We start from the raw sequence: 57,671 nt of genomic DNA on the forward strand, positions 1-57,671 counted from the left end.
GTTTTCCTTCAGCCCCGTTCTTACGGCGTTTTTCATGACTCCGTAGGCATTGGCAAGGCCATCCCATATTTCTTTTTCGGATTTTCCTTTTTGCTTTACTTCATAGTCCAGTACTACCTCGTAAAGATTCAATTGTTTTTCTTTGCAATATTGTTTCCAACCGGCAAAATCGTTGAATAAAAAGCTCATGGTTTATGAATTGTTTATTCACAAAAATACCTACTTATTAGTTGTAAAAAAATACCATCAGGCAACAACCACGGAATAAATCGTCATTTCTGCGAAATTGGAAACCGAATTATCCATATAGTCATTTTTCGGTTTATATTTGCGCCATGGTTTTGGAAAATGATTTATTGCTGAGGGTGGCCAGGGGTGAAAAAACAGAGAGGACACCTGTGTGGCTGATGCGTCAGGCAGGTCGCATTTTACCTGAATACAGGGCTGTAAGAGAAAGATTAAGCGGTTTTGTTGAATTAGTTCAAACCCCGGAACTGGCCGCAGAGGTTACCATTCAGCCGGTTGATATTTTAGAAGTGGACGCAGCCATTATTTTTTCCGATATACTGGTGATTCCCGAGGCTATGGGACTGGCTTATGAAATGGTAGAAAAAAAAGGGCCCTTTTTTCCCGAAACCATCAAAACAGAAGAACAGGCCGAAAGACTGAGGACTGTTGTGCCTGAAGAAGATCTGGCTTATGTGATTGAGGCTATCAAAATAACCAAAAAGGCATTGAATGGCAGGGTGCCTTTAATCGGGTTTGCCGGGGCGCCGTGGACGATTTTTTGTTATATGGTGGAGGGGCAGGGAAGCAAAACTTTTTCAAAGGCCAGGGCGATGCTTTACAAAAATCCGGATTTGGCAGTAAGGCTGTTAAATAAAATCACGGAGAGTACTGTTCGATACCTTAAAGCTCAAATCAAGGCCGGGGCCGATTTAGTGCAACTGTTCGATTCCTGGGCTGGAATTCTGCCACCGGATTTATATCAGCAGTTTTCATTGACTTTTATTGAAAAGGTCTGCCAGGCAATAGATGAGGTGCCGTTTACCGTCTTTGCCAAGGGGGCATATTTTGCCAGGAAGGCGATCGGGAAACTTCCCTGCCAGACTGTCGGCCTGGACTGGAACATGGATATTGCCGAGTCAAGGGAATTGGTAGGGATGGATAAGACGTTGCAGGGGAACCTGGATCCCTGTGTACTTTACGGTTCTTATGATCAAATCAAAAAGGCTACGCAAAACATGCTGGATCAATTTGGCCCGTACCGGCATATTGCCAATCTGGGGCATGGGGTTTACCCCGATACCGATCCGGACAAAGTCAGATGTTTTATTGATACGGTAAAAACGCACTCATTTTGAAGCTCTCGAACCGTTTTCCATTCTAACAGGGTAAGTTTTTGATAGCTTATTGGTGACTTTGTCTCTCTGGCTTGGTGAATAAAAGGAGACATCGATAGCAAGAGCGTCTGTGGGTGTTGCACAACACAAGAATGTGTCTTTATTTTATTCTATAAGCGAAAACCTCTGTGTCTCTTTGTGCCTCCGTGGTGAACAATGATTAACCGCCAAGACACCAAGACACAAAGAATTTTGGCGTAAACGTTGGGCAACACCCACGGATGCCTGCGCCAGGTTAAGTATTAAGTCATATGAAAGGTGTAAAGTTTTGGTATTTCAGGGAGATTTCAGTACCGCTTTAACTTTTTGCATAACCGTTTCGGGCGCAATTTGTTGCATACAAGCAAAATCACCTCTCCAGCAAGGGCGGTTCCCAAATACCGAACAGGGCCGGCACGACAGGGCTTCATGAGGTATCTGCACAAGCAGTTTCTGGTTTTCCCCTAATGGACCAAATCCGGCATGAGGATGGGTAGCCCCCCAAATTGAGATCACTTTAACGCCCAGCAAACCGGCCAGGTGCATATTGAAAGAATCCATGGTAATCATCAAATCCAATTGTCTTATGACTTCCATTTCCTCTGCCAGACTTAGCTTGCCGGCCAAATTATGAACGTAATCATTGTCTCCGGCCAGTCCTTTTAGTTGGTTTGCTTCATCATGGCCACCAAAAAGCAGGACCAGGATTTTTTTTTGTTCGGTCATTTGTTGTATCAAAACCTGCATTTTTTCAATGGACCATTGTTTCTGGGGGTGTTTGGCGAAAGGTGCAATGCCGACCCGGTGAATTTTTTTGTGGGTAAAACGGGGCGAGCCAAGAATTTTTGCGAGGGAACCGCCCGGGTTGTTGGCAGCTAAGTGAAGACTGGGTATCTTAATGTCTTCCAAGGTTAATCCCAGGGCCGAAAAGACTTCAAGATATCTTTGTGTGGTATGTTTAAGGGGCTTAAATATCTTTTTGGTTTTTCGGGTCAGGTTTTTCTTAGCTATTCTTCCTTTATCAATTCTTCTGGTTGGCACTCCTTTTAAAGAAAGTAAAAAGCAAAGTACCCATGTTCTGACTACATCATGCAGGTCTATGATATGATCATATTTCCCTGATGCCATGAGCTTTTTATGTAGCCTCAACAATCCCCGGAGACCTTTATATTCTTTTTTAAAGTCAACACCGAGGAATGTAAACCTGGGTAAACCGGCAAACAGCGGTTCGAATTGCGGTTTTGTTACAAGGGTAATGTGTACTTTCCGGTTCAGGCTCAAAACATGTTTTATCACAGGCTGAGTTAGCGCCACATCGCCCATTGCTGAAAACCTGAATACCAGTAAATTCATAAAGCCTGTTTTAGCGGTCCCGGTTCGTCCCGTCCTTGTTGTAAAGTACCGGATTAGTTTCAGGGTCGTTGTATAATTTCATTTGCCGGTAAACCTTCATGACCTTGTAGCCACTTTTTAGCTCATTAATCAGGTGGTCAAAACTTTCGGAAAGATCCTGTTGCTGTTCCAGCAGTATATTTAATTTCTGTTGATGTACCTGCTTATGGCGTTCTCCGGCATCGGGTCTCGACACCTGTTCTTCCATATGATAAATCTTTAGGGCCAGAATGGAAAGACGATCTACAACCCACGCAGGGCTTTCGGTATTGATTCGTACATCTGGCCTTGCTTCCACCTCTTTAAAACAGGCCAAGAACCAATCATCTATCTTTTCCACTACATCTGTTCGTTGTTGGTTGGAAGCATCAATGTTTCTTTTTAACTGCATGCCTTCCACAGGATCTAAATCAGGATCCCTGATCAGGTCCTCGTAGTGCCATTGCACAGTATCGATCCAGTTTTTAAGATAGATAAGATGGTCGATGCTATCGCTGGGAAAAGGATTGCTGATTGGCTGATCCACAGTGTCAAGCCGGTGATAATCTTCTATGCTTTGCCTGAAAATCCGGTTACAGTGCGCAGCTTCCATTTTAATTCAATTTGGAAAGCACTTCCTTGATGCGGCTTAGGGCTTCTCTGAGGTCTTCCTCGGAAGCTGCATAGGATAATCGCAGGCAATTGGGATCACCGAAGGCCTCACCGGTAACCAGTGAAACCCGGGCATGGTCTAAAAGATACAAACAAAGCTCGCTGGCATTGTCGATTGTATTATTGCCATCTGATTTTCCAAAATAAGCACTTACATCCGGAAAAAAGTAGAAGGCCCCTTTTGGCATATTAACTTTCAGACCGGGAATGTCACTAAGCAGTTCGTAAACCATGGCCCTACGTTTCAAATATGCTTCTTTCATTTCATATGTTGGTCCCAGATCTTCCGTGAGCGCCGTGTAAGCTGCCCTTTGGGATATTGAGCAGTTGGCACTTGTAATCTGCCCCTGCATTTTATTGCAACCTTTAGCTATCCAGGACGGGGCTGCGATATAGCCTACCCGCCAGCCTGTCATGGCAAAACCTTTGGCAAAACCGTTAACGGTTATGGTTCTGTCCATCATTCCGTCGACGGAGGCAAAGCTTACATGCTCATCGGTGTAATTAATGTACTCATAGATTTCATCTGCAATCACAAAGATTTCCGGATATGCTTTTAAAACAGATGCCATAGCCTCAAAATCTTCCCGGGTAAAAACCGCTCCGGTCGGGTTGCAGGGCGATGAAAAGATAATGGCCCTGGTTTTGCCGGTAATGGCATCTTTTAACTGATCGGCTGTGGCTTTGAAATCGTTTTCCAGTGAGCCTTTTATGAAAACAGGTTTTCCTTCTGCCAGGTGGATCATGGCGGTATAACTTACCCAGTACGGCGTATAGACAATTACCTCGTCACCAGGATTAAGCAGGCTGAAAAATACATTGGCAATGGATTGTTTGGCCCCATTTGACACAACAATATTTTCAGGACTGTATTTCAGATGATTATCCCGCTCCAACTTATTACAGATGGCCTGTCGCAGATCCAGATAACCATTTACAGGGGGATAGGAAAAGTATTTACCCTCATCAATCGCATGTTTGGCCCCTTCCTGGATGTGTTTTGGGGTTTTGAAATCAGGTTCACCCAGGCTCAGGCTGATTATTTCAATCCCTTTCTGCTTGTACTCCCTTGCTTTGGCAGCCATAGCCAGTGTGGCTGACTCAGCCAGTGTGGCTATGCGATTTGACAGATTCTGACTCATTTGTTTTAGTTTTTAAAAATTCCAGGCAAAAATAGAATTTTTAATTTACCAAAACCAACAAATGAAATTTTTTAAATAACCGGACACTTTTTTTGCTAATTGCCTGATGGTCTGATGAGTTTACGGATACAATGGTTGGATTGATCCACTAGGTAAATATTTCCTGTTGTATCTACCGCGATCCCTGTTATCTTGCCAAACATCGCCTCTTTGCCCATGGCATCTTTAAAACCCAATACACCATTCCCTGCAATAGTTTCCACCAGGCCTGATTTTCTGATGATTCGTATCCTGAAATTCTTAGCATCAGCCACATAGATGTTTCCATCCTGGTCAGCAGCAACAGCCGCTGGCAATCGAAATCTGGCATTAGCGGTTACGCCGTCCTGATAGCCGTAGATGCTACCTGCCAGTATTTCAACCACTCCTCCGTTATTGATTTTCCGGATAAGATTGTTTTCTTCATCTGCCAGAATGAGGATACCATCGGTGGTGATAAAAATTCCCAGCGGGTGGTTGAATTTTGAATCCTGCGGCAAGCCGTTTACAATTCCCGGGGTACCATTACCTGCAAAAGTGGTCACCTGACCGTCAGTGGTTATTTTTCTTACGGCATGATTAAGGTGATCCGAGAGGTAAATATGATTGAACCGGTCAACAGCCACCCCTCTGATATCATTAAAAGTTGCTTCCTGCAGGCTTCCATTCATATACCCAGGTTGGTCGTTATTACCGGCTATAGTGGTAACTATTTGTTCCGGGATGTTAACTTTTCTTACAGAAGCTTTTTCAGCCACCCATAAGTTACCGTCCAGGTCAAAAGTTACACTTTGCGGATTTTCAAATTTTGCTTCTGACCATACACCATCAGTTTGTATAGGCTCACCGTTACCAATTAAGGTAATGACATTGCCATTAGCATTGATCTTTCTTATGCGATGATTATCGCGGTCAGAAACGTAAAGATTACCTGCCTCATCTATCGCGATATCTGTGGGGTTATGAAATTGGGCATCCGACCCGGAACCGTCCGAAAATCCCGGTTGCCCGTTTCCCGCCACGGTAACTACATCATATTCACCTTCAATTGGAATAATCCCGGTTGTGTTGTCCTCGCATCCAAACAGGCATATTAACCAGGTGACCAGCAGACTGGAAATAAATGGATGTCTCTTTTTAACTCTCATTGCCCTTTGCTTCAGTTAAAGTTGGAATTTTGGTTTTTTGGTAAAGGCAAATTTAGTATTTTACGGGTAGGTTTTTATTTGCACTTTGAGAATGCAAACTTACACGTAATATAGAGGTGTTAATTGTATAAAAACAAGATAACTAAACCTTAAATAGTTTTATGATTTAATTTTTCCCTGATTATTAATAGTAAAGATATCTTAGTAAATTGTATTTTTTGAAGATATTGCCTGTGAAATGCGTATAACGGAAGATGTGCGTAAGCTTTTTCTTCTGATTATAAAATGAAGTTAAAGGGCTTTTTTGCTTTTTTTCTGACAAAAGGGGTTACCCTTTCAGGTTGGCTACTTCCCCGGTTATTTTTGCAAATAGGTGGTTCTGCTTAAGATACTTCTTCCGAGAGTAATTTCATCTGCGTATTCCAGTTCTCCCCCCACAGGTATGCCCCTCGCGATGGTGCTTACTTGTAAATCAAAGTTTTTCAGTTTTTTGGTGAGATAAAAAGAGGTAGTGTCTCCTTCCATCGTGGAGCTGAGGGCCAGAATAATCTCTTTAATCTTATCTTCCTTGTTTTTTACACGTTTGATCAGCGAGTCTATTTTCAGATCATCGGGACCAATTCCATCGATGGGTGAAATAATTCCTCCTAAAACGTGATAGGAGCCATGGTATTGGGCTGTGTTTTCTATGGCCATTAAGTCGGGAAGATTTTCCACTACACAGATAACGGAATGATCCCTGCGGTGGCTGGTGCAGATTTCGCAGGTTTCATTGTCGGATATGTTATGGCAAGTTTTACAGTATTTTACCTCGGTTCTCAGCTTGACAAGGGCATCGGAAAGATGTAAAGTTGTTTCTTTTTCCTGCTTTAATAAGTGAATAACCAGGCGCAAAGCAGTTTTTTTACCTATTCCTGGTAAATGCGAAATTTCATTGACTGCATCTTCAATTAATTTGGAGGGATATTGCATGTAGAATCATAAAAGTTAAATCACCAAAGCCGGATCATTATATTGTTGCCTACATAATGGCAACACCTATTCCTGCTTCGCTAATACCATCCTTCATTGGTTTTAACTCGGTATAAGTCCCTTTTTTTACCGCACATTTCCCTTTGTAATGAATAATGTATGTGCATTGTTCTGCTTGTTGTTGGGTATGACGGCACACCTTTATTAAGGTATTTATAACATGATCAAAAGTATTGAAATCATCATTAAAAACCACCAGATCCTTCAATTTAGTGGAATCCTTGTCTTCCAAAACTTCTAATAACTCATCTTCTAAGTAAGAAAATCTCATACTTTCAACTAATTGTTTATCAAAATTAATAAAAATTTGCATTTTTATGGTCTAAATTTTTAATATGAATCCGACCATCGTTCTTTTTGTAATAGGTGTTTACTTCATAATTCTCATATTAATTTCTCAATTAACTTCGAGGAATGCAAGTACAAAGACTTTTTTTACTGCAGACAGGCAGTCGCCCTGGTATGTGGTGGCCTTTGGTATGATCGGTGCCTCGCTCTCAGGGGTCACTTTTATTTCCGTCCCGGGCTGGGTGGAGGCAAGTCAGTTTTCCTATATGCAAATGGTGCTTGGCTACCTGCTGGGTTACGCGGTCATTGCCTTGGTTCTGATGCCTATGTATTATCGGCTGAATCTTGTGTCTATTTATACTTATCTTGAGCAGCGGTTTGGATTCTGGTCTTACAAATCCGGTGCTTTTTTCTTCCTGTTGTCCCGTACATTTCAGGCTTCGCTCAGATTGTTGCTTGTTGCTGGGGTGCTCCAGATTTTTCTTTTTAATGCATGGGATTTTCCATTTTGGGCATCTGTATTAATGACCATTGCTTTAATCTGGGTTTACACCTTTCGCGGAGGAATAAAGACTATTGTGTGGACAGATACCCTGCAAACGCTGTTTATGCTGGCCTCAGTAGTGATTAGCATATTGCTGATAAAAGATGATCTCAATTTAAGTTTTAACGAATTAGTTACTACCATAGAAAATAGTGAATATTCGAGGGTTTTTTACTGGACCGAATGGAAGGATGACAAACATTTTCTAAAACAATTTTTTTCAGGAGCTTTTATTGCCATAGTAATGACTGGTTTGGACCAGGACATGATGCAAAAAAATTTAACCTGCAAAAATTTGAAAGATGCCCAGAAGAACATTTTTTCTTTTAGCCTGGTTTTGGTATTTGTCAATCTGCTTTTTCTGTCTTTAGGAGCTTTATTGTATATCTACGCACGGAACTCCGGTCTTCAGCTTGCAAACGATGAACTTTATCCAACCCTTGCATTTAATCATTTTAATGCCTTTGCGGGTATAGTTTTCTTATTGGGGATAACGGCTGCCGCCTATTCAAGTGCGGACTCTGCCTTAACTTCCCTTACCACATCCTTTTGTGTGGACTTTCTTGATTTCAGCCGTAAAAGTGAAGATGAAAAAAAGAAAACCAAAATGCGTATCCATATTGGATTTTCCTTCCTGATCTTTATCATCATATTGTTTTTTAATCAATTTGAGGACAAGAAAAGTGTCATTAGCCTTGTATTTGAGATGGCTTCCTATACTTACGGGCCATTATTGGGTTTGTATACATTTGGCTTATTTACTTCCAGAAAAATAAAAGACCAACTTGTGCCTGTTGTCTGCCTCGCTGCCCCAATCGCTTCTTATATACTCGATCATAACTCTGCTGCATGGTTTTCGGGCTTTAACTTCGGCTTTTTTATCCTGATTGTCAATGGTTTATTCACCTTGCTGGGATTATGGTTGATAAGCTCCCCTTCTAATGCTAAAATATAGGAAATAGGGTTTTGGTAGTTTTTTATGAAAGAGGTACCGCTAATGCATTAAAAGGTGGAAACTTATCTTACATAATACCAAGTTTACTTTCCGGTTTGATCCGATATAGTGTTACCAAAATATATAAGGTTCGGAACGGCAATTAAAATAGCGATCCAAATGTCCGAACTGGCCCTGGACCGGGGTGACGTTGTCTTCTTTTGGCTGATGGTTATTTTATTGGACTCATTCAAATACACCCTTCTGCCACATGAGGATAACATGATCAGCATAATGAATACCACGGCTAAAAGCTTTTTCATAATAATTAAGGTCAAGATTGGGTTAATTTTGATAGTTATAATTGAAAACTTATGCAAAAATTCTCTACCGAAAGTAAAGTTTAGGCTAGAAAATTACATGCTTTTATAACTATTGTGTGGCCTTTACAAAATTATAAACCACTTTAAAGATAGGGTCAATTTTTTACAGTTTGAGGTTGAATTTATCTATTCTTTTTAAGAAATAGCTCAAATTCAGATGCTAATGTAATGGTTTTCTACTGTAATATCAAAACAAAAATTGCATGGGAGAAATTATTTTTTGGGTTCTTTTGGATTTGCATCCACGATAAAATCCTAAAAACCTTGCAGTTACGGAATTTTTTGTATCATGTAAGATTTTTTTAAAAAAGTAAAAAAAATGTGTATACAAGTGGCTGACCATGTGATTATGGGTTTTACCTGCTTTTGCTAGGGCAGTTCTGTGGAGGGATCCCAGAAGTGTTTTTTGAAATCTATGATTTTGTCGTCTTTCACCATCAGCCCTTCGGCTTCGAGCTGTTCTTTCATTTCATCGCCAGGTCCAAAATAGTGCCTGCCTGAAAGAATACCCTGGCTGTTGACTACACGGTGAGCCGGTACCTCCGTATACTTGCCAGCACCGTTTAAGGCCCAGCCGACCATCCTTGCATTTCCTTTGGCACCAAGATAATTGGCGATAGCACCGTAAGAGGTTACACGACCGAAAGGAATCAGTTTGGTTACCTCATAAACATCATTAAAAAATTGTCCTTTTTCTTTTTTCAATTGTCTGCTATTTAACGCTGTGTGGTCGTCATATAAATCCCAACCGTACAATGATTTTGGTTCTTGACGCTTTTTCGAATTAAGTCATGATGGGCCTCCAAGTCCCACTATAACTTCAAGTGAATTAGCTGACTGCTACTTTCAAAAATAGTAAAACAGGTGGCAATTTTCTTCAAATTGGGTTTCTATCTTTGGATGAATAATCTTAATTGTAGAAGACAACCTGCAACCCTCAGAAAACATTACCACCTTTCTCGCCAGGGAAGATTATATATGCGAGGTAGCCGCCAATTATTCGGAAGCGATTAATAAGCTGTTATCTTTTACCCATGATATCATTATTTTGGATATCATGCTTCCCGATGTAGATGGCTTCCCGGTAATTGAGGAAGTCAAAAAACGCAATATCGAATCCGGTATTCTCATTATTTCGGCCAAGGATTCACTGAACGATAAAATCAGGGGGCTGAACTATGGTGCTGATGATTACCTAACCAAACCTTTCCATTTAACTAAAATAAAAACTAAGATCCTCCGCAACCATTTTCATTTTTATTTCAATAGCCCCCATTGTATTTTCGCGTGAACCATTCGATGCTGACGAGCGTGATGAGGAGGAGAAATACCCAGGGAAGATTAATGATAGGAAGATAGGCTTCACTGCTGTGAATGATTCCCTGGACTTTTTGATTAGTTAACTCGTTAGATAACGCATCCAATTCTCCGGGATGATAGAATTTACCACCGTTTTGGATTGACAGGGCCCTGAGTAACTGATGATTAGCGGTAAGGTTCAGGTCTTCAATTTGAAGGGCTTTAACCGTAAATTCACCTGCGCTGGATTCTTTTTTACCGTCAAGATCGGTGGTTGCATAATACTTGTAAATGCCCTGGTCCAGGCCGGTTACCGTATATCTGGAACTATTCGGGCTGATGTTGTAAGTATACTTTTGCCGGAAGTTATTCTCACCGGTGATGGTCAGGTCAATTTCCTGGTTGTAAACCCTTTCATATATATTGTTATATATTTCTGTTTCAAAAACTACACTTTCGGTATCATAAATTTCATTGTTGATAGGATATACCTTAAACTTTCTTTTATCTTCTTTGGATGAAAGATATTGCACCACCTTGGAGATTAGGTCATCAAAAGACTCATGATTCTCGTTGTTGGCGAATTCCTGCAGCCGCCATTGCCAAAAACCTTCTCCTGCCAGAACCCCCATTTTTTTTTCATCTTCATTTCTAATGGCTAAAAGAGGTTTTTTAGTAACAATATTGCCTACCTGCTGGTAAAGTACTACCTGTGCGTCAGGCTTGACAGTGACTTCACCGTAAGGAACAAGAACCGGTGAAAAGTCATTGATTTGTGATTGGTAAGCACCATCGTAAATAAACCTCTGAAAATCAGGATTGAATGACGGTGTTACCCGGTCGGTTTGCCAGCCTGAAGCCTCTATTTCAAGCACACCGTTGATACGGTTGAAGTAATCCAGGTTACTTTGTCCTCCAATGATAAACCAGGTGGCAACTCCTTCGGCCAGAAAATCCTCCATTAAACGTTGAGCCGTATTGGAGACATCGGGAATCTGATGAAATATTACCAGGTCGTATTTATCCTTTTTGAAAGCGTTAAACCCGGGTATATGGATTACAAACTCGTAATTGTCATTCTTGGTAATGGCGTTTCTGATGACTTTGATATCGGGATGCGGTGCTCTTCCTATCAATAACACTTTCTCTTTTCCTTCAATAATGTCTATGAAAGCGTCCCTTCTGTTATTTTTGGTGGTAAACTCACCGGCAATTTCAGAAACGGTAACCTGAAAATGTTGTAGCCCATTGTTTTCTGCCTCTACAAACAGTTCAACCTCATCAAGGGTATTATCACCTTTCAGGATTATACTTTCTGAGGTGAGGGTTTTTCCGTTTTGGGTGATTTTTACCTCGATTGTTTCGCCTTCAAGTCCATTGGAGACAATTTCTGTCAGCACCGGAAATTTGTTGCCCTGATAGGCTATTTTATTGTAATAGATGGCGTTGATATTAATATCTGCTTTAGGAATGGTGTCACCGACTCCAATTGAATAAACAGGAAATTTGTAGGGTGAAAATGTTGGAGAAACACCTTGATTGTAGATACCGTCACTCAACAAAATCACACCGGCCACACTTCTGCCTTCATAGTCTGCCTGAATGCCTTTCAGCAATCCATCCAAATCAGTACTGGGATGATCGAAATTTAAGTTCGATTCCTGCCGATCAGCCTCTGAGGAGGAGAATGATCTTAATTCCGAAGCATAATTCTGAGACCCGAGTTTATTTTTCATCTCAGAAATTTGCACCATTATTTGTTTCAGATCAGCGCTGTCTACCATGGCTTTGATGGAGGCAGAATTATCAATAGCGAATACATAAGAAGGTTTTTCTATGGTATTGCTTATCTGCCTTAAAAAAGGGCCAATGAGTAAAAAAGCCAGAATACTGGCCAGCAAAAACCTCAAGGCCGCCAGTGCATAATTAATCTTTTTCCCCCAGGGTCCCTCTTTTTGATACAATAAAAAAGCATACAACACCCCTATGGTCAGGCACAATAGTATGAACCAGGGTGAATATTCAAATAATAATTTAGATTGTTGCATAACAGCCGATTCCAGCCTCGAAATTCCGTAAATTTACAAATCATCTCCAAAACTGCTAACGAATATTTTGGTCAATTGTTGATACATGGGGAACTTAAAAGCAATTAATACCATGTCAGAAAGTTCTTATCCTCAAATCATGAGATGAATTTGTCAAAAATAAGTAATTTTGAAAAATCGGGAGTGGAGCGACAGATGAGATAATTGGATGAGGAAAGGAAGGCCTCAAATATAACGCTAAGATGGCTGGTCGGTTATTGAGTATGGTTTTTATCGGATTGATACGGTTTTACCAATTGGCAATATCACCGCTTTTAGGAGCCAATTGCAGGTATACCCCTACCTGTTCTCAATATGGTACCGAAGCTATCAGGGAGTGGGGGCCCGTAAAAGGGCTCTGGTTGGCAGCGAAAAGGTTTTCCAGATGCCATCCATGGGGAGGACACGGTTACGACCCGGTACCGAAAAAAGGCGGAGAGGAGATGAAAGGGGATCTTTCACAGAAAATAAATGACAAAAACTAAACGAACAGATGCATGTTAAAGATTGACATGCATACACACATTATTCCAGGCCAGTTACCAAATTTTACCGAGAAGTTTGGCTATGGTGATTTTATATTTCTGCAACATCACAGAAGTGGTTACGCCAAAATGATGAAGGGTAATCAGTTTTTCAGGGAAATCGAAGAGAATTGCTGGAATCCTGAGCTCCGTATAAAAGAATATCAGGGATTTAATACACAAGTTCAAGTAATTTGTACCATACCGGTAATGTTTTCCTACTGGGCAAAACCAATCGATTGCCTGGATCTGTCTGTATTTCTCAATGATCACATCGCTGAAATTGTCAATAAATATCCAAAAAACTATGTAGGGCTTGCCACCATCCCGATGCAGGATGCGGAGTTGGCTATCCGGGAACTTGAAAGGTGTAAGGCCCTGGGTTTTCCCGGCATCCAGATAGGTTCCAACATCAATAATGAAAACCTGCATGAAGACCGGTTTTTTCCTATATTTGAAGCCTGTGAAAAACTGGGAATGGCCATATTGGTGCACCCATGGAACATGATGGGTATGGAACACATGAAAAGATATTGGTTGCCCTGGCTGGTGGGAATGCCTGCGGAAACTTCAAGAGCTATATGCTCTATGATATTTGGAGGAGTATTTGAAAGGCTCCCGGGGTTAAGAGTTAATTTTGCCCATGCAGGAGGGGCATTTTTACCCACAATAGGCCGGGTGGAGCATGGTTTTAATTGCCGTCCTGATTTGGTAGCTATTGATAATCCGGTTAACCCAAGGGAGTACCTGGGGAAATTTTGGGTTGACTGCATAACCCATGACAGCACCATTATGGAATATGTGTTAAAAATTCAGGGAACTGAGAAGGTTACCCTCGGATCGGATTATCCGTTTCCATTGGGAGATCTGGAAATAGGTGCGTTTTTGGAAAAAATGGAGCTGGGCAAAAAAGCGTTGGAAGATATCTATTGTAACGCTACCCTGGCATGGCTGGATTTGCCTAAAGAGCAGTTTTTGTAATAAAAAGGCAATAATCATTCTTGCAAAATGAAACATTTACACAACCGTGTTAACGGTAAAGCTTTAAAAGAAAAATTGAAAAATGATCCTACTAAAAGGGTCACCCTGTCCTTTTATCAATATGCCCATATTGGTAATCCTGGTTTGTTCAGAGATCATTTTTATATCATGCTTGAACCCCTTGGAGTTTTGGGGCGGATATATGTGGCTTCCGAAGGTGTGAATGCTCAGATCAGTGTTCCCGATGTAAATTTTGAGAAATTTAAGGGCAAACTACGGGAAATTGTTTTTCTGGATAATGTACGGCTTAACCTGGCCATTGAAGATGACAGTAAATCATTTTTCAAGTTAAAAATCAAAACCAAAAACAAAATTGTGGCAGACGGACTTGAAGATGATAGCTTTGATGTTACAGATAAAGGAATCCATCTGGATGCTGAAAGCTTTAATAAACTAACCGACCAGCCGGACACGATCATCGTGGATATGCGTAATCATTATGAAAGCGAGGTGGGATATTTTGAGAAGGCTATTACCCCGGACGTCGATACTTTCAGGGAGGCCCTGGGAACAGTAGAGGAACAACTGAAGGATAAAAAGGATTTTCCTATTGTAATGTATTGTACAGGTGGTATTCGTTGTGAAAAAGCCAGTGCCTATTATAAACACAAGGGGTTTAAACATGTCTTTCAGTTAGAAGGGGGCATTATTGAATATGCCAGACATATCAAGGCAAAAGGATTAAAAAACAAGTTCAGAGGAAAGAATTTCGTATTTGATGAAAGGCTGGGAGAAAGGATTTCAGGTGAAATTATCAGTCAATGTCATCAATGTGGAAAGCCTTGTGATAGCCATACAAACTGTTTGAATGAGGGTTGCCACCTGTTGTTTATCCAATGCCATGAATGTGCGGAAAAATATAAAGGTTGCTGTTCGGAGGCGTGCAGGCAGGTGGCGGAGTTACCGGAGGAAAGCAAAAAGGTTTTACGAAAAGGGATCAACAAAGGACAGCAAATCTACAGTAAAGGACGCTCGGAGAAATTGATTTATAAGAAACAAAGATTAAAAGCTTAGCTCGAAGGGGTGTAATTGACAATGTAAAATGAGCAATTGACAATAACAATGGATTAAGTGGGGAATATAAAGAATTGGAAAAAAGGAACTAAAAATTCGGTATTGATGGGCAAAATCAAAATCGGCATTATTAACGTCTCGGATAGAGCCAGTCAGGGCATTTATGAAGACATTCCGGGAAAGGCCATTGTAGCAACTTTGAAGGAGTACTTAGTTTCTCCCTGGGAAGCAGAATATGCGGTAATTCCTGATGAGCAGGATCAAATCTCAGCAAAGATGATAGAAATGGCAGATGAAAAGGGTTGTTGCCTGATTGTGACTTCAGGTGGCACAGGACCTGCCAAAAGAGATGTAACACCCGAAGCTACTGAGGCAGTTTGCCAGAAAATGATGCCAGGTTTTGGTGAATTGATGCGTCAGGAAAGCCTGAAATTCGTACCCACTGCCATACTTTCAAGGCAGACCGCCGGAATCAGGAACAATACCCTTATCGTTAATCTGCCCGGCAAGCCAAAGGCCATCAGAGAGTGTTTGGATGCCGTTTTTCCTGCCATTCCCTATTGTATTGACCTGATAGAAGGGCCTTATTTGGAATGTGATGAGACTGTATTAAAGCCTTTCCGGCCTAAAACCGGCTGACGTCCTTCTATCAATTTCTTAAAAAATCGGATGTTTGGAAATATATTTACTGTAGATAAGAATAAATATCAGTGAAATTACCGCCATGATAAGCCCTACCATGAAAATGGTATAAGAGAGCTGCAATAGGCGGAATTTTTTCTTTAACACCACCCCTAGATAATAGATATCCATGGACATATTCTCATAGAGCAGTTTATTGTCTCCCCTCAACGTCTCCATGTCCGACAGAAAACGCTCTAGTGGCATCTGTGTGAAATTGCCGAAATACAGAATACTGCTTTTGCGTTCCCTGAGCTCAATATCACTGACGAGGTTATGAGTAACATTTGGTTTTGCTGACAGGATCGCAAAAATCACCGAACCTAAACTCGATAAAAGCAAAATAGCCATCGGAATACCAAACCTGTAGTACTCAACCTGCTGCCCACCTACCATCGCGAATCCGGAACCAGCAATGGCGATGATGGCAGACAAAATAAGTGTATTTATACTCATCATCATATTGGCTTTTTTGTCAGCGATATCGCTAAGGTTAATATGGTTACGGTAACTAACTCTGTACATGGTTTCGGTACCTCGTCCTGTTTTTTCCGTATCAAAGCTTTTGTTTTTGCTAGCCTGGGCCTTCTTGAAAAGGAATTGTTGTTTTTCTGCGTTTTTTTTCTTCCGGGCTCCGAATTTTTCTTTGGCATATTGAGTGGCAAATTCATTGGCCGTTATGAACTTTTGTTGCATCCATTGCCATTCCTCCTCGTCAAAGTTTTTATGTAAAATCAGTTCCCATTCTTCTCTAAGTAGCTGGCCTTTTTCAAAAAAGTTCTTTTTACCAATATGTTGGACATCTGTATCATGGAGTATCTCTTCTAACAAGTTTGTGGCTTTTACCTCCGCTTTCGTTGACAATATCAGTGTTTGAATTGTTTCGATCCGTTGCTTTTCAAATCCTTTTGCGGTAAGAAAGTTTCCTGCAATTTTAACACCTTCGGCTTCATGTCCTGAGTAACAACGAATAAATCCGGTATCATGAAACCATGCTGCCAGCAATAAGTTTTCAAAGTCCTCATCAGAAAGCTGATAATATTTCCCCATTTTTTCACACAGATTAGCCACCTCGGCAGTGTGTGTGTAATTATGGAATTTAAACTGATCAGTGAGTTCCCCTTTTAAAAGATGTGAAACAAAGTCCACTGCTTCTTCCACGATACTCGTAACTTTTTGCACTTCACCGTCATTTTTCATTTTTATGTTGTTTTGCAAATCCAGGAAAAGTCCTAGACTATATTATACGCTAATTTCTTTTCAATGGGCGCAATTTCCGAGGTCTATTACAAAACTAATATGATTATTGTCACCGTCAATGACCATCACGCGATATTATTGTGATGGTGCTGTGATACATTTGTGATACTTTATGGCCTATTTTGTATGATAGATGACATTAACGCTTTTACAGGTGGAATTTAACATCTATAAAAACCAAGAAGCGTAACTTACCTTAAACTAAAGCAAATTTCACTAAAATGATTATGAAATGAAAAAGTATTTAAGCATCATGCTATTTAGTGTGCCGGTTTTAAGCTTTATTGCCTGCGAGCTTACCACGTTGGAAGAATCCGGTACTGAAAACGATGACATGATAATACAGGTATTTGAGCCTGAAACTATCCCTTCATCCATTACTGAGTTTGAGACAATGTTTCACGGAGACACCCAGATTACATGGTCTGCTATATCTTTTACATTAGCTGGTTTTGAAGGTCTGCAAAATTGCAGGCTGGACGATACGATCATTGTTATGGCCGATGGTACTTATCAATATGACGGGGGAGAGGTGTTGTGTGGTGCAGAAGATTCGCAAAGATTCCGTTCAGGGACCTGGCAAATCATTAACAATGGCAATAATATCCTATTTGATGAGGGTACCAGTCGTCAATATACGGCCAGAGTAAACGGATTAGAAGACAGAACTATTTCACTGTCAGGCGAATACCTGGGTTTGGAAATCAGAGGAATCTACACATCGAATTAGGAGTTATGAAATTAATAAAATATCTGATAGTAGCCTTATTCGTATTGGGAGAAACTAAGGCTGAAGCTGCTGACTTTTTCACTTTAGCGGATCATTTTTTTTCTAAATATGTAAAGAACGGGAACGTAGCATATGCCGATATTCAGGCCAATCAGGACAAAGAGTTGGCTGTCTTACTGGAGAAAATTGCCTCTTTTGACCTGAACGGAACGAATGAAAATACGGCAAAAGCTTTTATGATCAATACTTACAATATATTGGCTATTAAAGGAATTATCGACAAATATCCGGTAAAATCGCCGATGAAAATCAATAATTTTTTTGATAAAAAGGGTTATATGGTAGCAGGTGAAAAAATGTCCTTGAATCAACTGGAAAAGGAAAGATTATACCCCCGTACCAAGGACCCACGCCTTCATTTCGTATTGGTATGTGCGGCACGAAGCTGCCCTAAACTTGCCAGCTTTGCCTATGTTCCTGAAAAACTGGATCAACAGATCGAGAAGGTAACCAGGCAAACCTTAAATGATCCTGAATTTATCAGGGTTAAAGGAAACAGACTTGAAGTTTCCGAGATTTTTAGCTGGTATAAAAAGGATTTTACAAATGCGTCCAAATCTATACTGAATTACATTAATCAATATCTGGAAACCAGGATGGATAATAAGACCAAAATTGGATTTTATACTTATGACTGGAGTCTTAACGATCAATAAAATGAATGCCATGAAACGAAAAATAAGTTACTTACTACTTTTATTACTAATTGGTTTAACCGTTCAGGCTCAGGAGTCTAACCTTGAGAAATATACACCGTCGGTTCTTTTAGAAAAGGGTACATGGGATTTTCTTTCTTTTTACAGCATATATACACAAACCCAAGTCAGAGACCGGGAAGGCGACGAGGTAGCGCTGGGGCAACGGCAGTCATTTCTGAATGCGATGTATCAGGTGACTTACGGCGTCTCGGAGTCCGGAAGATTTAACATAGGTTTTGATGTCCATGTTAACAGGGCCTATTATGACGATGATGAGGGAAGTCCCTTAAATGTTTTATGGTTTGGTGAGGGCGATTTCAGTAGGACCGTGGTTTCAGCCATAGGGCCGAGAATCAGGTTTGTTCCGGTTCCTTCAATACCGACTTTGAGTGTACAATCAAGTTTTCTTTTCCCGGTTGCAAGTGATCTGGAAGCACCATTCTTTACAGCCCATGATCGATATACCTGGTTCACACAATTGTTTTATGATTTGAGGTTAAACGCCAAATGGCGCATATTCATGGAAGTTGATTTTCTTTATCGCCTTAAAAGAAATGAAGAACAGGTTAATTTTTTCAGAACTCCAGCCAGCGCCTTTTTGAGTTACTTTCCCACTTCAAGAACCACTTTGTTTGGTTTTGCCCAGTATTCGCCCAGGTTCCAAAACCTATCAAACGAGGTGGAAGAACGGTTCGGGTTTTCAAATTGGTTTACGCAAATAGGCATTGGCGGAAGATATCAGTTAATGCCTAATCTGAGTGTCGAGTTGGCCTACGGCAACTTTGTGGCCTCTCGTCAAGATGGTGCCGGATATACATTGAATCTAGGACTCAGATACATTAAACAACGAAACTAAAAGACCACTTTCCGGAACTAACCCCTTCCCATTTGTATCTTCAATTTATACAATGAGGCTGGGGTTATTCTTTTTGTTTTCGTAGCGGCCAATCTACCTACATCTGTAACAGATTTTTTGATTTGTACAGTTTCTAATCTTTTTCAGTTTGTTTACAAATTGAGTCAAAATATTACGATATTGTAAATGATGTGCTTGTAAATCGTAAAGCACTAATTTAATACTGTAAAATTGGCTTGATATGTTCAAGAGTCTTGTTAAAATTACCTTCCGGAATTTATGGGTTCAACGGTTATTTTCTGTCATCAACGTGCTGGGCTTGGACTTTTTGGTCTGGTTGCCCTTACCACCAGGCAACGATTCAAGGAAATCGGTGTAAGAAAGGTTTTGGGTGCTTCTCTTGGACAGATTCTTCGATTGTTATTTGTAGATTTTCTTAAACGGATTGGTATTGCCGTTATAATTGCCATACCATTTACCTGGTATCTGGTTAGCTAACCACATTTGCCTATCGGATTGATTTTCCCTGGTGGTTGTATATTTTAACAGGCACTGACGTGATGCTTTTAGCGATCGTGACCATTTGCTCTCAGGCAATAAAAGCGGCAATAATCAATCCGGTTGATTCCATCCGCTATGAGTAAGCAAGAACTATTTAACAACCTCTGGGAATTCATGAATAATATTGTGATAGGAAGTATAATTTTTAAGGAATTACTGATTTTCCCTGCCTTACTATTCTTTGGAGAAACAAATAACGAATAGTTCTATGGCTCTAACAAAATGTATTAAAATGTTTACACTATAGAATTGTCAGTTAAATTGTCCGTATCTGAAATAATGAATTTTGTATAAATCACTAAACTTAATCAAATAAAATATGGAAAATATTCTAATGAATACACTTTAGTAGCAATTTTTTGAAATAAATAATTAATTTTGTGTATTCATTGTGACAAAAAATGAAGAAATGTTTTAAAATTTGATAAAAAATAAGTACATTGTGGGGGATTAGAGAAAGATAAGAGATAAGAAAAATTGTATTGAGGTGTATTATTAATTAAATACATTTTAGTCAATAATATAAGAATAAGACCATCAAAGAGAGGTATCTCTGGTAATTTATTGTTAAAGTGATTTACTTTTAAATTTATTAAATTCCACTATGAAAATGAAAAAGATTTATCAAACCACAAATTACGGAAGTCTGTACATAGAAAATTCCGATTTTTTTAAGCAGGAAAAGGTTCAGCAAATGATCAAGAAGTTAATGCAATCAGAATTGTTCAAAAGTATTGAACGTGAAAAAATGAAAAGAAAAAGCCAAAAAGCAAGCTGTGAAAGTTAACATGTATGCCTTTCAACCTTTTACTATTTCCATTGGTTGCGGGCTATTATCTGTTAATTAGATTTGAGTACTTTCGATATATTCAGCAAAGACTAGATCGGCAAAGGCTTTTGTTCAACTCTGTTTTGCTAGGTATTTTTATTCTTTTGATCACATTTTTTATCAGGTCTATAGCTGAAAGACTTTTCCCCCATTTGATCGAAACGCTTTATGCTTTTTTACCAATAAAAACTCAGTTTTTTGGAACAACTTCATGTTCATTGGTGATATCTATTCTATTTGTTGAAATTGCGAACTTAATCATAAAAAGGGAAAAAGCCATCAGATACGCTATCAAATATATTGGAAATGAGCTTCAATTGTTATTGAAGTCCTCTTTTACAGAGTCAAAGCTGTTACAATTTACACTTGATTCAGGAAAGTTTTATATCGGTTGGGTAAAGGAGTTGCCTTTACCTTATGTTTCAGAACATGTTAAAATTTTACCGGCTTTTAGCGGATATAGAGGTGAAATGAAAGAATTGGTGTTTACAACTCAATATCTTTCAGTTTATGCTACTTACGTTGAAGAAGGTGCCGTCCAAACCATTGATGAGCTAAATATGGATTTAATTTTGACGGTTGATAGTATTATTACCGTATCTTATTTTGATATTGAAATGTACGAACGTTTCAATAATATTCACAATCAATTTCGTTGATGTAAAAGAAAATTTGTACGCAGTTTTTTCGTTTTACAGAAAAATCTGTTTCTAACCTAAAGAAGAGTGCAATCCAACGGGCGACGATTTTATTGTTAATAGGTCTTTTATGTGCCTGTAGTAAGCCATTATTCGTATCGCATCTTTCTGATGAAAATGCAAGGCTTACTAGAAGAAAGGGAGCTGCTAAACACAATATTTTGTCAAAGGCGGTCTGTTTTAATAAAAATTGCCGAAAGTTTGTAGGTTGGAGAAAAAAACATAAAAAAAGGAGATTCAAGGGCTATAAGACGCCGGGAATACCAAAAAGACCACAGCGACGGGACTCAATAATCGCGGATGAGCCGATCGTTGCAATGAATAAAAATAAACAAAACCCAGACTCACAACAGGTGAGTGCCTATGATCATGTAGAACATGGCACACCTACCGAGTTTAAAAATGTAACTTTTAAGACCAATTCCTATGAGCTTGTCCTTGAATTCCAGTTGGAGTTGAAGGACTTTGCCAGGTTTTTATTGTCAAATCCCAAATTTCGGGTACGCATCACCGGGCATACCGATGATTTCGGTAATAAGGAAGCAAATCAAAAACTTTCCGAGAATAGGGCAAGGGCAGTGGTCGATTTTCTGATTTTACAAGGGGTGGAATCTTCAAGACTCTCCTATGTGGGTAAGGGAGATACCGTGCCAATCGCTACGGAGTTTGGAGTTTCATCGGCACGTGCCCATAGGAGGGTAGAGTTTGAAATTGAGGAAATCAGATAGATCGAGGTGGTTTATCTCCTGTGTCCTGATATTTGAAAGACAAATTTGACGGTTTAATCAAACAGGATAATAATTTTATTTTAATACAAAATTACCTGGCGATACCTGGCAGGCCTTTTGGTGAAGCCTGAAGCCAGTTAGGTTGTTTGGCAGGTTTGTTTTCCGGATATATTTCACTTAGGTCATCACGTTGTACCGGATAAGCCAACCGTTTTTCTTCTTCGGTCCTCAGATTTCTTAACACCAGCCCAGTCTCTGTATTATACCTTGTACCATACACCAGATACTAGCCATCAAGTGAGAGGGTGGGGGCAAAAGCAGAGCCATACCGGGCTGTTTTGTTATGAATTTTACCGGTTTCCCGGTCGTACACGGCTAATTGATATTGCGGAAATTGCGCATTGTAGTTCCAATCTCCGTTGCGTCCGGAAAACCAAATGTAACGATTATGAGTACCAAATGCGGGCTCAATGCTTTTTAATCCTGCAGGTTTACTGATTAATGTAGCACCTGAGCCACCATCTACATGATAAATATGCAGCTTTGGGTTTAGCTTACCTTTTGCTACTACCAGATACTTACCATCGGGTGTATACTCGGCAGACTGGAATTTGTTGTTTTTTTCTTTGCTTATCTGTTTTTTTTTCATGTCTGACAAATTCATCACCTATACATTCTCCGCGCTGTCTTCATCAGAAATAAAAACAATCTCTTTCCCATCAGGGCTGAATCTGGGGTGGTTGTCAAAGGCCAGGCCCTCTGTAATTCTTTCCGCCTTGCCCCCTGTAATTGGCAGGGTGTAGAGGTCTCCCAGAAAATCGAAGACAATGGTCTGACCATCCGGACTTACGTCTAATGACAGCCAAGTACCTTCGTTGGTTTTGATTTTCCTCTCCCCGTTCAGTGGGAGTCCTTTTTTTTTGTCTTTTTTTTCTTTGTTGGTGGAGTCACTATCAATCTTTTCTTCCTGTAAGATCCTGGCATTAGCGGTAGTACTTAAAATCAGGTAAAGGCTAAGGATATAAAGGGTTAGCTTTGCCATTTTGAGATGTGTTTAGTTTATGTATCTACACTGGTTTCAAATTTAAAATCAAGGGAAATGTAATCTTCAAATATAAGGAATAGGGTGGTTTTTGTCCGGCTTATTTACAGATTCGTCATAAAAACGAGCATAAATGGTAAAGTAGCCCGGATAGATACCGCTTCTGGCTTATTCTTCCTGCTACAATATCCAGGTCCCCGCCACTATCTATACCTCCTGTTCCAATTCCTTCATCCGAGCTGTTTTTGCCAATAATTCTTACAGATCACTAGCCTTTTGTACGGTCAACTTCTATGTATTGCCAATGTGTCAGGGGTATGGGTTGTGATTTGACAGAAATAGTCCATAACATCAAAACAAGAAAAAATATTGGAAAAAAATGTTGGGATTTTGCATAGTAAGTTTTTTACATCTCCCTTTGCCACAGGAATATATTCACCTGTTTCAGAACGAATTCAAAATATTTGGATTTGAGATAACCTCCTGCCATTCGTAGCCCCTTTAGCAACCGAAGGAAGTTTCTATTTCATATTAATTTCGTTCAGTTTTATGACAAAAGTTATGTAACAACCAAATACTTCTTAATCACACATTTTTTTTGAATTATCATAATATATTCCTATGTTGAAAGGACAAATTTCCGCTTAATTTTCCATTACATGGCTGTAAAAACCAACTTTTTTAAAATATTAACAGGACTTGCTTTTGTTGCCTTAGCCACAGCGTTTCTTTTATACAACCAGGGATTTGAAACGTGGGGCGGGCCGGTTTTGGCACTGTTTTTTGTTTGCTTGGCCATAGGGATACAGGGATGGGAAAAACTAAAGGGATTTTCATTTACTATCTGGATTTTTGTTGCCGTAACTATTTCGATGTTTTATACAGAATACTTTCAGACTGTAGGGACGTTTGAACTAAAAATATTGATAATTCCTTTATTGCAGCTAATCATGTTTGGTATGGGCACTGCCATGAGCCTGCAGGACTTTGCCGGTGTAATCAAGATGCCTAAAGCCGTATTTATTGGCCTGATTTGCCAGTTCAGTATTATGCCTGTAGTAGGTATTTCTTTGGCTACACTCTTTGGATTCCCTCCTGAAATAGCTGCCGGTGTAGTGCTTGTGGGCTCTTCCCCAAGCGGGCTGGCATCCAATGTGATGGCCTATCTGGCCAGGGCTAACCTGGCTTTATCCGTAACTCTCACGACGGTAGCCACATTACTGGCCCCTTTGATGACCCCGCTTCTTATGAATTTGCTGGCAGGCCAATTGGTGCATATTGATTTCTGGGGCATGATGTGGGGTATCACCAAGATTGTAATTTTACCGATCATAGCCGGTTTGATCTTCAACAAACTGGTGCACGGAAGAGCAGATTGGCTTGATAATGCTATGCCCAAAGTTTCTATGGTGAGTATCGCTATTATCATTACCATTATCACCGCTGCCGGGCGAGACAGCCTGCTTGAAATAGGATTAGCCTTGATTTTAACCAGCTTTATGCACAACATGGCAGGGTATTTTTTTGGTTACTGGGGATGTCGGCTGGTTAAGCTTGATGAGAAGTCTTGCCGTACCATTGCCCTGGAAGTCGGCATGCAGAACGGGGGACTGGCTTCCGGTATTGCTTTGCAAATGGGTAAGGTAGCGACTATTGGACTTGCTCCGGCGGTATTCGGCCCGTTAATGAACATTACGGGGTCTTCGCTTGCCACCTGGTGGAGAGGCCGGCCCACCGGAGAGGAAGTTAACACGCAGGAGGCCAGAAGTGAAGTAACAACGTAGCCCGTTTAACAATCAAATTTAACCTAACAAATTATCAGTATGATGAAATACATAGTTTTTTTTATGATTGGTGCTTTTGCGATGAATGTGGATATACTGGAGGCCCAGTCAATTTCCCGCGATCAGATGATCTTTCTGACGGAGGAGTGGAAAGGTGAGCGATTTCCTGATGGCAGGCCACGCATACCGGACGCCTTGTTGGAGCGGGCAGAACGTATCTCCATTGAAGAAGCCTGGGGATTTTTACGCAACAGGGGCTTTCACAATCAATTCGAGGGTGACTGGAAAATGATTCACCTTGACAGAACAATGGTGGGAAGGGCATTGACGGCACAGTATATGCCGGCCCGGCCGGACTTAAAAAAGCGGATGGAAGCAAAAGGCATTACAGAAGGACGAATTGGTGCTATGAATTCCTGGCCTATAGACATGCTTACGGAAGGGGATATCTATGTGGCTGATGCCTATGGCAAAATAGAGGGTGGAACACTGATTGGTGATAACCTTGGCAATGCTATCTATGCCAAATCCAAAAACGGGGTGGTTTTTGACGGCTCTTTAAGGGATTTGGAGGGTTTGGAAAAAATAGATGGCTTTAACGCTTTTGTCAGGGGTTGGGATCCATCGTATATACAGGAAATGATGTTGTCGGGGCTTAACAACATTATTAGAGTCGGGCGTGCTACTGTTTTGTCTGGTGACCTTGTTTTAGCCAAAAGGGAAGGAGTCATATTTATTCCGGCCCACCTTGCCGAGGAAACCATCATAAATGCAGAATTTGTAGCGCTGAGAGACCAGTTTGGCCATTTGCGCCTAAGGGAAGGGAAGTATACTCCGGGACAGATCGACCGGCAGTGGACAGATGATATTAAAAAGGACTTTTTGAAATGGCTGGATGATCATCCCAACCAATTGCCGATGTCACGGAAGGAACTGGATGAATTCATGAAAGAGAGAAACTGGTAATCAATGATTTAAATGGAACCAAGCAAACTAAACTGAACGATGACTAACTCAAAAATAATTACACCCGATCGAAATTTAGATCGCAGGAAATTTATCGAAAAAACCTCATTGGGCCTGGGGGCGATCACCTTAGGTTTAAGTCCTTCGTGCCTGGGAGATGAGCGTAAAAAGCATGTAAACCAGAATAAAAAACTGGGAATTGCCCTGGTGGGACTGGGATATTACGGCAGAATATTAGGCGAAGCACTCCAGGAAACCCGGAACTGTTATCTGGCAGGTATCGTTACGGGCACGCCTGCCAAGGAGAAGGAATGGCAGGAAAAATATAATGTGAAGCCCGGGAACACTTATAACTACCAGAATTTTGATGACATTGCTAAAAACGATGAAATTGATATTATTTATGTGGTTTTGCCGAATTCCATGCATAAGGAGTTCACTATAAGGGCTGCCCAAGCGGGCAAGCATGTGATTTGTGAAAAACCCATGGCTCTTAATGCACAGGAATGCAGGGAAATGATTGCTGCATGTGAAAAAGCCGGAGTGAAATTGTCAATCGGATACCGTATGCATTTTGAACCAACTACCCAGGAAATCATACGTATCGGCAAAGAGCAGGTGTATGGTACTATCAAATTTGTTGGGGCAAGTGCAGGTTATACACATAATAATGCCGATCACTGGAAGTGTAAAAAAAACATGGGTGGAGGTGTCATGATGGATATGGGTGTATATCCTTTACAGACAGCCAGATACGCTACTGGTGAAGAACCTGTTTCCGTGACGGCTCAGACTTTTGTCAATCGTCCTGAAATGTTCAACGAAGTGGATGAAACCACGACTTTTCAGCTTGAGTTTCCGAGTGGGGCGGTAGCTAATTTACACACCAGCTTTTATACATCTATCAATTATCTTTATGTTGCGGCTTCCGAAGGTTGGTACAGTTTGAATCCGTTTTCATCGTACCGGGGTATTAAAGGCGATTCTAAAAATGGCCCGTTGAATTTTCCGGTGATAAACCAGCAAGCGGCACAGATGGATGAGGTAGCTGAATGCGTCCGTCAAAATAAGCCCATGAGGGTCCCAGGAGAGGAAGGACTGAGGGACATGATTGTGGTAGATGCCATTTATCAATCACTGGCCAGCGGGAAGAAAATTCAATTAAGCTAAAAAACTTACCTCGGTTTCTGTCAAGTAAGACTATTCCTGGAATCAGGAATTCCACTTCTTAATACATTTATCAGGATAGACTTGTCAAAAAGACTAATTTGCTACTACTAATTAAAACTCAACTACACTTTAATGTCATTAAAAAAATATATAATCATAGAACCAAAAAAAGTAGTAATACTTCTTGGGATTTGTGTATTGGCGGCTTGTAGCATAGAAAAAGGGGAAAAGTCTACCGGACCTGCCAAGGGAAAATACAACATACTTTGGTTGGTTGCTGAGGATATGAGTCCTTTGCTTGCCAGCTTTGGAGACTCAACCGCCAGGACACCAAACCTGGACAAACTGGCGGCTGAAGGGGTAAGATATACTAACGTTTTTTCTACATCGGGCGTCTGTGCGCCGAGCCGGTCAGCGCTGATTACCGGTATGTACCCCACAGCTATTGGTTCCAACAACATGCGTACCTGGAAACGTAGCAGTGCGTTAAAGCCTGATAATCCGCTCTATTACGAAATACCGTTATACGAAACTGTGACCCCGGCAGCAGTGAAATGTTTTCCTGAATATTTGCGGTCTGCTGGTTACTATTGTACCAACAACTCCAAGACCGACTATCAGTTTGCCCCACCTATCACCGCCTGGGATGAGTCAGGTAACAAAGCGCACTGGAGAAACCGGCCGGATGAAATGCCATTCTTTTCGGTTTTTAACTTTGGTGTAACACACGAATCACAGATATGGAAGAAAAGTAATGATTCATTGCGGGTGGATCCCGAAAAAGTGCCATTACCTCCCTATTATCCCGACAATGCTATAGTCAGAGGAGACGTTGCCCGAGCCTATTCCAACATAGAAGAGATGGATGCTCAGGTAGGGGAGATTGTAAACGAATTAAAGGCTGATGGGTTGTACGATAAAACCATAATATTCTTTTACACTGATCATGGCGCAGGTTTGCCCCGTCACAAGAGGGAGGTTTACGACCAGGGAACCCATGTTCCTATGATCATCCGCTTTCCCGGTGGACAAGGTGCGGTTACAATCAATGATGAGTTGGTAAGTTTTGTGGACTTTGCTCCCACACTTCTTTCCCTGACTGGTGTCGATATTCCTGAATACATGCATGGCCAGGCATTTTTAGGAAACCTGAAATCCCCGGAGCCACGGGAATATATATATGCCGCACGGGATAGAATGGATACTTACTATGAATTGATCAGAGCGGTCAGGGATAAAAGGTATCTATATATTAAAAACTATTTCCCGGAAAAGCCACATTATCAGGAAAACCTTTACCGGCTTCAGATGCCGCTGATGAGAGAGCTGTTGAGGCTAAATGAGGAAGGCCAACTAACAGGTGCCCAAAAAACATGGTTCAAGCAAAAGAAACCCGAAGAAGAGCTTTATGACACCAGTGAAGACCCTTTTCACCTTAACAATCTCGCTGCCAGTTCGGAATACCAGGGAACCCTGATCAAAATGCGGAGAAAACTGGATGAATGGCAAAAGCAATACGGCGACCTGGGGATGATTCCGGAGAAAGAGCTGGCAGAAAGGATGTGGCCAGGCGGGGTACAGCCCGAAACCGTAAAGCCGGAAATGAAAATCGAAAAAAACAAAGTTGTTATTCAATCGCCTACTGAGGGGGCATCTATCGCATTCCAGGTGTTTAACAAAGGTAAAGTGGAAAAAAGGAAAGATCACTGGTCACTATATACCGGACCGGTTGACATTTCAGAGGGCGATACCATTAAGGCTGTAGCTATAAGAATTGGCTACAAACAAAGCCCGGAGCAACTTTTTGTGAATAACAGGTGAAATTTTAAACAAGCTTATTTGTATTCATTTTCGGTTTGAGGATTTTATAGAAGTGGATGGTGAACCGCTTCCGGGTGTGAATGTACTTGTACAGGGCACTCCCCTCGGAATTATTACTGACACTGGAGGGCGATATAGCCTGGAAGTAACCGCCCTGCAACAAAATGAGGGATTAGTATTTTGTAAGTAGTTTTTAAGTAAATAGTTTTTCTGAAAGGATATCCGCGATCCCTTTTAAGGGTTTAGGACATCATTTTGTATTTTTCCTTTCTGAAGTGGCCTTTTTTTCCCTTCAAAATCTGTTATCTCTATTTCGTGGTAAGCTTCATGCAACACCAGTGTTCTGGACGATTGGCTAAGGTATCCTGCCCCATAATAAAACTCGATTTTAGTAGTTAAACCGGTATTGGTTACGATTTTTGCAAACTGGTCTTTTGGTGTTAATCTCACCGAAGGGCTGTAAATTGCCGGTGAAAAAGCCTTTAAACTTTCATTGTTGCAGCCAACCAGATAAACAGGTTTACTTCCCCGCATAATTTTTACAATGCTCCTGGTATCTTCCGGTGTGTAGAATCCGCTTTTTTCAATGGAAACGGGTGTAAAAGTACCATTACCTTTTCCCATAAGCATGATGCCCATGGAACCATCCAGATAACCACTAAGCAGTTCACTGTCGCGCCGGTTACCGGTCAGCAGTATATCCGGATACAGATCCTGGTTAAAATCATCCACAAAAATTCCTAAGACAGGAGCCATTTGTGCCTCTACTGGTAACTCCCGGGAGCGAAAGGTGCCATTTCCAAGATTTTCAAGGTAGGTGGTTTTAAGGTGGTTAGCTTTAAGTTTCAGGGCTCCTTTTAATTCTTCTTTGGTGAAAAGCTGGTCAAATGTGATGTTTGCATAGTCTTTATAGCGTGGGTAGCGCCTTCTTATGGCATTCATCTGAGCGATGATGGCATCCCTTGGGGGGAAAGGATAACTCTCACCCAGTACATAATACCCCACCACCGGATCGACACTTCCGTTTTTATCAAAGTCTTTGGCCAGCATTTCAACCGGTTCCTTCTCGGAGGCTTTCAGTTCTGAGTTTATACCATGGTTGCCAATTACATAGTCAATATCGCCATCCAGATCGAAGTCGGCACCTTTTATGCTATTCCAAAATCCGGTCAAGTGGCCTGTCTGTGACCGGTCTGTTACATCCTCCAGCCGTCCCTGGTTGTTCCTGAAAAATCGAACGGGCATCCATTCACCCACTACAATCAGGTCTGCCCAGCCGTCATTGTCAAAGTCTGTCCACAATGCGCCGGTAACTAACCCGGCCAGCTTTAAATCAGGTGCCAGGTTATCGGTAACCTCTGAAAACACACCATTATTGTTTTGCAACAAATAATTGTCGCCTTGTTCAGGATAACGATGAGGATTGAGCCTTGACCCCACAAATAAATCTATGTCTCCGTCACGGTCAAAATCCGCTCCAACAACAGCACAGGTGTTGAGGCCTTTTTTGGGCAGGGCATCTTCCATTTTTTGAAATTTTCCGGAGCCATCGTTTATATATAGCCTGTCATGATAGATATATTCCTGCCTTTTGCTCAATACATACTGATTACCGCCGCTTGTCACATAAAGATCCGGATCACCGTCCTGATCGGCATCGAAAAACAGGGCTCCTTCATCTTCATGGCGCCAGGAGGCATTCAGCGGTATCCTTTCGGTAAAATTTCCCATACTATCCTGGAGCCACACAAATGATGTATCTGTGTAGGCGCTGCCGACAAACAGGTCCTCCAGGCCATCGTTATTGACATCACCTACTGCCAGCCCAGGGCCCTCTCTGGAGAACATTTTTAATAGAAGCGGCTGGTTTTCGTAGTCTATCACATAGTTTTCTTTATGTACTATGTGATTAAACTGGTGTGAAATATCGGTAAAAAACGGATCAATAACCGGCGATGGAAGCAGGGAGTCATCTGCATTTTGATGGTCCACCAGAATCCTTTGATCAGCTTCTATTTCCAATAATTTTTCTATGTTGCCATCAGGCCACTTTATAATAACACTGTCAATTGCCGGATCTTTTCCCAGACCAAAATAAAGAATATTTTCAACCGTAGAAACATAACCACGCACTGGATATTGTACCCTGTACTGATTTTCTCCTTTCCTGAAAACAGTCACTTGTGTGCCTATTCCATCCGGGTTCAAGTGGGTACCTTTAAGCTTTATACTCAGATAGTGATTAGCCTCGCCACGCTGCCGGTCGCGGCTTAAGTTTTGGTATATAAATGCATGACTGTTGATGTTGTTAGTGATCAAATCCAGGTCACCATCCCGATCAAGATCTGCATAGGCACTTCCGTTAGAAAGGCTTGGTACATTCAAATCCCAATTTTGTGTGACATTTGAAAATGTTAGGTCACCGTTGTTGAGGAAGAAATAGTTTGGCACATTAATGGCAGGAAGTTTTTGCATGCTTTCCAGACGTTGTTTCGACCGTGCTTCTTTCGTGCCAAACGGATTGTTTTTGTTGACTGAATAGACCACATAATCAAGGTCAGTGATGTCCCTGCCATAACCATTGGAGATAAACAAATCTTTGGTGCCATCATTATCAAAATCCATTATCAGCGGAGCCCAGCTCCAATCGGTTTTATGCACCGATGCCAGCCTGCCGATTTCGCTAAAACCATGTTTACCACGATTTAATTGTAATGTGTTACGCACAAATTGCGGTGCATATCCAAAGCCGTTTCTTAGAAGTTGACTGTTGTAATTCATAGCCGGGGTCATCGACTTATTATGGACATTGTCTTCCGGCAGCATATCAACCACCAGAATATCCCTTAACCCATCGTTGTTGACATCGGCAATGTCCATGCCCATACCATTGTGTGAAATGTGGGTGACATAGCTGGTAAGGCTGTCAGTAAAAGTCCCGTCCCCATTATTGATCCAAAGCAGGTCGTTGGTGATGAAGTCATTAGCACAGTATACATCAGGCCAGCCATCGTCATTGACATCAAATATCCCAATGCCCAGACCATAACCTTCGGCAGTAATTCCCGCTTCTTTCGAAACATCTGTAAAAGTATTATCGCCGTTGTTCCGGTACAGCCGGTCAGTCGATATGCCTTCACCCTTGATCTTCCTTGGCCTGATGTTATTATGATTATGTTTTTCAATGCCGTTGGTAAGCAGATAAATATCCAGATCACCATCCCTGTCATAATCGAAAAAGGCGGCTTGGGTACTGTATCCTTCATCATCCAACCCGTAACTGGCAGCTTCTTCTTTGAAAGTGTTGTCTCCCTGGTTGATAAAAAGCAGGTTTTTACCTTTTTCCGTATAGTTTTTGTCCGCCACACTCACATAAATGTCCTGAAATCCATCGGCATTAATATCTGCTACCGATACGCCGGTGCACCATACACTGGTACCGACACCAGCCTGGTCAGTAATATCTTCAAACTGTAAATTGCCTTTATTGAGATAAAGTTTTGAAGATATCACGTTGCCTGTAAAGAACAGGTCCGGTAAACCATCATTATTTACATCTATTACACCTACTCCGGCACCATTGTACATGTAAATATGATTAAGTGGATTTAACGTGTCGGTTTCGGTAATCAAATTGTTGAATGTGATGCCGGTCTCTTCAGGTTTTAGGAGCTTAAAACTGCTTTCCTGACGAAAATCTGTTTGGCAACCCATCGTCAGACATCCCAGGACAATCGCATATAAACGATGAAGGTAACTGTATATCATCTGTCAGACCGAAATATTCAAAAAATTATTAATGTCAGATAGTCAGAGCACTTTTTCAGATTAATCTAATGGGTTATCACCAAAAATAACCTGCAAAAAACAGACTCTAAAATAAATTAACCCAAAAAGGCTGTTATTACCAAGAAATTAAAATATAAAAAATGATTAGATTGTATGGCTTAATATGCTCCGGAAAGTTAAAGGTGGCTATTGGGGGTGTCCAATAAGTTTGATCTGGTTGTGAAATGGCGAATTTTGTTAGGCTCAGCTCGAGCATGTAGAGTTTGTGGTTGATAAAGCCCTGGAGTCGGGACTTTATATTAGGTATGTTGCCTACCTGGGGTGATAAGTTCAATTTGAAATGGGGGTAGGGGCCTGAGGTTTTTTCACCGGAAAATGTGGAAATGACTGGGTATTGGTCATCGACAATTCGGATAATAATTTTTCATTTCCGGAGTAAAGTTTATTTTTACCCGGTTACGATCATTTTTCAAGAAAAATTAACAACTAAACATGGAAAAGTGACAAATATTCAATATTATCGCTGCTCATCTACTAAATCCTAAATTCGGCGCTGAATGAAAGAAAACACAAACTGGGGGATAATTGGTGTTGGTGATGTGTGTGAGGTCAAAAGTGCTCCCGCCATGAACCTGATAGAGGGCTCACGGTTGGTGGCTGTCATGCGAAGGAATGGTGAAAAGGCCAAAGACTATGCGGCCAGGCACCATGTGCCCAGGTGGTATAATGATGCCGAGGCGCTGATCAACGATCCGGAGGTGAATGCCGTTTACATTGCCACTCCTCCCGGCTTTCACTGCGAATATACCCTCAAAGCGGCGCAGGCAGGAAAACCGGTTTATGTAGAAAAACCAATGGCCAGGACCTACGATGAATGTATTACCATGATCGAAGCCTGCAAAAATGCTGCTGTCCCACTGTTTGTAGCCTACTATCGTCGTACACTCCCCCACTTTCTAAAAGTAAAGGAGATCATTGATAACGGTATCATTGGTGAGGTCAGAATGATTAACATTGACCTGGTTAAGCCTGTTGAACCTGATATTGTGGCATTCCAGGCAGATAATTGGCGGGTCGACCCGGATATTGCAGGTGGTGGTTATTTTTATGACCTGGCATCCCATCAACTTGATTTCCTTGATTATGTATTGGGGCCTGTTCAAAACGTGAAAGGATATGCCTCCAATCAGGCCGGAATGTACAAGGCTGAGGATATTGTAACAGCCATTTTCAGTTTTGAAAATGGCATTTTAGGAACCGGTAGCTGGTGTTTTACTGCCAGTGAGGTCTCAGACCGGGACGTTACGACCATCGTTGGCAGTAAAGGGCAGCTTTCATATGCCAGTTTTGGCGCCCCGGAAGTAACCTTGGAAGTTGCAGGTAAAAGCAAAGAAGTTTTTAGCTTCGAGTTACCACCACATGTTCAACAGCCGCTGATCCAAACGGTGGTAGATGAGCTTCGTGGCAAAGGCCGTTGCCCAAGCACCGGAGCGTCTGCGGCCAGGACCAATTTTGTAATGGAATCTATCGTAAAAAACAATTTATAAAATCTTGATGACACACAAAGAAAAACCCCTTGGCTTTGGAATCATCGGGCTGGGAAGTATTGCAGGGCACCATATAAAAAGTATCATGGAGTTGGATAGCTGTAAGCTTGTAGCGATAAGCAGTAGAAACCAGTCCAAACTGCAAAGTGCTGCTGCGCAGTATCATGTAGAGGCGTTTACCGACTACCGGAAATTGACCGAACATCCTGATGTGGATGTGGTCTGTATCTGTACACCCAGCGGTTTCCACCTTGAGCCTGCGCTGGCCGCCGCCGGTGCCGGAAAACATGTTATCACAGAAAAACCATTGGAAATATCGGTTGAAAGGGGATTAAAGATGATCGAGGCGTGTGAAAAAGCCGGAGTCAAGCTTGCCTGCATTTTCCAAAATCGATATAGCCCCGATTACAGGCAGCTTTATGAAGCTGTTAAAAAAGGCGAACTTGGAAAACCTGTATTGGGAAATGCCTATATTAAATGGTTTCGGGATCAACAATACTATGATTCAACAGATTGGAGAGGTACCCTTCAGGGTGACGGTGGTGCGGCTTTGATTAACCAGTCTATACATACCATTGACCTTTTACTGCATGTTATGGGGCCGGTGAAATCAGTTTTTGGAAGAACCAAAACACTGGCCCATGATATTGAGGGAGAAGACCTCGGTGTCGCTATTCTTGAATTTGAGAGCGGTGCCCTAGGAACTATTGAGGGGAGTACGGCAATTTACAAAGGTTATCCGGAAAAGTTGGAAATCCATGGTGTGGAAGGAAATGTTATTTTGGAAGGCGGCAAAATTACCGAATGGACCCCAGAAACCGGAAGCGGGTCAACGGCGACAGTCAATGAAACCAGCGCTACAGGTTCAGCAGATCCCATGGCCATTGATTACAAGCTGCATAAAAGTCAGATGGCTGAAATTGTGCAGCATATTATTGAGAACAAAGAGCCGATGGTCAATGGAAGGGAGGGGCTGAAGTCCCTGGCTGTCATCGAAGCCATTTACCAGTCAGCAAAATCAGGGAACCAGATTGTGATGTAAAAACAAAAATGCTCTATGACAGTAGAATTTAATGAAATAGCAGAGGTATTAAAGCGGATATTGTTACAGTACGGATTTAACGATGACAAGGCGTCTACAGTGGCGGATTTGTTTGCCAGGGCCAGTCTGGACGGTGTCAACTCACATGGCATCAACCGGTTTCCTTTTTTCCTCAAAACCATAGACCGGGGATGGGTCAAAGTTGATGCCGAACCTGTGAAAGTGGGTTCATTGGGTGCGATTGAACAGTGGGATGGCCAGTTAGGCCCGGGAAACCTCAACGCGCTGTTTTGTATGGAAAGAACTATCTCTCTGGCACGCATACATGGAATAGGTTGTGTGGCCCTGAGAAATACTAATCATTGGATCAGGGCCGGTAGCTATGGTTTGCAGGCTGCTGATCAGGGCATGGTGGGAATCTGTTTTACCAACACCAAGCCCAATATGGTGGTATGGGGCGGGGCCGAAGCACGTACAGGGAATAACCCCCTGGTGATTGCCATTCCCAATAAAAAGGAACCTTTGCTGCTCGATATGTCGGTATCACTATATTCTTATGGAAAAATGTGGGAATATGCTAACAGAGGAGAGGAGTTGCCGTTCGAAGGCGGCCTGGATGAAAATGGTGATATCACCAGGGATCCGTTGAAAATTATTCAGTCTGAATTGTCTTTGCCTGCGGGCTTCTGGAAAGGATCCGGCCTGTCGATTATGCTTGACCTGCTTGTCAGTCTTTTGGCCAACGGTCAAACTTCCAGCGAACTGGAAAAGGATGAATATGGTAACTGTCAGGTATTTATATCCGTCGATCTGAACAGGCTTGTTCCACCGAGGGACCAGGCTTCCATCATTGAAAGAGTAATCAAACACATTAAGGACGGTAAACTGATGTCCGGTCAAAAAGAGGTGAGATATCCTGGAGAAAGAACCTTGGCCACCAGAAAAAAGCAATTAAAAGATGGGGTCGAAGTTGATGCGAAAATATGGAATCAGATCTTGGGGAAGGTAAACCATTAGAGGGCATTTAAATATGTGCTTGGTTCAGACGACTTCCCTATTGAACAATGCCTTTAATTCAGTTGTTTATCATATGATTGCGTCACTTTTTACCTGAAACGGGTTGCCATAACAGGTTTTAAGCGTTGGTTTTTTGGCAGAAAAACAGTTAAAAACAAAAATGAACGGTTGATGTCAGTGTAAAAGATGTTTTAACCGTCATGAAAGTAAAGGTGAAGTGGGTCCGAATACCTGCGATTGGTGTTTCCACCTTCATCCAACCTGAAGCCTATATAGTATCGTCTGATGGCAATGGAGTGGTGTAAAATATATACAGACTGTTAGAAATTTAGAATAGTTTGTGCAAGCGCTTATACAACTGTAAAACAAACTGTCACAATGAGCCTGCTTCCTCAAAAACCTGAGAAATAATAAAGGAAGCGCAAGGACCGGAATAACCTAAAACAGGTCCGAAACTATGAAGTCAAATCAAAACTTAAAAATACCGCTCATGATGGTATGCTAAATCTATAATCTAATAATCTAAATTGTAAACTATGAGAAAACAAGTACCTAAAAAGGTTCAGGTGCGCAGGTATGTCACTGCGCAGGAAGAATGGTTATGAAAGGGTTTCGATTTTTGAGAAATCACTTTCAAGGCTTCTTATATGGAGTATGCTTTTACTATTTTCTGCGATTGATGTACAGGCGCGGAATCGTGTAACAGGTAAAGTTACCGATGATAACGGAGAAGGCTTACCCGGCGTAAATGTATTGGTGGAGGGAACTTCCACAGGGGTCATCACCGATACTGCGGGTGATTACCAGATTGCTGTTCCTGATGGCAGCCATGTACTCTTGTTTAGTTTTGTGGGATTTGTTACAGAGAAAATGGAAATTGGGAACCAGTCCATTGTTAATGTAACGCTTTTGGCCGATATTGCTTCCTTGCAGGAAGTGATTGTGGTGGGTTATGGTACCCAGGAAAAACGGGATGTAACTGCAGCCATCTCCTCCATTGACGGTGAGTCGATCAAGCGGATACCCACAGCCGGTACCGCCCAGGCATTACAGTGCCAGGTTCCTGGCGTTGACATCGTCTCGCAAGGTGGCCGGCCGGGTGCAGGCTCATCCATCAGGATCAGAGGCAGGCAATCTCTTACCGCAAGTAATGTAATGACCCGTTGATTGTCATCGATGGAATCCCTCAAACCAGCGGTAACACAGCCATCCTTGATCAGCAGGATGACGGAAGTAGGGAAGCTACTGAGCCTACACTGGCCGATATCAATCCCCAGGATATAGCGTCCATAGAAGTGCTTAATATGGGACGGATCAATGACCAGCAAGGTATTCAGGGAAAGGTTTGAAGGTTATAAAAAAGCCCTCATTGATCACCATATCGACCCGGATCACCGGTTGATCAGGGAAACCCGTCTTACCAAAGAAGACTGCTGCCTGGTACTTAAAGATATTTTAGCATGTAAGAACCCTCCCACTGCCGCATTATGCGCCAACAACTTAACCACCATCACCACTATTTTTTACGCCCAGAGCGTTGGCCTTCATATACCCGATGACCTCGCTGTCATTGGGTTTAGCGTTGACCCTTTTTCAATGCTAATGAAACCCTCACTCACCGCAGTACAGCAGCCCGTACAGGAAATGGGTAAAATGGCCACCGAAAGCCTGGTGGATGAGTTGGAATGTCATGCCAGACAAAGAACCGCCGTGTACCAGGAGATAATTCTTGCTACAAAACTGGTTTTGAGGGAGTCTTCCGGTTAGTGGTATATCCCTACTACAGGGGATTGTCTCTATATTTTCTAAAGAAATGTTACCTGCAAATGGTTTACACAATTTATCCCTTATGATTTAGCCCGCAAGTCATTAACATTGTGATTTTAAGCCCGTAATGGTTTCTTTTAGTGATATGAGTTGTTTCTGTAAATCTTGCCGGTTAATTTTGTGTGTAATCATATTGATCCTGGCTTCATGTGATGATAATCCACCGGATTTAGGCGATTTTTCAGGCAAAGAGACTGTTTATTTGTTTGAAGGAGAGTCTATTTACGCCGTCACAGGGAGCATTTTATTCAGGGAAAAAAAAGACGGTAGTCTACAGGCCACCATTCAATTGAAGAATACTACAGAGGGAAAGTTCCACCCGGCCATTATGTACTTCGGTAGTATTGATGATCCCGGGGAGGTAGCGTTGATCATGGAGCCGGTAGATGGCACTGCTGGTCAAAGTGTTACAGAGTTTTCCGGATTGGCCGATGCTACCCCTTTGAATTTTGAAGAATTGTTGATTTTTGACGGACATATTGTCATTCATCAGGACGGTGCCAGCATTGGGGTAGCCCTTGCCTCTACCAATATTGGCCAGAACAGTGCCAATAATCAAAACATTAATTAAGCACAACCCCTGTTTTTTATTTTTTTCTTATCGATTAATGAATATTTTTTCATGTTTTTTCGTTATGATAACAAAGATTCAACAGATTGTTTATCTGTTTTGCCCGGAATTTAGTAAATTTAGTGTAGAAAATATATTTGGGAAAATGCTACAATCAAGATTTAAATTTTTCTATTATTTGTCATGTGCCTGGTTGGTATTGACTGTGGTAAGTTGTGATGACGACAGCCAGAATCAGGATCTGAGGGAATTCACCGGAAGCGAAATTACTTATCAGTTATTTGCCTCATCGGACTATAACAACGAAGGGTACATAACTTTTAAGGAACGAAAAGACGAAAGTATTCAGGCAGAGGTAGTGCTGTCGAATACACAGGATGGTGGCGTCCATCCTTTGCATTTACACAGAGAACCTATAACTGCCGATGGTGCGCTTGTAGCCATATTAAATCCTGTTGAGGGAGAATCAGGCCAAAGCCGCACGATTTTTAGTGTTTTGGGGGATGAAACCAAGTTTACCTTTGCGGATCTCCTGAATTTTGACGGAAGTATCAGGGTGCACCTGGATGATGGTATTTACAAGGATGAAATCTTAGCAGGAGGCAACGTGGGCATCAACAGGCTCAATGATCTTAATGTGGTCTCGTGTACCGATTTTACAAATGGCTTGTAAGTGATGTGATCATCAACAGGATTTCCGGCAGGATTCTTCAAACTTGCCTGAGCTGACTTTGCCTTGCACGAAAAATAATTTATTGGCAAATATTTATGAAAGCTTCATGCCTGTAGCCTTGTATTAAAGCGGATATGAGGAGTTTATTCGTTGCCACCAATAAAACCTGGACAAAAGTCTCACATTTATACTTATTGGACGATCTTATTTCCAGCTTTATTTAGTCAGAACCCGCTCCATTATTTTAGCTATAGATTGTACCTGGCTGGTAAGCTGGTTAAAAAATGATCCGACAACATCGACAAAAGGCTAGCGTGTGATTCTATATTCTTTCAGACAGACTGTCAGGTTTTCTGCTTCTTCTTTTTGGCAGCGGGAAATAGAATATTGTTTAATATAAGCCGATAACCTGGGGAATTAGGATGTAAATTCAAGTCAGTCGGTTCTTCATTAACATAATGCTGGTAATCCTCGGGATCGTGGCCACCATAAAAAGTCCAGAACCCTTTGCCGAATATGCCGTGAATATACCGTGCCTCGTCGATAGACTTGGTTTCTCCCATAATGGTAACATCGGCCTTTATAAGGCGCTTTTTAAAGGCAGTGGTTTGTCCCATGAAACCTTTAATGATTCTGGTGTGATTTTGTGTTAACATAGTAGGGATAGGATCCCATTTAGCTGAAAACTCAAATAGCGTGAAATAGTCATTTTGTTCTCTTAACCCTCTTTCCGCCTGTTGATTGTCAATATCTGAAAATTCATATACCAAAGGATTTCGTTCCAGTATGAAGTTTTCAAAAGCAAATGTTTTTGAATAATCCAGGTTTTTTTGGGCCAGAGGATGGGGGGGGTCACCATCAAACATATAGTCTACAATATCAATGCCAGTGGCGGCCAGCGCGATGTCATAGGTGTCGGTGGCCGAGCACATAGCAAAAAGAAACCCACCTCCAACAACAAAATCCCTTATTTTTGAAGTAACAGCAGATTTGAGCTTGGATACCTTATTAAAACCATGTTTTTTAGCCAGCTCTTCCTGCTGATGTTTTTGCTCAATATACCAGGGGGCATTTCTGTAGTTGGCATAAAATTTACCAAACTGACCGGTGAAGTCTTCATGATGTAAATGCAGCCAATCGTATTTTGCCAGTTCATCATACATCACTTCATCGTCGAAAACAACGGTATATGGAATTTCCGCATAGGTGAGGGCCAATGTTACCGCATCGTCCCAGGGCTGTTTATTTTTAGGCGAATAAACAGCGATCTTCGGCGCTTTTTCAAGCTTCATAAGGTCGGTGTTCACCGAAGGACTGGAGATTTCATTAACAATCTGATCGGCCTGTGCGTCGGAGACCACCTGATAGGAAACCCCTCTTATGACCAATTCATTTTCAAATTTCTGATAATATTGAAACATGAAGCTGCCCCCCTTATAATTCAAAAGCCAGTCTACATCTACATCATTTTCCAATACCCAATAGGCAATACCATATGCCTTCAGGTGATTGGATTGACTTTCATCCATCGCAACGAATATCTTGGAACCAAAGCTATCTGTCAAAAAACCGAGAAAAATGAAAAACAGAACTAATCTACGCATAACCATCTTTAGTTTTAACCGACCATGTAAATCCTATAACAATTTATGTAATTTTTTTGCTTTTTAGCAACCTAAAAAGTTAAATTATGGTACACAGGGTTATAACGAAAGATTATGCATATTGTTGAGAATGTCAGGGAGGGAATTAAGTCTATAAAATCGAATCTCCTGAGAACTGTCATCACCGCCGCTATCGTGGCCTTGGGTATCATTGCGCTGGTTGGTACCTTAACTGCCATTGAGGCCATGAAAGCCAAGGTCAATGAAAGTTTATCAGGTCTGGGGGCTAATTCATTCGATATCAAAGATATAAGCAGACGAAGGAGTAGTGGTGGAAAAGCCCAGAAAGTATATCCGGTTATTAAATACAAGGAGATGCAGAAGTTTATGGAACTATTCAGGTACCAGTCTACTTCCGGCATTTCCACCAGCCTGACATGGACGGCTGAGGTGAAACGTTTTTCAAAGATTACCAACCCTAATGTCGGCGTATTCGGAGGGGGTGTAAATCACCTGATATTGGAAAATTATGACCTCCATAAAGGTAGAAATTTTTCAGAATTAGAAGTAAAAAATGGAGCCCATGTGGTCGTTTTGGGCAGTCAGGTGGCCGATAAGTTATTCGAAAATGAAGACCCGGTTGGCAAAGAGGTTTCATTTTTGAGCCGGAAATTTAAAGTAATCGGGGTATTGGAAGAACAAGGTGGTTTGGGAGATAATGCCGGTGGTGACCGTCAGGTGATCATCCCTATTGAAACAGCCAATGCCATGGGAAGTCAGAGATCACTTAGATACCAACTCACCACATCGATAGACCGTCCTGAAGAGTTGCAGTTTGCCATGGGCGAAGCTACGGGGCTCATGAGGGCCATAAGAAAAGATCAACTCGGAAAAGAAAACTCCTTTGAAATATCCAAGAGTGATTCATTATCGGATACATTGGACGATATCGCCGGCTGGATGAGGTTGGTAGCCCTGGTGTTAGGATTTATTACGCTATTTGGCGCCTCTATTTGCCTGATGAATATTATGATGGTCTCGGTGACCGAAAGAACAAGGGAAATAGGTGTGAGAAAGGCTTTGGGCGCTACCCCTACCAAAATTAAACAACAGTTTCTCATAGAAGCCATTGTCATTTGTGTGATGGGAGGGAGCCTTGGTGTAATTTTTAGTATTTTGCTTGGAAATATAGTGCCAATGCTTATAGGAGCCGGAAGTTTTACTGTGCCGTGGCTATGGATAGTCGTGGGATTAATTGTATGTATCTGCGTGGGGCTGATTTCCGGATATCTTCCTGCAAGAAAGGCTGCAAGGTTGGATCCTATTGAATCACTAAGGTTTGAATAATCATGCCTGATTATGTAATTGTTCGAAATGTTGGATATTTTATCCAGGATATTACTTGTATTATTTTCTTATTTAAATGAGGGTTTTTATACATAAGGAAGTTATTATCTTTAATATGGCATTAACTATATCATTATGAAAACTATTTCTTATAATCCAAGTTCCCTGGAGCTGGAGTTTGTGGAAGCTATTTTAAAGCTAAGTGGGGAGATTAATAAAAACATAAATTCCAATCGCATATTAGAGATTAAAAAGAACAGGGAAGAGGATAACCCCAGTTTGATATTTTTTCTGGAGGACGAAGACGGTGATAAACATGAGGTAGTAATGAAAGTTATTCAACGGCCGGATCGACATGACTAAGCATAAATAATTGGTATATTTGCCAGTTATGAAACCAAAATCCCCTGAATTCACTGCCAAGGAACTTAAATACTTCCAAAACACCGATTTCCTTAAAACCAAACGGCTGATAATCAATAGTTTTATCAGGTTATTTGAAGATATCCAATCAGATATTGTACGTTCTATTGATAAGGAAGATATTCAGTTTCCTGATGCTTTAATCACTAAATCCGGGAAAATAACCAAGGGGGAAAACTATAAGGAATTGCCGTTTGTGGTACTGGATTGTCCAAGGTTTTTTAGTAAAAATGACATTTTCGCTTATCGCTGCATCTTTTGGTGGGGTCATTATCTAAGTAATCATTTATTGCTGAAAGGTCATTTTCTGGATCGGTATCATGCTTGCTTTGTTGATTCCTGGTCTTTACTGAAAGACGAACCGGTTTATCTGAATTTGTCAGACGATCCCTGGAATCACGATCTGTCTACCTCTGATTTTGTACCCATAAGCCGGTTGAACCCGAAGAAGTTTAATGAAGTGCTGCTGCGCCTGAATTTTTTGAAACTGGTTTGGCGAATCGAGCTGGATCAATGGAAAGCATTTCATCAGTTCTCGCTTAAAAATTGGTTGACATTCATCAACATCATTAACCGTTAGTAGGGTATACCCCTGTTTCATCGTGCCACTCCGGTTTCCTTTATAAAATAGTGGCACGATGACATATAATTTATTGCACTAACCAGGCCATTAATTTCATTCTAAAGCAATTCGATCGACCTTTTCATAGCCAAAGATTTCTTCCAGGCTCAACTCCGTAACATCACCGTATTTCCTCAGGGCGTCGAAGTCGAGTTTATCTTTGCTTCCCAGTACCAGCATGTTGTATTCATTGTTTTTAATATGCTTTTCCTGGAATGCCTCCAGGTCTTCGAAGGTCATGTTTTGGATACCTTCGTATATGGTCTTGCGAATGTCATAGTCAAGGTTTTTTCTTTTGGCATCTTCATAATTAAATAAAACGCTGGTCTTGGTAATCCGCTCGCTTTCGATTTTATTCATAATGGCCTTTTTCGCAGTTTCCAGGGCCACTTTTGACTCAGGAAGCTCATTAATAATCGCTAGCAGCGCTTCCATGGACTCCTTTTGCTTATCGGCTTGTGTACCGATGTAAGCTAAAAACTGATCATGCCCTGAAGCTTTGGAAGCGGTGCCGTAATTCGCCCATACCGAATAGGCAAGGCCTTGTGCCTCTCTTATCTCCTGGAAAACCACCGATCCCATACCACCACCAAAATATTCATTGTAAAGGGTTTTTTCAGGGGCCAGCATAGGATCGTAGCGGCCTTCTTTGCTAATAAAAATGATTTCGGACTGCACCATATCGTAGTCTACCCAATAAACTTTGGTTTGATCAGTATCGATAATTTCATAATCCACCAATGCCGGGGTGGGTTGCAGTGAACCGGACAGGCGATGGTTTTTGTTTAAAACTTTGATCAGTTCTTCTTCTTTTTTGGGACCGTAATAGAGTATTCTGTGCTCGGTTTTGGTAAATCCTTTGATGATATCAATCAATTCACCGTGCGTCAATCCCAGCAATTCCTCGTTGGACAATACATTGGTGAATGGAGATTCCGGGCCATAAAGCCCGTAATTTAACATACCACCATACAAAATGGTGGATTTACTTTTTTTGGCATCTTCCCGCTCCTTCAGGATACCATCAATCATTTTCGCAAGCGCCTCTTCATCACCCTGCGGCCGTTCAAGCAGGTCCTCAAATAATATCATGGCTTTTTCCATGTTTTCTGATAAACCGTTAAGCATCACGTAGGTGCGATCTGAAGATGCAAATACATTAAAGCTACAACCCAACTTGTAAAGCTCTTTCTTAAAATCCTCTGAAGACAGGCTATCGGTTCCTGTATATTGCAAATATTCTACGGCAATCTTCATTTTCGGATTATTATTGCTGCCTGCATCTGATAAATAATACAGACTGAAAAGTTCGTTTTCAGTATTCTGCATATACAGCACCTGCACGTCCTGATCCATTGACAATTGGTTAATGTCACGCTCGTAGTCAAGATAAACGGGGCTTAGCCTATCTACATCCCTGGCTAGCAGGTCTTCCTGAAATTTAGATTTTTCATCCCTGTTCAGGTTTACCTTGGTGATTTCGGGTTTTATCACTTTTTGAACATGAGGGTCTTTGCCGGTTTTTTTATAAACTACTACATAATTGTCGCCATAGTGTTCGTTAGCAAAATCGATGATCTGCTGCCGGGTTATTTTTCTAAGATTGTCCAGTTCGCTGACATATTCTTCCCATGAGATATTATTTGTAAAAGCAATAACCATGTCATTGGCTCTGGAGGCATTATTTTCGCTTTGTTGAATACTGGACTTTTTGAGGTCGTTTATTACCGCGTGCACCAACCAGTCCTCGAACTCCCCTTTTTTGATCAGATCGATTTGACCTATCAACAGGTTTTTGACCTCTTGCAAGGATTGTCCTTCCCTGGGGGTCCCGTAAAAAGTATGGATGCAGTAGTCGTTTAACTTATCTACATAACTCCCCGGCTCGAGTACTTTTTGTTGTTGTTTCAGGTTCAGGTCTATCAAACCCGCTTCGCTGTTGTTTAGCATCATATCGATGAGTCTCACCAGCTTAAAGTCTTCACTGCCCCGTCCCTTAAACCTGAATCCGAGATTGACACTTTCGGCATCTGGCCCCAGCACCTCTTTTTCTACAGGACTGATAATAGGTTCCTCCTCTATTTTGACCCAAGCCGGTAAATTTTCATTAGGTTGCCAATCGCCAAAGTATTGGTCAATAAGCTTAATGGTCTTATCATAGTCCAAATCGCCACTCATACAAATGGCAACATTATTCGGCACATAATACTTGTAGAAGTATTTTTCTATTTCCGTAATTGACGGATTTTTAAGGTGGTCGATGGTTCCGATTACCGTTTGGGTTCCGTAAGGATGGTTTTTGAAGATTGTTTTGTAAAGCGTTTCATAGACCTTCCAGTTGTCATTGTCCAGGGAGCGGTTTTTTTCTTCGTAAACCGACTCCAATTCTGTGTGAAACAACCTGTTAACGATTTTTTTAAAGCGGTTGGATTCAATGATCAAAAAGTTTTCCATCTGATTGGCAGGAATGTCATTGATGTAGACAGTACGGTCTTCGGTGGTGTATGCGTTTGTGCCTTTTGCCCCTATCGCAGCCACCATTTTGTCGTATTCATTGGGTATGGCAAATTTTGACGCTTCGTTGGAAACCCGATCTATCAGGCGGTAATACTGCACTCTTTCAACAGAGTCTGTTAAAGTGCGGTAATGGTCGAACATATGTTGTATGCTGTCCAGCCAGGGTTTTTCACTATTCCAGTCCAGTGTTCCAAAATTTGCGGTTCCTTTAAACATCATATGTTCGAGGTAATGTGCCAGGCCCGTGGCGCTGGCGGGGTCATTTTTACCACCGGCCCTGACAGCAATAAATGTCTGGACTCTCGGGGCGTTTTTGTAATCGCTCAGGTAAACTTTTAATCCGTTAGGTAATGTATAAATTCTTACTTTCAAAGGATCATTGGTCACATACTCGTATCGATAGCCCTGGCTTTCAGCGGTTTTGGTGGTGAAGCGGTCCTTTTGCCCGGGTTGCATACAGGCAACCACCATAATTGCCTGGAAATAGATTAAAAAAGTTGTTCTTTTCTTCATAGCTTAACGTTTAAGATAATTAGAGTTCTTTTGGGTTACATATTGTATATCCTTTTGAAATGAAAGTTACATTTTTTTATGGTTTATTCATCAACTTCAGCCCTTTGACTTTCGATTATTAGTGATTGTTTTTGGGACCGGTCGCTGTGTGAGTGGATTGTTAGGAAATTTGTGGTTTGTTATGCCCTTAACATTAGTATGATTTTTGATGATAAGAAATCGAATCCTGTTATATTGAAAATTAGTATATGGTTGGCAGTGAACATATATCTGCTTAAGTTTGATGTTTTCCATATTTAGTTCATTAAAATACCAGGAATCATTAAATTTAAAGAAATCACCGGTTTATGAATAAAAGTATTTATTTTTTAGTCACATTGCTTGGCTGTTTAACGCTTCATGACGATTTGAAGGCCCAGTCGGAACAGCTTTCACTTCATCGGATAGATACTACATGGCGGCTGGATGGAAAGTATGAGGATGGAAGAAAGGAGGGTTTATGGAAAGTACTGAACCGCCAGAATCAGGTAGTACAGCAAGGATACTTCAAAAATGATAAAAGGGATGGCCCCTGGGTTATTTATCACAAAAATGGACGTAAGTCCTTGGTGGCCAACTATAGTACCGGACTTTTACATGGAGAATATACGGAGTTTTTTCCCTCTGGAAAGACCGCAATTAAAACTAACTATAAAAACGGGTTAAAGGATGGCGACTGGGTTGAGTTTTACAAAGCAGGGGGCAAAAAAGTAGAGGGCCAGTTTCAAAATAATTATCAGGTTGGGACATGGCGGTCGTATTTTGATTACGGACAGTTATATTCTATTACAGAATTCAGCAATAATGGTAGGGATTATGAGATCAGGACTTTTGATCCATACGGTGTGTTATTGTCATCTACAAAATACAAAAACAATAAAGAACATGGTATTTTCAATATTTATCACGAAAATGGCAACCTGGCCGAAAAGGGTAAATATATGCAGGGGAAAAAAGACAGTATATGGGTGGAATACTATTTTTTTGGAAGAAAAAGATCAGTAATTAGTTACAACAATGGCGAATTTGATGGTATGTACAAAGTATACCACGGGAACGGTCAGCTAAGTAAAGACTATCAATACCGCAAAGGGATCCCGGTTGGAACATGGAAGGAATTCCATCGGGATCAAAGTGAAAAACTGATTCTCCATCATAAGGATGGGCAACCTGATAGCACATACCTTGAATTTCATGAAAATGGAAATCAAAGTGTTGTGGGCTATTATGAATGGGGAAAAAAGGAGGGACTGTGGAAATCATACTATGAAAGTGGGGGTCTTTATGCCATTGGTAAATACTTTGTGGATCAAAAGCACGGTAACTGGAAATACTTTAACGAAATGGGAGTTCTGATCTCAGAAGGCAAATATATATCCGGAATGGAGGATGGTCAATGGTTTCAGTACCATCCCAATGGCACTATTAAGTCGATTGGGTCCTTCAACAAAGGTAAAGAAGAGGGGCTTTGGGGATTGTTTTATGACAACGGACAGTTAATACAGGAAGAAACCTGGTCAGATGGCAGGCTCATGGAGATAGGCCCTTACCATACTATGAAGGGGGACACATTGCCAAGGGGAACTTTTAAAAATGGTCAGGGAGAAAAACGCAGCTATGATACGAGAAACAAATTACGTGTAGTAGCCAATTATCAAGATGGCCTTCCCAATGGTGCGTGGAAAAGTTATTACAATAATGGCAAGATAGAATCTGAGGGGTCGATGCGAAACGGGAAGCCACAGGGGGTATGGACCTATCATTTTCGCAGTGGAATGGTAGAATCGAAGGGTGAGTTTAATGCAGGAAAAAAAGTAGGAGTTTGGGAGTACTACAACAATTTCGGCAAGCTTCTGGATAAAATAGATCACAGCCAATTGACCGAGGAAGAGGAGATCCCGGTCAATTGACCCGTGATCTGGTCGCTTGAATGATAAAGTTCATTTACTGAACAATGCGAATTCTGTCTAAGCTTTCAAGTTTTGCCTTAAGTCCCCAACCTCCCAGTGCCTTCATCCATGGGCACGATGGTTGGTTGTCCCGGCGTATTACCGGGCAAGTTGACAGGGACCCAAAAAGGAGGCGCAGGATCGATGGGAAATGAGAAGGGGCCAGGCGTCCTCATCCACCTTGCCGGCTATTTCTCGGAAAGCAAATTATAAAAATCAAAGATTTTCACCAAATCTTCTTTCTGTTTAAAAACAAGGCCATTCCAGGCGATAAATTGCTTGACAACATCCTTTTTATCATGAAAAAGTCTGAAAAGTTCCTTTCTTTTGTTGGGAAGGGGCATAATCAGACCCCCGTCTACTGAATAGTAAAACTGCACATTTACAAAAAATCCATCCTTTTTATGGCCTCTTGCTGCCGGGCTATTGCGACTTCTTTGAAATTTTTTTGCGGTTTTATGACTGGACAGGGTGATCTTTCCTTCTGACAGTATTTCCAAAAAAACCACTGGCTGATCATCTTTAAAAAGCAGGTGTTTACAATTCAAAAAAACTGCCCTTCGGTTATCGGTGACATTGAATCATTCGAAGCTTTTCACATGATTGTGACTCAAACCCATAGTTTGACCGTTTATCTGCATTTCAAGGCGATTGTGAATAATCTCGTATTTTAACGGTTTATTGATAATAAACTCACGATCAAAGGATTTGACATCGCCTATATACCACTCATCCTCCAAAAACAACTTTATTTCACCGGCATCCTCCGGCAGAGGTCTTACTTCCGGGATCAGGCCATTGCTGCTCGTTAAGAATATGTTAGGGCTTTTGTCCACTATTTGTGCATACAAAGGTTGACCACAGCCTGAAATCACCAACTGAAGTAGCAGTGAACATACAAGTGTCAGGTTATAAAATGGTTTTAGACTGGTCATCTTGGTGTATGTGGGTTTGTTTAATTAAAATACTAATTATTGAAGAAAAATTCATTGGAATTATTTCTTAATTCGAATATCGAACCCAAAACACTGCTTAATTTCACACAAAATGGGGTATAAAAACTAATCTGTGTAGTAATGGCGCTTAACTGGAAAAGAAATGGATTTTTTTTTCAGGATTAAATGAGTATCTTTGAGACCGATCGGTCTTAAAACCGCTTTAACAATAAATAATCTTCCGGAACAGGGGATGTTGAAATGACAAAAGGTCTGAATACAAGAGAGAAAATCATCAGTAAGTCTGCAGAACTTTTCAATGTACATGGTTATCATGGGTGTTCATTGAGTGATATCATGGAAGCCACGGACTTGAAAAAAGGTGGAATTTACAATCATTTCAAAAACAAGGATGAAATAGCGCTCGAGGCTTTTGATTACAGTTTTAAAAAAATGTTGAAGCAATTCCGCAAACGGCTGGATTATGACAAGACACCGACAGAAAAGCTGCATTCCATTATTGAGGTTTATGCCGAGCTGGCGTCGGTACCGGGGATGGAAGGAGGCTGTCCAATATTTAATACGGCTGTTGATGCCTCCAACACCCATCCATTGTTAAAGCAAAAGGCCAATGAAGCTATCAATTCATTAAAAAAGTACATAGAAATAAAGGTGCGGGAAGGCATAGCCTCAGGCGAGTTTAGAAAGGACGCAGACCAAAATGACCTGGCCACGCTGATTATTATCACACTCGAAGGGGCCATTATCATGTCAAGGGTTAATGATAAATCCTGTATCGATGTGGCCGTCAAGACCTTAAAACGATATTTAAAAGAAAGGATCTATAAACCATAAAATTTTTTTTATTAAAAAAGACCGATCGGTCTTAAAATTGAAACTATGAAAAATAAAAAATCAAAAACACCACTCATGATGATTGCCTTCCGGAAGCTTTTTCCCGTAGTAGAAAAAGTACTGCCACCTTTGGCCAACAGATGGGCTTTCAACCTGTTTTTCAAACCAATAAGGTTTACCTGGCCAAAGCGCGAGATGCCAGTCATGGAAAGTGCCGTTAAGTTCAGGTTGAATGCAGGTAATCTGCAAGTTCAATGTTATTCCTGGGGGCAGGGCCCGGTGGTGCTTTTTGTACACGGGTGGTCAGGTAGAGGAACCCAGTTTTTCAAATTTGTCGAGCCCTTTGTTGAAAGGGGATTTAAGGTGGTGGCATTCGATGGTCCGGCTCATGGGGCTTCTTCCGGTAAGCGCACAAATATTATTGAATTTGAACAGGTATTAAAAGCGTTACAAGAATATTATGGGGATATCTGCGGGGTAATCACGCACTCCTTTGGCGGTGCGGCAACTATTTTTGCTATGAGCCAGGGATTGCCTGTAGAAAACCTGATAAACATCGCTAGTCCTACCAATGGAGATAAAATTATAGAGGAGTTTTTGAAAAAAATCAATGGCAGTGCAAAAGTTGGCGCCAGCTTTGACAATCTCGTACAAAAGAAGTACGGGAGACCGTTTAGTTCTTTCAGCAGCGAAGTGCTGGCGGAGCAACTACCTCCATTTAACCTGTTGTTAATACACGATAAAAATGACAAGGAAGTAAGTATTGACCAAGCCGAGACGCTGAAGGCATTAATCCCCGGGGCCGAAATCATGGTTACCTCTTTGTTAGGTCATACAAGAATTTTGAGGAATGAAGCGGTAATTGACAAAAGCTTGTCATTTATCATAGAAAAAACCAAAAAGCCCGAGTTCACAGGCACCTGAAAGAGGTTTTATCAGGTGCTTGTAAACTGTCGGGATTAGTAAACTTTTAATTTCTTTTTGTTTTTGACAACTTTTTCGGCGAGTTTAACGGCCTCAAATGCGTTAACTACTCCACCGGTTCTGCTCAGATCGCTGAAGAGTACTTCTTCCTCTTTGCCCCCGGGTTTCAAAACTTTTAATTTGCTATGTTTTACCGAAGACTGAATGACGATATCCCGTACCTGTTTGGACGTCAATGACGGAAAGTAGGATTTCAGGATTGCCGCAACCCCCGAGGTTACAGGCGCAGCCATGCTGGTACCACTGGCGCTTTCATATGCCTGTTTTGGTGCTGTGGAGTAAATGTCAACGCCGGGTGCAAAAACATCTACTGAGTTTTTTCCGTAATTTGAAAATGTAGCAACGGACTCTTTCCCATTCTTCCATGACAAAGCTCCAATTTCAAGCCAGTTTCTGGCATCTTTTCCGGACTCGTAGGTCTGTGAAGGGAAATTATCTTTTACATCTATATCTTTAGAGCTGTTACCTGCCGCGTGTATTAATAAAACATCGTTTTTTTCTGCATATTTTACGGCCTTATCTACCACAGACTTGTAAGGGGAGTACGACTTGCCGAAACTCATATTGATGATCTGTGCACCATTGTCTACGGCATACCTGATGGCATTGGCGATGTCTTTGTCTCGTTCATCACCATTGGGAACTGCCCTGATGGCCATTATTTTAACGTTATCGGCTACACCGTCAATGCCCAAATTGTTATTCCGAGTGGCGGCAATAATTCCTGCCACATGGGTGCCATGGAAGTTAAATTCTCCCTTTACATCATTGTTTCCATAGTATCTCTCCTGTTTATCCTCATAATCATCTCCTACAATATCCCTGGGATTATAAGATAAATTATATCCGTAATTGAGGCCTACATCAAAATATTCATTTCCCTTTTCAAACTCTTTTTCGTCGATCCCGCTCTCAAAGACATATTTCATCATTTGTTGGGCAGAGTTGACTTTCTCATCGGTTGATGAGACTGCCATCACATCTTCAAGGGTAAGCTCTTCGGTACCGATGTATGCTTCCATGAGCTTTCTGGATAACTTGTATCCTTCATAAAACCCCTTGAAACTCCTGTATTTGGTTTCCATATCACCGACTGTTTTTTTGTATTCTGCCTCCAGTTTCTGGAAATATTCGTATTCTTTATCGGCTTTTTTATTTTCCTCAGAAAGGCCTTCATACTTTTTGAGCAGTCTTCCGTATTCCCTGGTAAGTTCATAGGTATCCTTATCTACATTACCTTCAGGGCCGCCGATAAAATTCCATCCATGGATGTCGTCCACATAGCCGTTTTTATCATCATCGATGCCATTTCCTTCGATTTCGCCCTCGTTGACCCATATGACCCCTTGCAGATCCTCATGGTCTATGTCAATACCGGAGTCGATAACCGCCACGACAACAGAGCGGGATTTCTTCCCCTTTAACAATTCCCGGTAGGTTTTTGTAGAGCTTATTCCGTTGATCAGGTCCTCTTCCGGATCGAGGTGGAACCAATTTTCAGGAGCCTTTTCAAGGGTATCACTTGGCTTGTATTTATCATCAGGAATTCTGATAGCGTAGGCATCTGCTGCTAGTATCGACAGCATAAGAGCCACTAAAAATTTTGTTTTCATAAACGGATAAAATTAATATTATTTTCCTTGCTTCAGTGGTCCTTGCTTTCATTGTATAGATCAATCAAAAATCCCTCCAAAACAATTTTTGCAAATGGTCCCAGCAATTTCTCAGACTTTATTATCCAGCCTTTGAACTTAAAAGGTTTTGTTTCAAATTTTTAAAGATAGAAATTTCATGTAATTAAAGGAATTTTAAGGGTAGTAAAGTTCCGGAAATTACTGAATTTTTGTTTTATAGCTAAAAACACAGGTTTTCAAGTACCTTTTTTAGGCGGGGAGCCCCTAATTGAGCTCTACCAGACGGATTTCAAATTGAAGATCTTTCCCGGCCAGTTCATGGTTTCCATCTATTACAATGGTGGTTTCTTTTACCTGTTTTACAGTAACAATAAATGATCGTCCCTCGTTATCCTGAGATTGCAGTTTCTGACCGATTTGAGGGTTTAACCCTTCGGGTAAAATGGATTTGTTTAATTCCTGAATTAAATCATCTCTAACCGGTCCATAAGCCTGATCACAGGGTATTGTGACTTTTTTTGTCTCATTTAGCTTCATGCCAAGTACCGCTTTTTCAAAGCCGGGGATCATGTTTCCGGCACCTACGGTAAATGCCAGAGGCTCGCGGCCCTCTGATGAGTCAAATACTGAACCGTCGTCAAGGGTACCGGTATAATGCACTTTGACCTGGCTTTGATTGATAACTTCTTTCATTTTTTTTATTTCTTTTGTTTAACAATTGATCAGGGATAACAAAAACCAGGTCGCTGAAAAGGCTGCTGTACGAAATGGTTAAGTGATTATTCCATTTATTAGTAATTAGTCATATGAAAGGCCGTGAGTCTGGCCTTTTGCATAGGTTGTGGTAAAGATACAAAAGTTTTGGTAACTAAAGGAGGGGGCAGGAGGCGGGTGAGAGGAGTCAGAAGAGAGGAGACAGGGGAGGGGTGTTAGGAGCAGGGGGGCAGGGGATGATGAAGGTTTTTAGCTACTGATTGTCAGGGAGCTGGTTGTAGTATGCAAAGATTTTGATCAAATCTGTTTTTCTTTTTATCAGGAGGCCGTTTTGCTTGATATATTTATTTATGCCTGCCTCGTGTTCCCCGAAAAAATCAAGGAGTTCTCTTTTCTTTTTTGACAGGGTAACGATAAAGCCTCCACGCATAGTGTAGTAGTGATCTATCAGGTAGATATCATCTTTTCTGTGACTTCCACTGAGCGAAGTAGAAGAATTGCCCTGAAAAATTTTTACTACTTTATGGCAAAATAAACTGTGTTTACCCTCGACCAGTACCTCTAAAAAACCGGTGATTTCTTTATCTTTAAACATAAATTCACCGCAATTCATGTATTTGATTTTGCGGTTCAGCGCGGGTAGCAACCATTCAAAACTTCGCACATGCCTTCCATGCAGGATTTTCAATTCATCTTCCATTTGTAAAACAAGGCGGTTTCGGATAATGTCGTAACGTAAAGGGACATTGACAAGGTTTCCTTCCCCATAGAAGTTGATCTTACCTGTTTGCCAATCGGGTTCGGAATAGATGTGTAGGGCGTTGGGATTCAGTTTGACTGGTTTTATTTCAGAAACGGGTCCTGAACCTCCATAAATATATTGGCTGATTTCCTTATCAACGATCTGACCCAATGCCCTGATAGATGTGGTGAAACAGGCTTCTGAAATTAAAAATAAATACAGCGCAGTGGCTGAAATTTTGAAATTAAAAAAAATCATCTGATTGAATTTACGCGGAGTAAGTTATCAAGGTTACAAAGGTACATGCGGGCACCTGGTTTTAGATTTTTTTAATGATAGAGCTGTCCAAATAAGTATTATTTTCCGGCTTGTAACCAAATTTTATTTGTTTCCAAAAGTGGCACACCCCTTTGCTCCCTTTCCCTGCTTTCGCATAGCCTGGGCCTCCATTAAAGCATCGGCGACACATAGCCGGCGAAGCAAAGAAAGGGGGAGTTACTCCTCCCTTGAGATAGTTTAGGAGTGTATTGTTAACGTAAAGTCAAATAAAATTTGCCATTTCTTAGCCAGATAAAACTTATTGGACAGCTACTGATGCATCATATTTTCAATCAGTTACTGGCATCCCAGTTGGTTTCGGAGGTTCTCCGGCTAACCTGGTTAAATATTGATCCACGGTCACGCAGGTCAATGTAAGTATCATTGAGCCGGTCTGTTCGCCTTAAATCAATCCATCGGTGCCCGGCTTCAGCCCATAGAGAATACCTTCGTTGGAAAAGAATTTCATCGATCAAATCCGTTTCCAGGGTACTGCCGGTGTAATTTCCAATTTCCCAGGTGTTCCTGACTAGATTAATCGCATCTACAGCGTCATTGGTGTTCTCAAGTTTGGCACTTGCCTCTGCATAGATCAAAATGAGTTCTTCATTTCTTATAAATCTAATAGGCGCAATGTTGCTGGCCCACCGGTTATCCTGATATTCACCTGGAATATCGTTTCCATCTGCATCTGTTACTCCGGGATTAAATACGGCTTCTTTCCTTTTGAAAAATTTGTTTTCGACACGCAAATCTCCTGGGATGGCATCTTCTATCAATGCCGGGTGCACAATTACAATGGTATTTGTAGCCGCATCAGGTGGATAAAAAAGCGGGTTGTTAACATCCGGCGCTTCTCCATATACGATGGTAGGGCCTACATTCATTTGTTCTGCACCTGCTTCAAGCTTCAAAAAAGAGTCAGATAAATGGGTCAGGGTGCCGGGCCAATCTTCTGCGTATAAAGAGGCCCTGGCTGCAATAGCTCTGTTAAGTTGTGTGAAAGACTCAGGGGTGTCAAATTCATCAAAACCGGCTAATGAGAAGGCAAATGAAGAACCGTTTAACTCATTTTGCGCTTGGTCCAGGAGATCCCTGATGGCCTGTAAAGCGGCATCATAGGATAGGATAGGGCCGGGATTCAGGGGATCATTGACATCTACCCTGATGCCATTTTGAAATTGTTGCATCAATGGAATCAGTAACTGATAGGCTTTGATAGTTCTTGCAAACCCAATATAGCCGTTTCTTTCCTGTTCTGTAAGTGCAGTAGAGCCATTGGCCGCATCGATCAGGGTGTTGGCTTGTTTCACTGCTAAATAAGGCGTGATGTATGTACCTCCGGAGGCGAAGAAATCCGGATAGGTCACCCCATCTAATCCAATACCCAACCAGTCTGCGACGAATCTTGCATCAGATTGAAAATAGGCCCAAAGTTCCCGGCCAAAACTTCCGAACATTTGTGTGGCACTGCCATAAAAAGCCCTGTGCCTGGCCTCTAAGCCTGAAACCAGGGTTTGAAGTTCTGCTTTGCTGGCATCATTTAAAACACTTCCTAAGGAGGGGTTATTGGGATCCTCCACCTCATCGACTTCGCAACTGCTGATAATGAATATAAGCGACAACGCAAAGCCTAATTTATAAAATATATTTTTCATTTTTTCTAAATTTTGGATTACACCTGCTTAATTAAAAATCGATATTTAAGTGGAAGAACATCCTTCTTGAAGTAGGATAGGGTGTAACTTCGATGTTGGATGCTATTGGCTGACTTCCGAAGTTAGATACTTCAGGGTCATAGCTTTCGTAATCTGTCCACAGGAACAAGTTATTTCCACTAAATCCAAGTTTTACTCTTTCCACCAAACCGTTAAATAAACGGGTGGTTAAATTCTGTGGCAGCGTATAATATAATCCGATTTCCCTCAGTTTAACATAAGAAGCATCCTGGATATACACACCTGCATTGTTGTCTGAAATCCATTCCCTTTGCCGGTCTTCGCCGTTGGGTATGCCATCGCCGTCGTCGTCACCATTCCAGTTTGGCGTGGTTCCTCCATCGTCCCATAAAAATGCTGAAAGGTTGATGTTATCGCCACCTTGTTTCCAATGGAACAGGAAACTTAATTCCCAGTTTTTATACAAAGTGATCTGATTTAAAAATGTCATTTGAAAATCAGCCAGTCTGTCTCCATGCATCGTAAAACCTCCTGGTATATCGGCATCACCGGGTGTGCCAACGATAGTCGTTGGCGATAGTCCTTCTGCAATCAGATAGGTTCCCAATGTAGGCCCGAATCCGCCTGTGGTAAATGGGGGAATGTTTAATCTGGTAATTTCAGCCCTGTTTTTCCAGTACAACACTTTTGAAAACCAGTTAACATTGTTTGTTCTGACGGGAGAACCACTCAAAGCCAGTTCTATTCCTCTGTTTTCAAGATCTGCGGCATTTGTGGCGATGGCCTGAATACCCGTTGATTCTGCCGGTACCTGATCCAGGATCAGGTCATTTACCTCTTTGATATAATAGGTAGCTTCCAGTGAAATTAAGTTTCCAAAAAAACTTGCATCCAATCCGAATTCCAGTTCAGAGGCAGTTTCAGGTTCAAGATTAGGATCCACCCCTCTGACACTCACCTGACCGCCCAGCGATCCGCCAATCAACTGGGGAGTAAGTGATTCGAAGGTATTGCCAAAATTTGGCAAACCGCCGGTTTCTCCATATGCGGCCCTCAGTTTTAACTGATTTACGTTGTTGACAGTCCAGAAATCAAAGTTAGCAATATTAGCGGCAACCGATGCCTTGGGGAAGGCGTAAAACTTATCCTGGTCCCTGTTCAATGTTGACCTATCGAAACGAACGCCTACCGTACCGATGATTTTATCGTCCCAATTAATTTCCTCCTGAGCCACTATTCCGACATCAGTTACTGTCTGATCGAATTGACCCTGTATCGATTGAACGGTGGCCCACCTCAGGTTCGTTTGTCCTCCGGACAATCCTCGGCCACGGGTCAGCAGGTTTTCCACACTCTGGTGTAACCTTACGGTACCAACCTGTGTGTTAAAGTTGGTTTTGCCAACATTGGTGTTAAATATTAAAAATGCTTGCCAGTTTGTATTCAAGTTATCGTTTCTCCCCCACATGACGTCACCGGGGTTAGCCAGGGCTTGCTGGTGTTGCAGAATTTCAGGAAAATAAACCAGCGAATTGGCGCTGATATA

The 57,671-nt window shown here is 41.4% G+C and carries 56 protein-coding genes (2 of these 56 cut by a window edge); 32 read left to right on the top strand and 24 right to left on the bottom strand.

Annotation, left to right across the window (positions count from 1 at the left end; translation table 11 throughout):
• On the bottom strand, positions 1 to 189 hold the beginning of the coding sequence (gene sdaAA / locus AC04NP_RS20630; protein ID WP_482861836.1) for an L-serine ammonia-lyase, iron-sulfur-dependent, subunit alpha. Its footprint begins 723 nt before the window's first position; the window shows 189 of its 912 coding nt (coding positions 1–189); the start codon lies at positions 187 to 189; its stop codon lies off the left edge, out of view.
• A 146-nt stretch (positions 190 to 335) separates the two neighbouring features.
• On the opposite strand from sdaAA, the gene hemE reads away from it, so the two are divergent.
• Complete coding sequence (gene hemE / locus AC04NP_RS20635) at positions 336 to 1,364, top strand: uroporphyrinogen decarboxylase (protein WP_482861837.1); 1,029 nt, start codon at positions 336 to 338, stop codon at positions 1,362 to 1,364.
• 315 nt (positions 1,365 to 1,679) lie between these two features.
• Here the strand turns inward: hemE and AC04NP_RS20640 are convergent, their stop codons facing one another.
• From AC04NP_RS20640 to AC04NP_RS20665, 6 genes are all read right to left on the bottom strand, one after another.
• Positions 1,680 to 2,735 carry a glycosyltransferase family 9 protein gene (locus tag AC04NP_RS20640; RefSeq protein WP_482861838.1) on the bottom strand — a complete coding sequence of 352 codons (1,056 nt, stop codon included), beginning with the start codon at positions 2,733 to 2,735 and terminating at the stop codon, positions 1,680 to 1,682.
• Between the two features lie 10 nt (positions 2,736 to 2,745).
• Entirely contained in the window at positions 2,746 to 3,366 is a 621-nt protein-coding gene (locus tag AC04NP_RS20645; RefSeq protein ID WP_482861839.1) for a DUF4254 domain-containing protein, read from the bottom strand.
• Between the two features lies 1 nt (position 3,367).
• Complete coding sequence (locus AC04NP_RS20650) at positions 3,368 to 4,567, bottom strand: pyridoxal phosphate-dependent aminotransferase (protein ID WP_482861840.1); 1,200 nt, start codon at positions 4,565 to 4,567, stop codon at positions 3,368 to 3,370.
• A 95-nt stretch (positions 4,568 to 4,662) separates the two neighbouring features.
• Complete coding sequence (locus AC04NP_RS20655; protein ID WP_482861841.1) at positions 4,663 to 5,754, bottom strand: NHL repeat-containing protein; 1,092 nt, start codon at positions 5,752 to 5,754, stop codon at positions 4,663 to 4,665.
• A gap of 357 nt (positions 5,755 to 6,111) precedes the next feature.
• Entirely contained in the window at positions 6,112 to 6,726 is a 615-nt protein-coding gene (recR, locus tag AC04NP_RS20660) for a recombination mediator RecR (protein ID WP_482861842.1), read from the bottom strand.
• A 49-nt stretch (positions 6,727 to 6,775) separates the two neighbouring features.
• Positions 6,776 to 7,099, bottom strand: a complete 324-nt coding sequence (locus AC04NP_RS20665; RefSeq protein ID WP_482861843.1) for an ATP-dependent Clp protease adaptor ClpS — start codon at positions 7,097 to 7,099, stop codon at positions 6,776 to 6,778.
• Positions 7,100 to 7,121: 22 nt separating this feature from the next.
• Here AC04NP_RS20665 and AC04NP_RS20670 point away from each other — a divergent pair, with 22 nt between their 5' ends.
• Positions 7,122 to 8,573, top strand: a complete 1,452-nt coding sequence (locus tag AC04NP_RS20670; RefSeq protein WP_482861844.1) for a sodium:solute symporter — start codon at positions 7,122 to 7,124, stop codon at positions 8,571 to 8,573.
• Positions 8,574 to 8,656: 83 nt separating this feature from the next.
• On the opposite strand, the gene AC04NP_RS20675 is transcribed toward AC04NP_RS20670, so the two are convergent.
• Both AC04NP_RS20675 and AC04NP_RS20680 read right to left on the bottom strand, forming a co-directional pair.
• The gene (locus tag AC04NP_RS20675; protein WP_482861845.1) at positions 8,657 to 8,875 is read right to left on the bottom strand and encodes a hypothetical protein; all 219 of its coding nucleotides are present in this window, start codon (positions 8,873 to 8,875) and stop codon (positions 8,657 to 8,659) included.
• Positions 8,876 to 9,304: 429 nt separating this feature from the next.
• Complete coding sequence (locus AC04NP_RS20680) at positions 9,305 to 9,640, bottom strand: MGMT family protein (RefSeq protein ID WP_482861846.1); 336 nt, start codon at positions 9,638 to 9,640, stop codon at positions 9,305 to 9,307.
• 208 nt (positions 9,641 to 9,848) lie between these two features.
• On the opposite strand from AC04NP_RS20680, the gene AC04NP_RS20685 reads away from it, so the two are divergent.
• Entirely contained in the window at positions 9,849 to 10,226 is a 378-nt protein-coding gene (locus AC04NP_RS20685) for a response regulator transcription factor (RefSeq protein ID WP_482861893.1), read from the top strand.
• On the opposite strand, the gene AC04NP_RS20690 is transcribed toward AC04NP_RS20685, so the two are convergent.
• Positions 10,198 to 12,282: a VWA domain-containing protein gene (locus AC04NP_RS20690; protein WP_482861847.1), complete on the bottom strand. Its 2,085-nt coding sequence runs from the start codon at positions 12,280 to 12,282 to the stop codon at positions 10,198 to 10,200. The two genes, AC04NP_RS20685 and AC04NP_RS20690, sit on opposite strands and share 29 nt — an antisense overlap.
• 242 nt (positions 12,283 to 12,524) lie before the next feature.
• Here AC04NP_RS20690 and yidD point away from each other — a divergent pair, with 242 nt between their 5' ends.
• The 4 genes from yidD (at position 12,525) to mog (ending at position 15,539) form a co-directional block, all read left to right on the top strand.
• Positions 12,525 to 12,806, top strand: coding sequence for a membrane protein insertion efficiency factor YidD (gene yidD, locus AC04NP_RS20695; protein ID WP_482861848.1), 282 nt, complete (start codon positions 12,525 to 12,527; stop codon positions 12,804 to 12,806).
• 12 nt (positions 12,807 to 12,818) lie between these two features.
• Entirely contained in the window at positions 12,819 to 13,826 is a 1,008-nt protein-coding gene (locus AC04NP_RS20700; RefSeq protein ID WP_482861849.1) for an amidohydrolase family protein, read from the top strand.
• 27 nt (positions 13,827 to 13,853) lie between these two features.
• Complete coding sequence (trhO, locus tag AC04NP_RS20705) at positions 13,854 to 14,900, top strand: oxygen-dependent tRNA uridine(34) hydroxylase TrhO (protein ID WP_482861850.1); 1,047 nt, start codon at positions 13,854 to 13,856, stop codon at positions 14,898 to 14,900.
• A 105-nt stretch (positions 14,901 to 15,005) separates the two neighbouring features.
• Positions 15,006 to 15,539, top strand: a complete 534-nt coding sequence (mog, locus tag AC04NP_RS20710; RefSeq protein WP_482861851.1) for a molybdopterin adenylyltransferase — start codon at positions 15,006 to 15,008, stop codon at positions 15,537 to 15,539.
• 18 nt (positions 15,540 to 15,557) lie between these two features.
• Here mog and AC04NP_RS20715 read toward each other — a convergent pair whose 3' ends face one another.
• Entirely contained in the window at positions 15,558 to 16,781 is a 1,224-nt protein-coding gene (locus AC04NP_RS20715) for a Pycsar system effector family protein (protein WP_482861852.1), read from the bottom strand.
• Between the two features lie 292 nt (positions 16,782 to 17,073).
• Between AC04NP_RS20715 and AC04NP_RS20720 the strand changes: the two genes are divergently transcribed.
• The 7 genes from AC04NP_RS20720 to AC04NP_RS20750 all read left to right on the top strand — a co-directional run bounded on the left by AC04NP_RS20720 (position 17,074) and on the right by AC04NP_RS20750 (position 22,001).
• Complete coding sequence (locus AC04NP_RS20720) at positions 17,074 to 17,571, top strand: hypothetical protein (protein WP_482861853.1); 498 nt, start codon at positions 17,074 to 17,076, stop codon at positions 17,569 to 17,571.
• A 5-nt stretch (positions 17,572 to 17,576) separates the two neighbouring features.
• Positions 17,577 to 18,287, top strand: coding sequence for a DUF547 domain-containing protein (locus AC04NP_RS20725; RefSeq protein ID WP_482861854.1), 711 nt, complete (start codon positions 17,577 to 17,579; stop codon positions 18,285 to 18,287).
• A 10-nt stretch (positions 18,288 to 18,297) separates the two neighbouring features.
• Positions 18,298 to 19,185, top strand: coding sequence for a porin family protein (locus AC04NP_RS20730; RefSeq protein WP_482861855.1), 888 nt, complete (start codon positions 18,298 to 18,300; stop codon positions 19,183 to 19,185).
• Between the two features lie 279 nt (positions 19,186 to 19,464).
• The gene (locus AC04NP_RS20735; protein WP_482861856.1) at positions 19,465 to 19,683 is read left to right on the top strand and encodes an ABC transporter permease; all 219 of its coding nucleotides are present in this window, start codon (positions 19,465 to 19,467) and stop codon (positions 19,681 to 19,683) included.
• A 673-nt stretch (positions 19,684 to 20,356) separates the two neighbouring features.
• Positions 20,357 to 20,533, top strand: a complete 177-nt coding sequence (locus tag AC04NP_RS20740; protein WP_482861857.1) for a hypothetical protein — start codon at positions 20,357 to 20,359, stop codon at positions 20,531 to 20,533.
• 194 nt (positions 20,534 to 20,727) lie between these two features.
• Positions 20,728 to 21,234, top strand: coding sequence for a hypothetical protein (locus AC04NP_RS20745; RefSeq protein WP_482861858.1), 507 nt, complete (start codon positions 20,728 to 20,730; stop codon positions 21,232 to 21,234).
• A 356-nt stretch (positions 21,235 to 21,590) separates the two neighbouring features.
• Positions 21,591 to 22,001: an OmpA family protein gene (locus AC04NP_RS20750; RefSeq protein WP_482861859.1), complete on the top strand. Its 411-nt coding sequence runs from the start codon at positions 21,591 to 21,593 to the stop codon at positions 21,999 to 22,001.
• Positions 22,002 to 22,092: 91 nt separating this feature from the next.
• On the opposite strand, the gene AC04NP_RS20755 is transcribed toward AC04NP_RS20750, so the two are convergent.
• Genes AC04NP_RS20755 through AC04NP_RS20765 form a run of 3 tightly spaced genes read right to left on the bottom strand, consistent with a single transcriptional unit; the run spans position 22,093 to position 23,043 of the window.
• On the bottom strand, positions 22,093 to 22,245 hold the full coding sequence (locus AC04NP_RS20755; protein WP_482861860.1) for a hypothetical protein: 153 nt from the start codon (positions 22,243 to 22,245) through the stop codon (positions 22,093 to 22,095).
• Between the two features lie 42 nt (positions 22,246 to 22,287).
• Positions 22,288 to 22,650 (bottom strand): hypothetical protein, encoded by a 363-nt coding sequence (locus AC04NP_RS20760; RefSeq protein WP_482861861.1) that lies wholly within the window; start codon positions 22,648 to 22,650, stop codon positions 22,288 to 22,290.
• Positions 22,651 to 22,668: 18 nt separating this feature from the next.
• The gene (locus AC04NP_RS20765) at positions 22,669 to 23,043 is read right to left on the bottom strand and encodes a hypothetical protein (RefSeq protein WP_482861862.1); all 375 of its coding nucleotides are present in this window, start codon (positions 23,041 to 23,043) and stop codon (positions 22,669 to 22,671) included.
• A 659-nt stretch (positions 23,044 to 23,702) separates the two neighbouring features.
• Here AC04NP_RS20765 and AC04NP_RS20770 point away from each other — a divergent pair.
• The 4 genes from AC04NP_RS20770 (at position 23,703) to AC04NP_RS20785 (ending at position 28,784) form a co-directional block, all read left to right on the top strand.
• A complete protein-coding gene (locus tag AC04NP_RS20770) occupies positions 23,703 to 24,827 on the top strand; it encodes a bile acid:sodium symporter family protein (RefSeq protein WP_482861863.1) in 1,125 nt (374 codons plus the stop codon).
• A gap of 39 nt (positions 24,828 to 24,866) precedes the next feature.
• Entirely contained in the window at positions 24,867 to 25,793 is a 927-nt protein-coding gene (locus tag AC04NP_RS20775) for an RraA family protein (protein WP_482861864.1), read from the top strand.
• A gap of 39 nt (positions 25,794 to 25,832) precedes the next feature.
• Positions 25,833 to 26,963 carry a Gfo/Idh/MocA family protein gene (locus AC04NP_RS20780; RefSeq protein ID WP_482861865.1) on the top strand — a complete coding sequence of 377 codons (1,131 nt, stop codon included), beginning with the start codon at positions 25,833 to 25,835 and terminating at the stop codon, positions 26,961 to 26,963.
• Positions 26,964 to 27,095: 132 nt separating this feature from the next.
• Positions 27,096 to 28,784: a sulfatase-like hydrolase/transferase gene (locus AC04NP_RS20785; RefSeq protein ID WP_482861866.1), complete on the top strand. Its 1,689-nt coding sequence runs from the start codon at positions 27,096 to 27,098 to the stop codon at positions 28,782 to 28,784.
• 234 nt (positions 28,785 to 29,018) lie between these two features.
• Here AC04NP_RS20785 and AC04NP_RS20790 read toward each other — a convergent pair whose 3' ends face one another.
• Positions 29,019 to 32,552: a VCBS repeat-containing protein gene (locus AC04NP_RS20790; protein WP_482861867.1), complete on the bottom strand. Its 3,534-nt coding sequence runs from the start codon at positions 32,550 to 32,552 to the stop codon at positions 29,019 to 29,021.
• A 578-nt stretch (positions 32,553 to 33,130) separates the two neighbouring features.
• On the opposite strand from AC04NP_RS20790, the gene AC04NP_RS20795 reads away from it, so the two are divergent.
• From AC04NP_RS20795 to AC04NP_RS20830, 8 genes are all read left to right on the top strand, one after another.
• Entirely contained in the window at positions 33,131 to 34,120 is a 990-nt protein-coding gene (locus tag AC04NP_RS20795) for a Gfo/Idh/MocA family protein (protein WP_482861868.1), read from the top strand.
• Positions 34,121 to 34,127: 7 nt separating this feature from the next.
• Positions 34,128 to 35,162: a Gfo/Idh/MocA family protein gene (locus tag AC04NP_RS20800; protein ID WP_482861869.1), complete on the top strand. Its 1,035-nt coding sequence runs from the start codon at positions 34,128 to 34,130 to the stop codon at positions 35,160 to 35,162.
• A 15-nt stretch (positions 35,163 to 35,177) separates the two neighbouring features.
• Entirely contained in the window at positions 35,178 to 36,179 is a 1,002-nt protein-coding gene (yiaK, locus tag AC04NP_RS20805) for a 3-dehydro-L-gulonate 2-dehydrogenase (RefSeq protein WP_482861870.1), read from the top strand.
• Between the two features lie 576 nt (positions 36,180 to 36,755).
• Positions 36,756 to 37,346, top strand: a complete 591-nt coding sequence (locus AC04NP_RS20810; RefSeq protein ID WP_482861871.1) for a carboxypeptidase-like regulatory domain-containing protein — start codon at positions 36,756 to 36,758, stop codon at positions 37,344 to 37,346.
• Positions 37,343 to 37,528: a hypothetical protein gene (locus AC04NP_RS20815; protein ID WP_482861872.1), complete on the top strand. Its 186-nt coding sequence runs from the start codon at positions 37,343 to 37,345 to the stop codon at positions 37,526 to 37,528. The genes AC04NP_RS20810 and AC04NP_RS20815 overlap by 4 nt, the downstream gene beginning before the upstream one ends.
• Positions 37,497 to 37,946 carry a substrate-binding domain-containing protein gene (locus AC04NP_RS20820; protein WP_482861873.1) on the top strand — a complete coding sequence of 150 codons (450 nt, stop codon included), beginning with the start codon at positions 37,497 to 37,499 and terminating at the stop codon, positions 37,944 to 37,946. The genes AC04NP_RS20815 and AC04NP_RS20820 overlap by 32 nt, the downstream gene beginning before the upstream one ends.
• A gap of 178 nt (positions 37,947 to 38,124) precedes the next feature.
• Positions 38,125 to 38,577, top strand: a complete 453-nt coding sequence (locus AC04NP_RS20825) for a hypothetical protein (RefSeq protein ID WP_482861874.1) — start codon at positions 38,125 to 38,127, stop codon at positions 38,575 to 38,577.
• Positions 38,578 to 38,722: 145 nt separating this feature from the next.
• Positions 38,723 to 39,250 carry a hypothetical protein gene (locus AC04NP_RS20830; RefSeq protein WP_482861875.1) on the top strand — a complete coding sequence of 176 codons (528 nt, stop codon included), beginning with the start codon at positions 38,723 to 38,725 and terminating at the stop codon, positions 39,248 to 39,250.
• A gap of 344 nt (positions 39,251 to 39,594) precedes the next feature.
• Here AC04NP_RS20830 and AC04NP_RS20835 read toward each other — a convergent pair whose 3' ends face one another.
• Positions 39,595 to 40,854, bottom strand: coding sequence for an asparagine synthetase B (locus AC04NP_RS20835; protein ID WP_482861876.1), 1,260 nt, complete (start codon positions 40,852 to 40,854; stop codon positions 39,595 to 39,597).
• 114 nt (positions 40,855 to 40,968) lie between these two features.
• Between AC04NP_RS20835 and AC04NP_RS20840 the strand changes: the two genes are divergently transcribed.
• The 3 genes from AC04NP_RS20840 (at position 40,969) to AC04NP_RS20850 (ending at position 43,204) form a co-directional block, all read left to right on the top strand.
• On the top strand, positions 40,969 to 42,201 hold the full coding sequence (locus AC04NP_RS20840) for an ABC transporter permease (protein ID WP_482861877.1): 1,233 nt from the start codon (positions 40,969 to 40,971) through the stop codon (positions 42,199 to 42,201).
• A 135-nt stretch (positions 42,202 to 42,336) separates the two neighbouring features.
• Entirely contained in the window at positions 42,337 to 42,564 is a 228-nt protein-coding gene (locus tag AC04NP_RS20845; protein ID WP_482861878.1) for a hypothetical protein, read from the top strand.
• Between the two features lie 28 nt (positions 42,565 to 42,592).
• Positions 42,593 to 43,204 (top strand): hypothetical protein, encoded by a 612-nt coding sequence (locus tag AC04NP_RS20850; protein ID WP_482861879.1) that lies wholly within the window; start codon positions 42,593 to 42,595, stop codon positions 43,202 to 43,204.
• Positions 43,205 to 43,300: 96 nt separating this feature from the next.
• On the opposite strand, the gene AC04NP_RS20855 is transcribed toward AC04NP_RS20850, so the two are convergent.
• Positions 43,301 to 46,276, bottom strand: a complete 2,976-nt coding sequence (locus AC04NP_RS20855; protein WP_482861880.1) for a M16 family metallopeptidase — start codon at positions 46,274 to 46,276, stop codon at positions 43,301 to 43,303.
• A gap of 347 nt (positions 46,277 to 46,623) precedes the next feature.
• Between AC04NP_RS20855 and AC04NP_RS20860 the strand changes: the two genes are divergently transcribed.
• The gene (locus AC04NP_RS20860; RefSeq protein WP_482861881.1) at positions 46,624 to 48,225 is read left to right on the top strand and encodes a toxin-antitoxin system YwqK family antitoxin; all 1,602 of its coding nucleotides are present in this window, start codon (positions 46,624 to 46,626) and stop codon (positions 48,223 to 48,225) included.
• 227 nt (positions 48,226 to 48,452) lie between these two features.
• Here the strand turns inward: AC04NP_RS20860 and AC04NP_RS20865 are convergent, their stop codons facing one another.
• Positions 48,453 to 48,812 carry a hypothetical protein gene (locus AC04NP_RS20865; RefSeq protein WP_482861882.1) on the bottom strand — a complete coding sequence of 120 codons (360 nt, stop codon included), beginning with the start codon at positions 48,810 to 48,812 and terminating at the stop codon, positions 48,453 to 48,455.
• 33 nt (positions 48,813 to 48,845) lie between these two features.
• On the bottom strand, positions 48,846 to 49,199 hold the full coding sequence (locus AC04NP_RS20870) for a hypothetical protein (RefSeq protein WP_482861883.1): 354 nt from the start codon (positions 49,197 to 49,199) through the stop codon (positions 48,846 to 48,848).
• 261 nt (positions 49,200 to 49,460) lie between these two features.
• Here AC04NP_RS20870 and AC04NP_RS20875 point away from each other — a divergent pair, with 261 nt between their 5' ends.
• Both AC04NP_RS20875 and AC04NP_RS20880 read left to right on the top strand, forming a co-directional pair.
• Complete coding sequence (locus AC04NP_RS20875) at positions 49,461 to 50,054, top strand: TetR/AcrR family transcriptional regulator (RefSeq protein WP_482861884.1); 594 nt, start codon at positions 49,461 to 49,463, stop codon at positions 50,052 to 50,054.
• A gap of 45 nt (positions 50,055 to 50,099) precedes the next feature.
• Entirely contained in the window at positions 50,100 to 50,978 is an 879-nt protein-coding gene (locus AC04NP_RS20880; protein WP_482861885.1) for an alpha/beta hydrolase, read from the top strand.
• 35 nt (positions 50,979 to 51,013) lie between these two features.
• Here AC04NP_RS20880 and AC04NP_RS20885 read toward each other — a convergent pair whose 3' ends face one another.
• The 5 genes from AC04NP_RS20885 to AC04NP_RS20905 form a co-directional block, all read right to left on the bottom strand.
• The gene (locus AC04NP_RS20885) at positions 51,014 to 52,651 is read right to left on the bottom strand and encodes a S8 family peptidase (RefSeq protein WP_482861886.1); all 1,638 of its coding nucleotides are present in this window, start codon (positions 52,649 to 52,651) and stop codon (positions 51,014 to 51,016) included.
• A 285-nt stretch (positions 52,652 to 52,936) separates the two neighbouring features.
• On the bottom strand, positions 52,937 to 53,365 hold the full coding sequence (locus tag AC04NP_RS20890; protein WP_482861887.1) for an FKBP-type peptidyl-prolyl cis-trans isomerase: 429 nt from the start codon (positions 53,363 to 53,365) through the stop codon (positions 52,937 to 52,939).
• 274 nt (positions 53,366 to 53,639) lie between these two features.
• Positions 53,640 to 54,386 carry a hypothetical protein gene (locus AC04NP_RS20895; RefSeq protein ID WP_482861888.1) on the bottom strand — a complete coding sequence of 249 codons (747 nt, stop codon included), beginning with the start codon at positions 54,384 to 54,386 and terminating at the stop codon, positions 53,640 to 53,642.
• Positions 54,387 to 54,739: 353 nt separating this feature from the next.
• A complete protein-coding gene (locus AC04NP_RS20900) occupies positions 54,740 to 56,104 on the bottom strand; it encodes a RagB/SusD family nutrient uptake outer membrane protein (protein ID WP_482861889.1) in 1,365 nt (454 codons plus the stop codon).
• A gap of 31 nt (positions 56,105 to 56,135) precedes the next feature.
• A protein-coding gene (locus AC04NP_RS20905; RefSeq protein ID WP_482861890.1) for a SusC/RagA family TonB-linked outer membrane protein crosses the window boundary here: on the bottom strand, positions 56,136 to 57,671 show its 3' portion. 1,470 nt of this gene lie beyond the right edge of the window; only the last 1,536 of its 3,006 coding nucleotides appear in the window; its start codon lies beyond the right edge, outside the window — the gene reads right to left on this strand; the stop codon is at positions 56,136 to 56,138.

This window comes from Agaribacillus sp. DX54 (assembly GCF_056858335.1).

What these genes read in the sequence shown, in the direction of transcription:
- AC04NP_RS20880 (WP_482861885.1), top strand. Translation starts at nt 50,100, where the DNA reads ATGAAAAATAAAAAATCAAAAACACCACTCATGATGATTGCCTTCCGG.
- mog (WP_482861851.1), top strand. Translation starts at nt 15,006, where the DNA reads ATGGGCAAAATCAAAATCGGCATTATTAACGTCTCGGATAGAGCCAGT.
- AC04NP_RS20735 (WP_482861856.1), top strand. Translation starts at nt 19,465, where the DNA reads ATGGGTTCAACGGTTATTTTCTGTCATCAACGTGCTGGGCTTGGACTT.
- AC04NP_RS20760 (WP_482861861.1), bottom strand. Translation starts at nt 22,650, where the DNA reads ATGAAAAAAAAACAGATAAGCAAAGAAAAAAACAACAAATTCCAGTCT.
- AC04NP_RS20795 (WP_482861868.1), top strand. Translation starts at nt 33,131, where the DNA reads ATGAAAGAAAACACAAACTGGGGGATAATTGGTGTTGGTGATGTGTGT.
- recR (WP_482861842.1), bottom strand. Translation starts at nt 6,726, where the DNA reads ATGCAATATCCCTCCAAATTAATTGAAGATGCAGTCAATGAAATTTCG.
- AC04NP_RS20850 (WP_482861879.1), top strand. Translation starts at nt 42,593, where the DNA reads ATGAAACCAAAATCCCCTGAATTCACTGCCAAGGAACTTAAATACTTC.
- AC04NP_RS20785 (WP_482861866.1), top strand. Translation starts at nt 27,096, where the DNA reads ATGTCATTAAAAAAATATATAATCATAGAACCAAAAAAAGTAGTAATA.
- AC04NP_RS20690 (WP_482861847.1), bottom strand. Translation starts at nt 12,282, where the DNA reads ATGCAACAATCTAAATTATTATTTGAATATTCACCCTGGTTCATACTA.
- AC04NP_RS20895 (WP_482861888.1), bottom strand. Translation starts at nt 54,386, where the DNA reads ATGATTTTTTTTAATTTCAAAATTTCAGCCACTGCGCTGTATTTATTT.
- AC04NP_RS20820 (WP_482861873.1), top strand. Translation starts at nt 37,497, where the DNA reads ATGACCAGCAAGGTATTCAGGGAAAGGTTTGAAGGTTATAAAAAAGCC.
- AC04NP_RS20890 (WP_482861887.1), bottom strand. Translation starts at nt 53,365, where the DNA reads ATGAAAGAAGTTATCAATCAAAGCCAGGTCAAAGTGCATTATACCGGT.
- AC04NP_RS20860 (WP_482861881.1), top strand. Translation starts at nt 46,624, where the DNA reads ATGAATAAAAGTATTTATTTTTTAGTCACATTGCTTGGCTGTTTAACG.
- AC04NP_RS20730 (WP_482861855.1), top strand. Translation starts at nt 18,298, where the DNA reads ATGAAACGAAAAATAAGTTACTTACTACTTTTATTACTAATTGGTTTA.
- AC04NP_RS20640 (WP_482861838.1), bottom strand. Translation starts at nt 2,735, where the DNA reads ATGAATTTACTGGTATTCAGGTTTTCAGCAATGGGCGATGTGGCGCTA.
- AC04NP_RS20665 (WP_482861843.1), bottom strand. Translation starts at nt 7,099, where the DNA reads ATGCAAATTTTTATTAATTTTGATAAACAATTAGTTGAAAGTATGAGA.
- AC04NP_RS20770 (WP_482861863.1), top strand. Translation starts at nt 23,703, where the DNA reads ATGGCTGTAAAAACCAACTTTTTTAAAATATTAACAGGACTTGCTTTT.
- AC04NP_RS20875 (WP_482861884.1), top strand. Translation starts at nt 49,461, where the DNA reads ATGACAAAAGGTCTGAATACAAGAGAGAAAATCATCAGTAAGTCTGCA.
- AC04NP_RS20675 (WP_482861845.1), bottom strand. Translation starts at nt 8,875, where the DNA reads ATGAAAAAGCTTTTAGCCGTGGTATTCATTATGCTGATCATGTTATCC.
- AC04NP_RS20900 (WP_482861889.1), bottom strand. Translation starts at nt 56,104, where the DNA reads ATGAAAAATATATTTTATAAATTAGGCTTTGCGTTGTCGCTTATATTC.
- AC04NP_RS20725 (WP_482861854.1), top strand. Translation starts at nt 17,577, where the DNA reads ATGAAATTAATAAAATATCTGATAGTAGCCTTATTCGTATTGGGAGAA.
- yiaK (WP_482861870.1), top strand. Translation starts at nt 35,178, where the DNA reads ATGACAGTAGAATTTAATGAAATAGCAGAGGTATTAAAGCGGATATTG.
- hemE (WP_482861837.1), top strand. Translation starts at nt 336, where the DNA reads ATGGTTTTGGAAAATGATTTATTGCTGAGGGTGGCCAGGGGTGAAAAA.
- AC04NP_RS20885 (WP_482861886.1), bottom strand. Translation starts at nt 52,651, where the DNA reads ATGAAAACAAAATTTTTAGTGGCTCTTATGCTGTCGATACTAGCAGCA.
- AC04NP_RS20780 (WP_482861865.1), top strand. Translation starts at nt 25,833, where the DNA reads ATGACTAACTCAAAAATAATTACACCCGATCGAAATTTAGATCGCAGG.
- AC04NP_RS20765 (WP_482861862.1), bottom strand. Translation starts at nt 23,043, where the DNA reads ATGGCAAAGCTAACCCTTTATATCCTTAGCCTTTACCTGATTTTAAGT.
- yidD (WP_482861848.1), top strand. Translation starts at nt 12,525, where the DNA reads ATGGCTGGTCGGTTATTGAGTATGGTTTTTATCGGATTGATACGGTTT.
- AC04NP_RS20790 (WP_482861867.1), bottom strand. Translation starts at nt 32,552, where the DNA reads ATGATATACAGTTACCTTCATCGTTTATATGCGATTGTCCTGGGATGT.
- AC04NP_RS20650 (WP_482861840.1), bottom strand. Translation starts at nt 4,567, where the DNA reads ATGAGTCAGAATCTGTCAAATCGCATAGCCACACTGGCTGAGTCAGCC.
- AC04NP_RS20700 (WP_482861849.1), top strand. Translation starts at nt 12,819, where the DNA reads ATGTTAAAGATTGACATGCATACACACATTATTCCAGGCCAGTTACCA.
- AC04NP_RS20810 (WP_482861871.1), top strand. Translation starts at nt 36,756, where the DNA reads ATGTCACTGCGCAGGAAGAATGGTTATGAAAGGGTTTCGATTTTTGAG.
- AC04NP_RS20835 (WP_482861876.1), bottom strand. Translation starts at nt 40,854, where the DNA reads ATGCGTAGATTAGTTCTGTTTTTCATTTTTCTCGGTTTTTTGACAGAT.
- AC04NP_RS20845 (WP_482861878.1), top strand. Translation starts at nt 42,337, where the DNA reads ATGAAAACTATTTCTTATAATCCAAGTTCCCTGGAGCTGGAGTTTGTG.
- AC04NP_RS20645 (WP_482861839.1), bottom strand. Translation starts at nt 3,366, where the DNA reads ATGGAAGCTGCGCACTGTAACCGGATTTTCAGGCAAAGCATAGAAGAT.
- AC04NP_RS20715 (WP_482861852.1), bottom strand. Translation starts at nt 16,781, where the DNA reads ATGAAAAATGACGGTGAAGTGCAAAAAGTTACGAGTATCGTGGAAGAA.
- AC04NP_RS20740 (WP_482861857.1), top strand. Translation starts at nt 20,357, where the DNA reads ATGAAAAAGATTTATCAAACCACAAATTACGGAAGTCTGTACATAGAA.
- AC04NP_RS20750 (WP_482861859.1), top strand. Translation starts at nt 21,591, where the DNA reads ATGAATAAAAATAAACAAAACCCAGACTCACAACAGGTGAGTGCCTAT.
- AC04NP_RS20800 (WP_482861869.1), top strand. Translation starts at nt 34,128, where the DNA reads ATGACACACAAAGAAAAACCCCTTGGCTTTGGAATCATCGGGCTGGGA.
- AC04NP_RS20775 (WP_482861864.1), top strand. Translation starts at nt 24,867, where the DNA reads ATGATGAAATACATAGTTTTTTTTATGATTGGTGCTTTTGCGATGAAT.
- AC04NP_RS20830 (WP_482861875.1), top strand. Translation starts at nt 38,723, where the DNA reads ATGCTACAATCAAGATTTAAATTTTTCTATTATTTGTCATGTGCCTGG.
- AC04NP_RS20840 (WP_482861877.1), top strand. Translation starts at nt 40,969, where the DNA reads ATGCATATTGTTGAGAATGTCAGGGAGGGAATTAAGTCTATAAAATCG.
- AC04NP_RS20670 (WP_482861844.1), top strand. Translation starts at nt 7,122, where the DNA reads ATGAATCCGACCATCGTTCTTTTTGTAATAGGTGTTTACTTCATAATT.
- AC04NP_RS20870 (WP_482861883.1), bottom strand. Translation starts at nt 49,199, where the DNA reads ATGACCAGTCTAAAACCATTTTATAACCTGACACTTGTATGTTCACTG.
- AC04NP_RS20855 (WP_482861880.1), bottom strand. Translation starts at nt 46,276, where the DNA reads ATGAAGAAAAGAACAACTTTTTTAATCTATTTCCAGGCAATTATGGTG.
- AC04NP_RS20655 (WP_482861841.1), bottom strand. Translation starts at nt 5,754, where the DNA reads ATGAGAGTTAAAAAGAGACATCCATTTATTTCCAGTCTGCTGGTCACC.
- trhO (WP_482861850.1), top strand. Translation starts at nt 13,854, where the DNA reads ATGAAACATTTACACAACCGTGTTAACGGTAAAGCTTTAAAAGAAAAA.
- AC04NP_RS20720 (WP_482861853.1), top strand. Translation starts at nt 17,074, where the DNA reads ATGAAAAAGTATTTAAGCATCATGCTATTTAGTGTGCCGGTTTTAAGC.